At 67.6% G+C, this 53519-nt stretch carries 59 protein-coding genes, 1 tRNA gene and 1 pseudogene (2 of these 61 running past the window's edge); 47 read left to right on the forward strand and 14 right to left on the reverse strand.

Annotation, left to right across the window (positions count from 1 at the left end; translation table 11 throughout):
- A protein-coding gene (locus ACFLIT_RS01730) for a lytic transglycosylase domain-containing protein (RefSeq protein ID WP_479909806.1) crosses the window boundary here: on the reverse strand, positions 1–1245 show its 5' portion. The gene continues 774 nt to the left of window position 1, outside the view; only the first 1245 of its 2019 coding nucleotides appear in the window; it begins with the start codon at positions 1243–1245; its stop codon lies beyond the left edge, outside the window.
- 215 nt (positions 1246–1460) lie between these two features.
- On the opposite strand from ACFLIT_RS01730, the gene dapA reads away from it, so the two are divergent.
- The 3 genes from dapA to ACFLIT_RS01745 are packed head-to-tail and all read left to right on the forward strand — an operon-like array spanning position 1461 to position 3211.
- The gene (gene dapA / locus ACFLIT_RS01735) at positions 1461–2345 is read left to right on the forward strand and encodes a 4-hydroxy-tetrahydrodipicolinate synthase (protein WP_479909450.1); all 885 of its coding nucleotides are present in this window, start codon (positions 1461–1463) and stop codon (positions 2343–2345) included.
- Positions 2346–2798 (forward strand): SsrA-binding protein SmpB, encoded by a 453-nt coding sequence (smpB, locus tag ACFLIT_RS01740; protein ID WP_479909451.1) that lies wholly within the window; start codon positions 2346–2348, stop codon positions 2796–2798. It abuts the gene before it with no gap.
- Between the two features lie 50 nt (positions 2799–2848).
- Positions 2849–3211, forward strand: a complete 363-nt coding sequence (locus ACFLIT_RS01745) for an endonuclease domain-containing protein (RefSeq protein WP_479909452.1) — start codon at positions 2849–2851, stop codon at positions 3209–3211.
- A 225-nt stretch (positions 3212–3436) separates the two neighbouring features.
- On the opposite strand, the gene ACFLIT_RS01750 is transcribed toward ACFLIT_RS01745, so the two are convergent.
- The 3 genes from ACFLIT_RS01750 to ACFLIT_RS01760 form a co-directional block, all read right to left on the reverse strand.
- Positions 3437–4102, reverse strand: coding sequence for a hypothetical protein (locus tag ACFLIT_RS01750; RefSeq protein WP_479909453.1), 666 nt, complete (start codon positions 4100–4102; stop codon positions 3437–3439).
- Positions 4103–4263: 161 nt separating this feature from the next.
- Positions 4264–4974: a TonB family protein gene (locus ACFLIT_RS01755; RefSeq protein WP_479909454.1), complete on the reverse strand. Its 711-nt coding sequence runs from the start codon at positions 4972–4974 to the stop codon at positions 4264–4266.
- 1392 nt (positions 4975–6366) lie between these two features.
- The gene (locus ACFLIT_RS01760; RefSeq protein WP_479909455.1) at positions 6367–7002 is read right to left on the reverse strand and encodes a uracil-DNA glycosylase; all 636 of its coding nucleotides are present in this window, start codon (positions 7000–7002) and stop codon (positions 6367–6369) included.
- Between the two features lie 23 nt (positions 7003–7025).
- On the opposite strand from ACFLIT_RS01760, the gene folK reads away from it, so the two are divergent.
- Positions 7026–7544: a 2-amino-4-hydroxy-6-hydroxymethyldihydropteridine diphosphokinase gene (folK, locus tag ACFLIT_RS01765; RefSeq protein ID WP_479909456.1), complete on the forward strand. Its 519-nt coding sequence runs from the start codon at positions 7026–7028 to the stop codon at positions 7542–7544.
- On the opposite strand, the gene ACFLIT_RS01770 is transcribed toward folK, so the two are convergent.
- Positions 7541–7852, reverse strand: a complete 312-nt coding sequence (locus tag ACFLIT_RS01770) for an EF-hand domain-containing protein (protein WP_479909457.1) — start codon at positions 7850–7852, stop codon at positions 7541–7543. The two genes, folK and ACFLIT_RS01770, sit on opposite strands and share 4 nt — an antisense overlap.
- 189 nt (positions 7853–8041) lie before the next feature.
- Between ACFLIT_RS01770 and rpoZ the strand changes: the two genes are divergently transcribed.
- Both rpoZ and ACFLIT_RS01780 read left to right on the forward strand, forming a co-directional pair.
- The gene (rpoZ, locus tag ACFLIT_RS01775) at positions 8042–8401 is read left to right on the forward strand and encodes a DNA-directed RNA polymerase subunit omega (RefSeq protein ID WP_479909458.1); all 360 of its coding nucleotides are present in this window, start codon (positions 8042–8044) and stop codon (positions 8399–8401) included.
- A gap of 140 nt (positions 8402–8541) precedes the next feature.
- Positions 8542–10683, forward strand: coding sequence for a RelA/SpoT family protein (locus ACFLIT_RS01780; protein WP_479909807.1), 2142 nt, complete (start codon positions 8542–8544; stop codon positions 10681–10683).
- Here the strand turns inward: ACFLIT_RS01780 and ACFLIT_RS01785 are convergent.
- Entirely contained in the window at positions 10680–12218 is a 1539-nt protein-coding gene (locus ACFLIT_RS01785) for a Na+/H+ antiporter (RefSeq protein ID WP_479909459.1), read from the reverse strand. The genes ACFLIT_RS01780 and ACFLIT_RS01785 overlap by 4 nt on opposite strands.
- 41 nt (positions 12219–12259) lie before the next feature.
- Complete coding sequence (locus ACFLIT_RS01790) at positions 12260–12709, reverse strand: hypothetical protein (RefSeq protein ID WP_479909460.1); 450 nt, start codon at positions 12707–12709, stop codon at positions 12260–12262.
- Positions 12710–13517: 808 nt separating this feature from the next.
- Here ACFLIT_RS01790 and ACFLIT_RS01795 point away from each other — a divergent pair.
- The 7 genes from ACFLIT_RS01795 to ACFLIT_RS01825 all read left to right on the forward strand — a co-directional run bounded on the left by ACFLIT_RS01795 (position 13518) and on the right by ACFLIT_RS01825 (position 18157).
- Complete coding sequence (locus ACFLIT_RS01795) at positions 13518–13790, forward strand: hypothetical protein (protein WP_479909461.1); 273 nt, start codon at positions 13518–13520, stop codon at positions 13788–13790.
- A gap of 274 nt (positions 13791–14064) precedes the next feature.
- Positions 14065–14649 carry an orotate phosphoribosyltransferase gene (pyrE, locus tag ACFLIT_RS01800; protein WP_479909462.1) on the forward strand — a complete coding sequence of 195 codons (585 nt, stop codon included), beginning with the start codon at positions 14065–14067 and terminating at the stop codon, positions 14647–14649.
- A gap of 15 nt (positions 14650–14664) precedes the next feature.
- Positions 14665–15411, forward strand: coding sequence for a pyridoxine 5'-phosphate synthase (locus ACFLIT_RS01805; RefSeq protein WP_479909463.1), 747 nt, complete (start codon positions 14665–14667; stop codon positions 15409–15411).
- A gap of 10 nt (positions 15412–15421) precedes the next feature.
- Positions 15422–15823, forward strand: a complete 402-nt coding sequence (acpS, locus tag ACFLIT_RS01810; RefSeq protein WP_479909464.1) for a holo-ACP synthase — start codon at positions 15422–15424, stop codon at positions 15821–15823.
- Between the two features lie 62 nt (positions 15824–15885).
- The gene (locus ACFLIT_RS01815) at positions 15886–16821 is read left to right on the forward strand and encodes a DUF808 domain-containing protein (protein ID WP_479909465.1); all 936 of its coding nucleotides are present in this window, start codon (positions 15886–15888) and stop codon (positions 16819–16821) included.
- Between the two features lie 113 nt (positions 16822–16934).
- Positions 16935–17456, forward strand: coding sequence for a c-type cytochrome (locus ACFLIT_RS01820; RefSeq protein ID WP_479909466.1), 522 nt, complete (start codon positions 16935–16937; stop codon positions 17454–17456).
- A complete protein-coding gene (locus ACFLIT_RS01825) occupies positions 17456–18157 on the forward strand; it encodes a cytochrome b/b6 domain-containing protein (protein WP_479909467.1) in 702 nt (233 codons plus the stop codon). The genes ACFLIT_RS01820 and ACFLIT_RS01825 overlap by 1 nt, the downstream gene beginning before the upstream one ends.
- Before the next feature lie 51 nt (positions 18158–18208).
- On the opposite strand, the gene ACFLIT_RS01830 is transcribed toward ACFLIT_RS01825, so the two are convergent.
- Positions 18209–19363: a hypothetical protein gene (locus ACFLIT_RS01830; RefSeq protein WP_479909468.1), complete on the reverse strand. Its 1155-nt coding sequence runs from the start codon at positions 19361–19363 to the stop codon at positions 18209–18211.
- A 67-nt stretch (positions 19364–19430) separates the two neighbouring features.
- On the opposite strand from ACFLIT_RS01830, the pseudogene ACFLIT_RS01835 reads away from it, so the two are divergent.
- The 12 genes and pseudogenes from ACFLIT_RS01835 to ACFLIT_RS01890 all read left to right on the forward strand — a co-directional run.
- Positions 19431–19538, forward strand: a pseudogene (locus tag ACFLIT_RS01835) (DNA-binding response regulator); the annotation flags it as partial.
- A 107-nt stretch (positions 19539–19645) separates the two neighbouring features.
- Entirely contained in the window at positions 19646–20422 is a 777-nt protein-coding gene (gene lepB, locus ACFLIT_RS01840; protein ID WP_479909469.1) for a signal peptidase I, read from the forward strand.
- Between the two features lie 22 nt (positions 20423–20444).
- Positions 20445–21143 carry a ribonuclease III gene (gene rnc, locus ACFLIT_RS01845; protein WP_479909470.1) on the forward strand — a complete coding sequence of 233 codons (699 nt, stop codon included), beginning with the start codon at positions 20445–20447 and terminating at the stop codon, positions 21141–21143.
- Entirely contained in the window at positions 21140–22072 is a 933-nt protein-coding gene (era, locus tag ACFLIT_RS01850) for a GTPase Era (RefSeq protein WP_479909471.1), read from the forward strand. The genes rnc and era overlap by 4 nt, the downstream gene beginning before the upstream one ends.
- Complete coding sequence (locus ACFLIT_RS01855) at positions 22065–22907, forward strand: arylamine N-acetyltransferase family protein (RefSeq protein WP_479909472.1); 843 nt, start codon at positions 22065–22067, stop codon at positions 22905–22907. Before era ends, ACFLIT_RS01855 begins: the two co-directional genes overlap by 8 nt.
- A complete protein-coding gene (gene recO, locus ACFLIT_RS01860) occupies positions 22907–23638 on the forward strand; it encodes a DNA repair protein RecO (RefSeq protein ID WP_479909473.1) in 732 nt (243 codons plus the stop codon). Before ACFLIT_RS01855 ends, recO begins: the two co-directional genes overlap by 1 nt.
- Before the next feature lie 48 nt (positions 23639–23686).
- Complete coding sequence (locus ACFLIT_RS01865) at positions 23687–24478, forward strand: FkbM family methyltransferase (protein WP_479909474.1); 792 nt, start codon at positions 23687–23689, stop codon at positions 24476–24478.
- Positions 24475–24636: a hypothetical protein gene (locus ACFLIT_RS01870; protein ID WP_479909475.1), complete on the forward strand. Its 162-nt coding sequence runs from the start codon at positions 24475–24477 to the stop codon at positions 24634–24636. Before ACFLIT_RS01865 ends, ACFLIT_RS01870 begins: the two co-directional genes overlap by 4 nt.
- A 51-nt stretch (positions 24637–24687) precedes the next feature.
- Entirely contained in the window at positions 24688–26946 is a 2259-nt protein-coding gene (parC, locus tag ACFLIT_RS01875) for a DNA topoisomerase IV subunit A (protein ID WP_479909476.1), read from the forward strand.
- 64 nt (positions 26947–27010) lie between these two features.
- Entirely contained in the window at positions 27011–28345 is a 1335-nt protein-coding gene (locus ACFLIT_RS01880; RefSeq protein ID WP_479909477.1) for a serine hydrolase domain-containing protein, read from the forward strand.
- Between the two features lie 26 nt (positions 28346–28371).
- Positions 28372–28941: a LemA family protein gene (locus ACFLIT_RS01885; protein WP_479909478.1), complete on the forward strand. Its 570-nt coding sequence runs from the start codon at positions 28372–28374 to the stop codon at positions 28939–28941.
- A gap of 125 nt (positions 28942–29066) precedes the next feature.
- On the forward strand, positions 29067–30167 hold the full coding sequence (locus ACFLIT_RS01890; RefSeq protein ID WP_479909479.1) for a M48 family metallopeptidase: 1101 nt from the start codon (positions 29067–29069) through the stop codon (positions 30165–30167).
- Positions 30168–30243: 76 nt separating this feature from the next.
- Here ACFLIT_RS01890 and ACFLIT_RS01895 read toward each other — a convergent pair whose 3' ends face one another.
- Positions 30244–31101 carry an arginyltransferase gene (locus ACFLIT_RS01895; RefSeq protein ID WP_479909480.1) on the reverse strand — a complete coding sequence of 286 codons (858 nt, stop codon included), beginning with the start codon at positions 31099–31101 and terminating at the stop codon, positions 30244–30246.
- Between the two features lie 2 nt (positions 31102–31103).
- Positions 31104–31994 carry a flagellar motor protein MotB gene (locus ACFLIT_RS01900; protein WP_479909481.1) on the reverse strand — a complete coding sequence of 297 codons (891 nt, stop codon included), beginning with the start codon at positions 31992–31994 and terminating at the stop codon, positions 31104–31106.
- Positions 31995–32084: 90 nt separating this feature from the next.
- Between ACFLIT_RS01900 and ACFLIT_RS01905 the strand changes: the two genes are divergently transcribed.
- Positions 32085–32936, forward strand: a complete 852-nt coding sequence (locus ACFLIT_RS01905) for an NAD(P)-dependent oxidoreductase (protein WP_479909482.1) — start codon at positions 32085–32087, stop codon at positions 32934–32936.
- A 223-nt stretch (positions 32937–33159) separates the two neighbouring features.
- Positions 33160–33357 carry a hypothetical protein gene (locus ACFLIT_RS01910; protein ID WP_479909483.1) on the forward strand — a complete coding sequence of 66 codons (198 nt, stop codon included), beginning with the start codon at positions 33160–33162 and terminating at the stop codon, positions 33355–33357.
- Positions 33358–33590: 233 nt separating this feature from the next.
- Here the strand turns inward: ACFLIT_RS01910 and hemB are convergent, their stop codons facing one another.
- Entirely contained in the window at positions 33591–34595 is a 1005-nt protein-coding gene (gene hemB, locus ACFLIT_RS01915; protein ID WP_479909484.1) for a porphobilinogen synthase, read from the reverse strand.
- Positions 34592–35068 (reverse strand): hypothetical protein, encoded by a 477-nt coding sequence (locus ACFLIT_RS01920; RefSeq protein WP_479909485.1) that lies wholly within the window; start codon positions 35066–35068, stop codon positions 34592–34594. Before ACFLIT_RS01920 ends, hemB begins: the two co-directional genes overlap by 4 nt.
- Positions 35069–35172: 104 nt before the next feature.
- On the opposite strand from ACFLIT_RS01920, the gene ACFLIT_RS01925 reads away from it, so the two are divergent.
- The 5 genes from ACFLIT_RS01925 to hemA all read left to right on the forward strand — a co-directional run bounded on the left by ACFLIT_RS01925 (position 35173) and on the right by hemA (position 40463).
- The gene (locus ACFLIT_RS01925; RefSeq protein ID WP_479909486.1) at positions 35173–36312 is read left to right on the forward strand and encodes an isobutyryl-CoA dehydrogenase; all 1140 of its coding nucleotides are present in this window, start codon (positions 35173–35175) and stop codon (positions 36310–36312) included.
- Complete coding sequence (locus ACFLIT_RS01930; RefSeq protein WP_479909487.1) at positions 36305–37339, forward strand: enoyl-CoA hydratase/isomerase family protein; 1035 nt, start codon at positions 36305–36307, stop codon at positions 37337–37339. Before ACFLIT_RS01925 ends, ACFLIT_RS01930 begins: the two co-directional genes overlap by 8 nt.
- 50 nt (positions 37340–37389) lie before the next feature.
- Positions 37390–38151 carry a class I SAM-dependent methyltransferase gene (locus ACFLIT_RS01935; RefSeq protein WP_479909488.1) on the forward strand — a complete coding sequence of 254 codons (762 nt, stop codon included), beginning with the start codon at positions 37390–37392 and terminating at the stop codon, positions 38149–38151.
- Positions 38152–38164: 13 nt separating this feature from the next.
- Positions 38165–39061, forward strand: a complete 897-nt coding sequence (mmsB, locus tag ACFLIT_RS01940) for a 3-hydroxyisobutyrate dehydrogenase (protein ID WP_479909489.1) — start codon at positions 38165–38167, stop codon at positions 39059–39061.
- Between the two features lie 172 nt (positions 39062–39233).
- Positions 39234–40463 carry a 5-aminolevulinate synthase gene (gene hemA / locus ACFLIT_RS01945; protein ID WP_479909490.1) on the forward strand — a complete coding sequence of 410 codons (1230 nt, stop codon included), beginning with the start codon at positions 39234–39236 and terminating at the stop codon, positions 40461–40463.
- Between the two features lie 163 nt (positions 40464–40626).
- Here the strand turns inward: hemA and ACFLIT_RS01950 are convergent, their stop codons facing one another.
- Positions 40627–41085, reverse strand: coding sequence for a Ros/MucR family transcriptional regulator (locus tag ACFLIT_RS01950; RefSeq protein ID WP_479909491.1), 459 nt, complete (start codon positions 41083–41085; stop codon positions 40627–40629).
- 155 nt (positions 41086–41240) lie between these two features.
- Between ACFLIT_RS01950 and glyA the strand changes: the two genes are divergently transcribed.
- From glyA to ACFLIT_RS01985, 7 genes are all read left to right on the forward strand, one after another.
- Positions 41241–42518, forward strand: a complete 1278-nt coding sequence (gene glyA / locus ACFLIT_RS01955; protein WP_479909492.1) for a serine hydroxymethyltransferase — start codon at positions 41241–41243, stop codon at positions 42516–42518.
- 30 nt (positions 42519–42548) lie between these two features.
- Positions 42549–43025 carry a transcriptional regulator NrdR gene (nrdR, locus tag ACFLIT_RS01960; RefSeq protein WP_479909493.1) on the forward strand — a complete coding sequence of 159 codons (477 nt, stop codon included), beginning with the start codon at positions 42549–42551 and terminating at the stop codon, positions 43023–43025.
- A 2-nt stretch (positions 43026–43027) separates the two neighbouring features.
- Positions 43028–43495, forward strand: a complete 468-nt coding sequence (locus tag ACFLIT_RS01965) for a 6,7-dimethyl-8-ribityllumazine synthase (protein WP_479909494.1) — start codon at positions 43028–43030, stop codon at positions 43493–43495.
- The gene (gene nusB, locus ACFLIT_RS01970) at positions 43492–43956 is read left to right on the forward strand and encodes a transcription antitermination factor NusB (protein WP_479909495.1); all 465 of its coding nucleotides are present in this window, start codon (positions 43492–43494) and stop codon (positions 43954–43956) included. Before ACFLIT_RS01965 ends, nusB begins: the two co-directional genes overlap by 4 nt.
- Positions 43943–44917 (forward strand): thiamine-phosphate kinase, encoded by a 975-nt coding sequence (gene thiL, locus ACFLIT_RS01975; RefSeq protein WP_479909496.1) that lies wholly within the window; start codon positions 43943–43945, stop codon positions 44915–44917. The genes nusB and thiL overlap by 14 nt, the downstream gene beginning before the upstream one ends.
- A 36-nt stretch (positions 44918–44953) precedes the next feature.
- Complete coding sequence (locus ACFLIT_RS01980) at positions 44954–45394, forward strand: hypothetical protein (RefSeq protein WP_479909497.1); 441 nt, start codon at positions 44954–44956, stop codon at positions 45392–45394.
- Positions 45395–45570: 176 nt separating this feature from the next.
- Positions 45571–47730 carry a sodium-translocating pyrophosphatase gene (locus tag ACFLIT_RS01985; protein WP_479909498.1) on the forward strand — a complete coding sequence of 720 codons (2160 nt, stop codon included), beginning with the start codon at positions 45571–45573 and terminating at the stop codon, positions 47728–47730.
- Positions 47731–47809: 79 nt separating this feature from the next.
- On the opposite strand, the gene ACFLIT_RS01990 is transcribed toward ACFLIT_RS01985, so the two are convergent.
- On the reverse strand, positions 47810–48307 hold the full coding sequence (locus ACFLIT_RS01990; protein WP_479909499.1) for an outer membrane protein assembly factor BamE: 498 nt from the start codon (positions 48305–48307) through the stop codon (positions 47810–47812).
- A gap of 114 nt (positions 48308–48421) precedes the next feature.
- Between ACFLIT_RS01990 and ACFLIT_RS01995 the strand changes: the two genes are divergently transcribed.
- From ACFLIT_RS01995 to ACFLIT_RS02030, 8 genes are all read left to right on the forward strand, one after another.
- Positions 48422–48952, forward strand: a complete 531-nt coding sequence (locus ACFLIT_RS01995) for a ubiquinol-cytochrome C chaperone family protein (RefSeq protein WP_479909500.1) — start codon at positions 48422–48424, stop codon at positions 48950–48952.
- Positions 48937–49485, forward strand: a complete 549-nt coding sequence (locus tag ACFLIT_RS02000; RefSeq protein ID WP_479909501.1) for a YceD family protein — start codon at positions 48937–48939, stop codon at positions 49483–49485. The genes ACFLIT_RS01995 and ACFLIT_RS02000 overlap by 16 nt, the downstream gene beginning before the upstream one ends.
- A gap of 138 nt (positions 49486–49623) precedes the next feature.
- Positions 49624–50667 carry a phosphate acyltransferase PlsX gene (gene plsX, locus ACFLIT_RS02005; protein WP_479909808.1) on the forward strand — a complete coding sequence of 348 codons (1044 nt, stop codon included), beginning with the start codon at positions 49624–49626 and terminating at the stop codon, positions 50665–50667.
- A 1-nt stretch (position 50668) separates the two neighbouring features.
- A complete protein-coding gene (locus ACFLIT_RS02010; protein WP_479909502.1) occupies positions 50669–51646 on the forward strand; it encodes a beta-ketoacyl-ACP synthase III in 978 nt (325 codons plus the stop codon).
- A gap of 106 nt (positions 51647–51752) precedes the next feature.
- A complete protein-coding gene (locus ACFLIT_RS02015; protein ID WP_479909503.1) occupies positions 51753–52055 on the forward strand; it encodes an integration host factor subunit alpha in 303 nt (100 codons plus the stop codon).
- A 15-nt stretch (positions 52056–52070) separates the two neighbouring features.
- Complete coding sequence (locus ACFLIT_RS02020) at positions 52071–52529, forward strand: MerR family transcriptional regulator (RefSeq protein WP_479909504.1); 459 nt, start codon at positions 52071–52073, stop codon at positions 52527–52529.
- 53 nt (positions 52530–52582) lie between these two features.
- Positions 52583–52659: transfer RNA gene (locus ACFLIT_RS02025), tRNA-Pro, on the forward strand.
- Between the two features lie 257 nt (positions 52660–52916).
- On the forward strand, positions 52917–53519 hold the 5' portion of the coding sequence (locus tag ACFLIT_RS02030) for a hypothetical protein (protein ID WP_479909505.1). The gene runs 381 nt beyond the window's last position; the window shows 603 of its 984 coding nt (coding positions 1–603); its start codon is at positions 52917–52919; its stop codon lies beyond the right edge, outside the window.

A 53519-nucleotide genomic window follows, 5' to 3' on the forward strand; every position in this document is an offset into this window, starting at 1 on the left:
GCGCGCGCGGTCGGCGGAGGTGATCTGCGGATCGGCGGTGAGGGTGAGGGTCTTGATGCCCGCCTTCTCGGCCGCGAGCTGGCCGTAGAAGGTGGTGATGTGGCGCGCGCCGTCGCCATAGTACCCGGCCGCCCCGACGGCGTCGCCCAGGGCCTCGGCGGCGCGGCCCTGCCAGTAGAGCGCCCGGCCGCGGGTGATCGGCGACGAGCCGATGCCGGCCAGGTTGGCGAAATGCTTCTCGGCGGCCCGCGGATTGTTGAGGCGGGTCAGGGCCAGCCAGCCGGCGAAGAACTCGGCCTCCGCGGCGTCGGCGCCGGACGGCAGGCCCGCATTGGCGGCGGCCGTGTAGGCCCCCTGGTAGTCGCCCGCCCGCAGCGAGGCGCCGACCAGCGCCCGCCGCTCGGACCACATGCGCGCGGCGGCGTCGTCGCTGGGCGGCGGGGCGAAATAGCGAACCTGGGCCAGGGCCCCGGCCAGGTCGTCGCGGCGACGCAGATAGCCGGCGCGTTCGAAAGCCACTCCGGGGCTGACCTGCTGCTCCGGCGTAAGCGCCGCATAGAGATCGTTGGCGTTGGTCGCGCCCGAACGCAGGGCGATGCGGGCGAGGGCGGCGGCCTGCTGGTCGGCGGGCAGCAGGGTGACCATGTCGCGCGCGGCGGGGCCCTGCGCGCCATAGAGCAGCAGGTCGGCCCGCTTGGCGTGGTCGTCGACGGTCAGCACGTCGCCGAACCGGGCCAGCATGGCGCGCTGGGCGTCCAACTCGAAGGAGGTGTCGCGCCAGGTGCGGCGGATCAGGTCGGCGGCGTCCTGGGTCTTGCCCTGCATGCGCAGGGCCGAGGCCAGGGCCATGGCCCCCTCGGCCGTCGCCGGGGGCTCGCCGCCGAACCAGGCGATGGTGCGGGCCGGATCCTGGCCGGAGGTTTCGAGCAATTTTTCGGCGTTGGCCTGGCGACGGGCGGCGCGCGGCCAGCCGGCCAGATCGCGCCGGGCCGAATCGATCTCGAAGAAGCTCATGGAGTCCGCCGCGCCGTCGGCCAGCGCCCACAGCGCGATTTTCCGGGCCAGCGGGTCCTGCAGCGAATCACGGGCGGCGCGGATCTGGTCGGCCGAACGGCCGGTGAGGGCGGCGCGCAGGTTGGCCGCGTCCGTGTCGCTGAGCGGCTGGCGATAGGTTGCCTGAGGCGTGGTGACCAGCGCGGGCTGGGCCTCGGGCGCGGTCCGGGGCTGGGGCTCCTGAGCCGCCATGGCCGCGGCGGCGGCGAGCACCGCGATCGAAGCCCCGACCAGAACGCTCCGCTGAATCCAGATCACCCGCACTACAGATCCTCTCGCCCGACGCCCCTCGAAGCGTAACTTCAGCGTCGGGCGGCTTGCGAACGCCCGGCGCAAAATCATATTGTGTCGCCCCCGGCCCGGGCCGCAACAACGCGCGGCCATCCTCACGGCGATTTGCAATTTTCATGATCCAGTCTCACTTCAAGGGCGTCATGCCGGCGCTGGTCACACCTTTTCGCGATGGAAAGGTGGATGAAGCGGCCTTCGTGGCGCTGACCGAGCGCGCCATCGCCGGCGGCGTGCACGGCCTGGTGCCGGTCGGCACCACCGGCGAAACCGCCACCCTGAGCCACGAGGAGCACCGCCGCGTCGTCGAGCTGTGCGTGCGCACGGCCAAGGGCCGCGTGCCGGTGATCGCCGGCGCCGGTTCGAACTCCACCGAGGAAGCCATCGAACTCGTGCGCCACGCCAAGGCCATCGGCGCCGACGCCGCCCTGGTGGTGACGCCCTACTATGTGCGCCCGAGCCAGGAGGGGCAGTACCTGCACTTCAAGGCGATCAACGACGCCGTCGAACTGCCGGTGTTCGTCTACAACGTGCCGGGCCGCACCGGCAGCGACATCTCCAACGAGACGCTCGCGCGCCTGTCGCAGCTGCCGAACATCATCGGCATCAAGGACGCCACCGGCGACATCTCCCGCGCCAGCCATCAGCGCCTGATGTGCGGGCCGGAATGGATCATGCTCTCGGGCGACGATCCGACCGCCCTCGGCTACATGGCCCACGGCGGCCACGGGGTGATCTCCGTCACCGCCAACGTCGCCCCGGAAGCCTGCTCGGCCTTCATGAACGCCTGCCTGCAGGGCCAGTGGGAAACCGCGCTCTACTGGCAGGACCGCCTGATCAACCTGCACAAGGGTCTGTTCTTCGACAATTCGCCGGCGCCGACCAAGTACGCGCTGGCCGAACTCGGCCTCTGCGCCGAGGACGCCCGCCTGCCGATCGCCCCGTGCCGCGCCGACGTACGCCCGCAAATCGTCGAGTTCATGCGCGAGGCCGGAGTCCTTTAGGTGAGCAAGCTGATCGCCGAGAACCGGCGAGCCAGATACGACTACTTCCTCGAGGATTTCGTCGAGTGCGGCATCGCCCTGACCGGGACGGAGGTGAAGAGCCTTCGCACCGGCCGGGCCAACATCGCCGAATCCTACGCGGCGGTGGAAGGCGACGAGATCGTGCTGATCAACGCCGACATCCCGCCCTACGCCGGCGGCAACCGCTTCAACCACGAGCCCCGGCGGCCGCGGAAGCTGCTGCTGCATCGCAAGCAGATCGACAAACTGCTCGCCTCCGTGCAGCGCGAGGGCCAGACCCTGATCCCGACCAAGCTCTATTGGAACGACAAGGGCCTGGCGAAGCTGGAGATCGCCGTCGCCAAGGGCAAGAAGCTGCACGACAAACGCGCCACCGAGGCCGACCGCGACTGGAAACGCGAACAGGGCCGCCTGATGCGGGACAAGGGTTAGGGAGTGCTAATCGCCTTCTCCCGCAAGGGGAGAAGGGATAGCGTCGGCGCGTGGCGAAGAGGCTTGGACATGCCCGGAGAATGCGCAAGGCGCCGGCCGCTACAGAGCGCCTGCTGTGGAGCCTTCTGCGCGGCAGGCGGGTGGAGAATCTGAAGGTACGGCGTCAGGTTCCGCTCGGACCTTACATCGTCGATTTCGCCTGCATGCGGCATCGGATCGTGATCGAAGCCGACGGCCCTTTTCACGATGCAGAGAAAGATGCCGAGCGCGACGCGTGGCTTGAACAGCAAGGATTCCGGGTGGTGCGGCTGACCAATGCCGAGATCGTGGATGAACCGGAGAAGCTTCTGCAGCGTCTGCGCGGCTTGATCGACGCCCCTTTAGATACCGACCGGCTGTTCGGCGACGAGTAGATCCTTCTCCCCTTGTGGGAGAAGGTGGCCCCGAAGGGGTCGGATGAGGGGTTTCTCGGACCTTCCCGCTTCGACCCATCTCATCCGGATGGCCCGGTGCGACCCCTCATCCGTCAGCTTCGCTGACACCTTCTCCCGCAAGGGGAGAAGGGGCGCGCGTCTGAAAATGGCGGCGCCCTCCCTCGCGGTGCGCGGGGAGGTGAAGACGGACGGCGGCCCCAGTCGTCACGAGGGGGTGGCGAGAGCCCAGGTCGGATTTGGTGGGACGCCTGGAGGCGGCGGGCGGAGGTGTTCGGGCGTGTCGTCTTCGGCCGCTTTTCGCGCCCACGCCGCCTCCGCGCGTTGCGGCCAGTCGTCGGGCAGGCCGAGTTCGCGGCAGATCAGGGCGATGATCTCGACGGTCGGCCGTTGGAGAATTTCGGCGAGATCGTTATCGCCGGCGCGGCGGCCGAAGCCGAAGCGTTCGCGCTCTGGGCTTTCGCGGCGTTCGGGACGTTCGACAAGCTCGGCTTTATCGGTGGAACAGGCGGGGTCTTCGGCCGTGATGCCTTCGGCCTCGGCGGCGAAGCTCCGCGTCTCAACAGGCGGGGCGGGGGCCTGATCGCTCTCCACGGCCTGGAGATCAACGAGCAACTTGGCGCGCAGGGCGTCGATCAGACGCAAGGCCCAGGTGACGCGGGTATGCAGGCGCAGGGCGTTTTGCAGGCTGAGAATGCGCGCCGTAACCGAGGAGATAGACGCTGTTGGCGCCGAAGGCGCCGGCTGCTCGATCAGCCGCCACGCGACGGCCGCCAGCCGAGACAGAGTGTCCAACTGTTGACGCAGTACTCGACGCGCCCAACCGGGGTTGGGATTGGAAGCGACTGCGGTGGCGGTGAGGTGGGCGGGCATCTGTGTTCAGAGTAACCCAGCTCGACGACTGAAGCGGACGTAGGCGGTGGAAACGACGGCGGCTATCGCCCCCTAGCTGACGTTGGGGTGTTCCGCTTTTCAGGCGTGGGATGGACGCTGACACGGACCTGAATGAACGCGGCAGCCCGCGAGCAAACTATTCAAGGTCTCGAACGCGGCGGATCGAAATCGACCGTAAGCACAACCAACTGCCCACCGAGCAAGTCGCCTTCGGGAGAAGTCGGGGCCGCTCGGTAAATTCTGCTGAGCTGAATTGCTGCGGCATCGAAGCCTGCGCTCGCCGGTTTGGCAGAAAGCACCCGGCACTCCGTCAGAGTACCGTTCCAGGCAAGCCTACATCGGAGGTCGACGGAGCCTGCGATGTTTTTGCGTAGCGTCTGGGCGGGGTAGTATCGCTGCACATCGGCGTCCGAAGGCCGGCGTACCCATTTGACGTTGCGAACCAGCAGTGTGCTTCTGGGCGGTTGCGGCAACTTTGCGGGTGTCACCGGCTCGGAAATCATTGAAGCGGCGAGCGAGGGCGCGGCATAGTTCAAGACAAGTCCGTTCGGTGTCTCGCGGAGATACAAGTTCCAGCTTTCTCCCACGCTTGGCTTAAAGTTAGCTGTCCGCTTGTCGGGCGCGGATATCGTCCAAGTCCGCTTTGTTATCCGACCTCGCACAGTTTCTTGAAGTCGACCTTGAGCTTCCCATGATCCAGCCTTCCCTTGGCGGACGCTGAGGATTTTCATACGGCCCAATGCGTCGGCCGCAGACATGCTCGCTCGTGCACTGACTTGGATTGATGGTATCGCCTCAGCCCCAGCCGGTGTGGTCAGAAGAGCTGCCACGACTGCCGCAATGACGCGCATGGATTTATGCCTCAAGCTGGGTGCAGAGCCCTCAAGTCAGCTACGCCTCTCAGCTGCCACACATATTCCTAACCTCCGGTCACCACCCTTAGCGTACAGTCGCCAACCGCCCCTTGTCGGACCTTGGGAAGGTTTGGCCTTCGCCCTGAGGCGCGTTATCCGCCGCTGCGGGAGGTCTGGCGCAGTCTTCGGGGGACCGAAGGTCAGCTCATGCAAACTTCATGGGCGCAGAGAACCCAACGTTTCCGAAGGAGGCAACACAGCGCTTACGGGAAGAGGGGTCCGACTAATGCTCACAGCGTAACTTCGAATAGTCGATCCCCTACCTTGTTGAATTTTGATGAGCGGAGCTCCGCCGCTGGCTACGCAACTCGCGGCAACCAGATCAGAAATTCCTTCAGCGGTGTCGATCCACAAGCAACGCTCGCCGAGAACCTCAGCTACGGAGGCGGAGTTTTTGGGTTTGGGGTCCACAGGGACCGCGCTTTCTCGATTGACCGATAGGTGGATAAGCCGGCCTTCAGGCGTGTACGAAGCGTAGAATCGGAAGCTCCCGCCATCATCCACGGCGAAGAGCTCTCGACGCCTACTCGACGCTTCCTCTCGGTAACGCATGTTGCCGCGCCGGCGTTCTGTCGTCGTGATCGGACCTAACCCGTCCGACAGCTCGCCCGAGCGCAAGACGACATCATACGATGGTTCCGCCTGTTCCACTGCGATCTTGGCGATCCATGTTCCGAGCTCAAAGATGCCCTTTGGCGGGACAACTTCCTCGTCCCCTAGCAGGCCCTTCTCGATGGAAAGCAGTTGCCCGCGACCATCATAGAGTCTCTCTGTGAGCCGTTGGACGGAGAGGTATCGAGTGGCGTCCGGAGAACTGTTCCCATCTGTTGAAATGACGAGTTCCCTAGCCAAATCGATGAACTTGGTGCGGTGACGATCGTCTGCGTGCTCGTCGACGCGCACCCAATTTCCATGCCGCCGAACCACGTACAAGGCTTCGCCGACGCTCCTCGTGCTCGGACGGAACGCAACCCTCGCCGTGTAGTCGGTGGCGATGTCGGGCGGAGCGAAGCCAATTACGTTAGCGACGCGCCGGGGCCACTCGGGGTCGATGGCTGCGGATCGTAGGGCTTTGACGTGCAATGGCGGTGGCAATTCGACAGGGCCGTTCGGTGCTGGAACCCTTTCTACGAGGGGGCGGGAATTAGGCGGTGTCGGTGGCTGCCCTGACTTACCCTTCTCCTCACTGCATGCAGTCAGCAGCAAGGCTGTGGCCATCAGTGCTCTGAGCTGCATCGGGCTCATCCTGAGAGAGAAGCGCGCCATCTGCTAACAGCGGTCAGTGAAAGTCTGGTTTCCATCGTTCCAGGCGCGCGGGTGCGTCTGCTCTCAGCCTTCCAGATACCCCCGGATGTTCTCGAACACCGCCTCGAACATCGCCGGCGTCAGCCGCCCGGTGTTCGTGTTCAGGCGGGAGCAGTGATAGCTGTTGAACAGGCGGTAGCGGCCGGCGTCGAAGATCGTGCCGTGGCCGGGTTGGCCCGCCGAAGCCTTGAAGCCCAGGGATTTCAGGACGTTGCGGCGGGAAACGTCGCCCAGGGTGAGGATCGCCTTGAGGTTCGGCAGGGCCTCCAGCCGTGAGATCAGGAACGGGCGGCAGGTGTTTTCCTCGTCCGTCGTCGGCTTGTTCAGCGGCGGGGCGCAGCGGACGGCGTTGGTGATCATGCAGTCGCGCAGTTGCAGGGTGTCGTCCGGGCGCGCCTCGTAGACGCCAGTGGCGAAGCCGGTCTTCAGCAGGGTCTCGTAGAGAATCCAGCCGGCGCCGTCGCCGGTGAACGGGCGGCCCGTGCGGTTGGCCCCGGTGCGGCCGGGCGCGAGGCCGACGATCAGCAGCCGCGCGTTCGGATCGCCGAACGACGGGGCGGGACCGTTCCACCAGTCCGGGTTCTCGGCGCGGTTGACGTTTCGATACTCGACCAACCGCGGGCAGAGCGGGCAATCCCTTGGAGGCTCTGGATTGATCATGGGCGCGCGTCTAGGGGAGGGGGATGTCGAACTGGGACGAAGCGGTGGTGATCGCCCTGGGCAGCAATCTGCCCGGCCGCTTCGATTCCCGCGAGGCTCTTCTGGAGGGGGCGCTCGCCACGCTGGACGAGGTCGGCCTCCAGGTGATCGCCCGCTCGGGCTGGTGGCGCTCGGCCGCCTGGCCGGACCCGGCCGATCCGCCGTTCCTCAACGGCGTCGCCCTGGTCGAGACCGGGCTCGACCCTTCGGCGACCCTCGCCCTGCTGCATGACCTGGAAGACGCCTTCGGCCGCCAGCGCACATCGCCCAACACCCCGAGGACGCTCGATCTCGACCTGATCGCCTACGGCCGCACCTTGTCGGCGGGGGAGGTGGGGCCGGTCCTGCCGCACCCCCGGGCGCACGAGCGCCTGTTCGTCATGGGCCCCCTGGCCCAGATCGCGCCGGATTGGCGACATCCGCGCCTCGGCGAGACGGCGCGGTCGCTTGCGGAAAAGGCGAGCGTCGGTCGCGACGCTCGCCTTCCCTCCGGCGCGCCCTAGTTCCCGCTGGGCGCGCCTCCACCCTGGCCGCCGCCACGACCGCCGGGAGGAGCGGCCTGCAGCTCGGCGAGGGTGATCTTGCCGTCCTTGTTGGCGTCGATAGCGTCGAAGCGCTCGGCGGGGCCGCGCCATTCGGTCTTGTCGACGGCGCCGTCCTTGTTGGCGTCCATGGCCGCGAAACGCTCGGCCGGCGGCATGCGTTGACCGCCGCCACCGCCGCCGGGCGGGCCGCCGGCGGGAGGTTGAGCCAGGGCGACGCCGCCCAGAACCAGACTCGCCGCGGCGGCGAGATACAGGGAGCTACGCATTTTCGGGTTTCCTCGTGCTGGCGTCGTGTCGCGCCATGCGGAGGACGGTCCGCCCGCCGTGTTGCCGGTCGATTGCCTGTTCATTGCGAAAGATATACGCAGCCGCCACGAATTCGCCGCACCCGCGAACATTGCTTTAGAGGCCTCCAGCCTTTATCTAGGCGGGTTCTACCGCTCCCCGAGGAATTCATGGCCCGCGTCACCGTCGAAGATTGCGTCGAGAAAGTCCCCAACCGCTTCAGCCTGGTTCTGCTGTCGGCGCACCGCGCCCGCGCGATCTCGGCCGGTTCGGCGTTGCTGGTCGACCGCGACAACGACAAGAACCCGGTCTGCGCCCTGCGCGAGATCGCCGACGACGTGGTCGACGCCGACGAACTGAAGGAAAACCTCATCACCACGCTGCAGCGCGTGGATGAGCGCTCGGAAGCCGAGGAAGAGGCCGAAACCCTGGCCCTGCTGGCCGATCCCAGCCACATGCAGATGAGCGAGCAGGAGCTCGTGCGGGCGCTGCAGAGCGACCGCGACGGTGGCCAGGAGGAGCGCTACTGAGCCCCGAGGGCTCAGAACCGCTCTCGATCGAGGCGGCCGAAACCGCCGCCCCGCCCAAAGACGCGCCGCCAGCGCGCCCCGCCAAGCCGGCGGGCGAACCCGCCGCGCCGCGTCGCCCGCGGTTCCTTCGTCAGTACGAACTGATCGAACGGGTCCTCTCGTACGACCCGACCGCCGACGAGGCGATGCTCAACCGCGCCTATGTGTACGCCATGCGCATGCACGGGGCGCAACTGCGCGCCTCGGGCGACCCCTATTACGCCCACCCCATCGAGGTGGCGGGCATCCTGACCGAATACCGCCTCGACACCGCCAGCATCGTCACGGCGCTGCTGCACGACGTGATCGAGGATACGCCCGTCACCCGCGCCGAGATCGCCGAGCTGTTCGGCGAGGAAGTGGCCGAGCTGGTCGAGGGCGTGACCAAGCTCTCCAAGCTCGAACTCGCCGAGCACATGCGGCAGGCGGAGAACCTGCGGAAGTTCATCCTGGCCATCTCGAAGGACGTCCGCGTCCTGATGGTCAAGCTCGCCGACCGGCTGCACAACATGCGCACCCTGGGTTTCATCAAAAGCCCGGCCAAGCGCGAGCGGATCGCCCGCGAGACCCTGGACATCTACGCCCCGCTGGCCCGCAACATCGGGGTGCACCGCATCTGCACCGAGCTGGAGGAGCTCGCCTTCGAGCACCTCAATCCGGTCGCCCGCAACGCCATCATCCGCCGCCTGGAGGCGCTGCGCGCCGAGCAGGGCGGGGCGGTGGCCATGGTCAGCCACGAGATCGCCGCCAAGCTGGAGGCCGCCGAGCTGCCGGCGCGGGTGTTCGGCCGCGAAAAGCAGCCCTATTCGATCTGGCGGAAGCTGCAGCGCAAATCGATCGGCTTCTCGCAGCTGTCGGACATCTACGCCTTCCGGGTGATCGTCGACAGCGAGGCCGACTGCTACCGCGCGCTAGGGGTGATCCACCGCGCCTGGGCCTGCGTGCCGGAGCGGTTCAAGGACTTCATCTCCACCCCCAAGCGCAACAACTACCGCTCGCTGCACACCACCGTGGTCGGCCCCAAGGGCATGCGCATCGAGATGCAGATCCGCACCGAGGCCATGGACCGCGTGGCGGAAGAGGGCGTCGCCGCCCACTGGCGCTACAAGGACCGCTCCTACGGCTTCGACGCCGAGGGCATGGAGGCGGCGGGCGGCCGCGACCCGCTGGCCAACCTGCGCCAGCTCGTCCAGGTGCTGGAGCACGGCGGGGATTCGGAAGAGCTGGTCGAGCACGCAAAGCTCGAGATGTTCCTCGACCAGGTGTTCGTCTTCACGCCCAAGGGCAAGCTGATCAGCCTGCCGAGCGGGGCCATGCCGCTGGACTTCGCCTACGCCCTGCACACCGACATCGGCGACGCCACCATCGGCGCCAAGATCAACGGCGAGCTGAAGCCGCTCCGCACCGTGCTGCACAACGGCGACGTGGTGGAGGTGATCCGGGGCGCCAAGGCGGCCATGCCGGCCGACTGGCGCTCGCTGACCATCACCGGGCGCGCCCGCTCGGCCATCCGCCGCGCCATCCGCCAGACGGAGAAGGACGAGTTCCAGCGTCTCGGCCGGGCGACGATCGACCAGACTTTCCAGCGCGCCGGCAAGAGCCTGAAGGGCCTGTCGCTGCGGCCCGTGCTGGAACGCTTCGTCAGCGCCAGCGAGGAGGACCTGTTCGACGCCGTCGGCCGGGGGCGCGTCACGCCGATGCAGGTGCTTGAGACGGTCTTCCCGGGCCTCGGCGACGACGAGAAGGCGGCCGCCAGCGAGCGCCAGCGCATCGGCGACGGCAAGGGCGCGCGCCTGTTCGTTCGCGGCGAACTGCCGGCCAGCGCCGCCTTGCACTTCTGCCCGCACTGCCGGCCGATCCCGGGCGACCGCATCGTCGGCATCGTCGACGAGGTGAAGGACGTCACCGTCCACGTCATCGACTGCGTGCTGTTGGAGGCCTTCGAGGGCGGCGGCGAGGTCTGGCGCGACCTGCAGTGGACGTCCGAGGCCGAGAAACACTCGATCAGCAACGCCAAGCTGACCGCCACCATCGGCGACGCGCCCGGCGTGCTGGGTCAGGTCTGCACCATCATCGGCGAGGCGGGCGGCAATATCGTCGGCCTGACGATGCACCACCGTCACGCCCAGTTCTTCGACACCGATATCGAGCTGGAGGTGCGTGACCTGCGCCACCTGACCAACATCGCGGCGGCCCTGCGGGCCTGTCCGACGGTCGAGACGGTGGAGCGGGCGCGGGATTAGGCTCCGTCGTAGTCGCCAGTGGCGGTGGTCAGCTCCAGCTGATCGAGCTCTTCCTCGACCTGCCGATAGGCGCCGTCGCCGATGGTCCCGGCGCCGCGCAGGGCCAGGATCGCCGATCGCGCCCGCTCCAGCGCCCTGCGGCGAAGCTCGTTGATCTCGGTGTCGCGCGGGTCCAGGCCGTCGGCGGCGCGGCGGGTGACTTCCTTGTAGTCGTTGCGCAGGCGGTCCGCGATCGGCCCCTCCAGGCCGTCCAGCGATTCGTAGGCCGCCTTGAACGCGGCCTTGCGGGCGGCGGCGGTCTCGCGCTCCTCGATGTCGTCCTTCGGGAGCTTCAGCAGGCGCAGCAGCGGCTGCAGGGTCAGGCCCTGCAGCACCAGGGTGCCGACCACCACCACGAAGGCGGCCAGCTGGATGAAGTCGCGATAGGGAAAGGCGCCGGGCAGGGCCATCGCCGCCGCCAGGGTGACGATGCCGCGCATGCCGCTCCAGCCCACCACCAGTATCCCGCCCAGCGGGGCCGGCTCGTCCTTGCCGCGCAGCAACCGCGTGAACAGCCCGCCGACCACATGGTGCGCCGTGGTCCAAGCCAGGCGGACGACGACGACCACCCCGAGCACCGCCAGGGCGCCGAGGAAGTAGCGGACCCGCTGCTGCGGATCGAGGCTTTCGAGGATCGGGCGCAACTGCAGCCCGATCAGGGTGAAGGCCAGCACGTTGAGCAGCATCGTGGCGGTCGTCCACACCGCGAAGGAGGGCAGGCGGATGCGCGCCGGCATCGGGGCGATGTTGCTGCGGGCGATGGTCAGGCCGCAGACCACCACGGTGACCACGCCGGAAAGACCCAGATGCTCGGCCAGCAGCCACAGGGCGAAGCAGGTCACGAACTGGAAGATCACCGAACTCGAAGCGTCCGAGATCCGCCTTGTGATCTGAGCGTTCAGGTGGGCCGCCGCCCAGCCGACGACGACGCTGCCGATCATCACCAGGCCGAAGGTCGGGATGGCGGTGGCGACATGAAACCCGCCGGCCGCGACGGCGCCCACCGCCAGTCGATAGATCAGCAGGGCCGTGGCGTCGTTCAGCAGGCTTTCGCCTTCAAGGATATTGCGGATGCGGTGCGGCGGCTGAACGGATCGCAACACCGCCAGCGCCGCCACCGCGTCGGGCGGAGCGACCAGCGCCCCAAGCGCGACGGCGGCGGCCCAGGGCATGTCGGGAAACAGGGCGTGGGCGGCGAGGGCCACCGCCACCGTCGTCAGGGATACGGCCCCAAGCACCAGGGACAGCAGGGGCTTCCAGTTCCGCCTCAGGTCCCGCAGCGACGCGTCGTAGGCGGCGTCGATCAGCACCGGGGCGACGAACAGCGCCAGGATCAGATCGGGGGGCAGGCTGAGGTGAGGACCGCCCGGAACCAGGGCCACCAGGCCGCCGCCCAAGGCCAGCAAAGTGGGGTAGGGAACGCCGAACCGCCTGGCGACTCCCGAGAGGAGGGTCGCCCCCAGGAGAAGGGCCAGCAGGGTCTCGAAGACGTGCATCTAAGGCGATCCTGACCCGGACCGCGCGGCGCGACAATCGGCTAGCGAGCGAAGTCCATGAGGCGGCCGATATCCTTGAGCGCGTCCGCCGGGCGGTAGCGATCGCTGAGGTAGAACAGACCGTCCGGATCGAGCGTCAGATAGCCCTTCTCGACCAGGCGACCCAGTTTCCGCCGCGTCGTCTCACGCGGCATGGAGCAGATCTGCGCGACGCTGAGCGCGTTAAGGCCTCGCGGCCCGGTCTCGCGAAGATCTTCGCCTCGCAACGCGGATGTCCTGAGGCTGCGCGCCATCTCCGTCTGCAGAAAGACCAGCAGCAGGAGATAGAAGTCGAGGTCGCCGTCGAAGCCCTTGCGAAGGATGCAGAGCGTCTCGCTCCACTGCTCGCACCAGCGGTACACCGCACGAGGATTGGCCCCCTGCGCGACGATACCGTCGATGCTCTGTCGAAATTCACCTCGAACCGCGGTGTTGCGGGCTTGAGCCAGCATCGCGCGCCCCTCTGCTGCGTGTCTGAAGCGCTGCAGGGTGGGGGGCGCGTCCCCGCAGATCAATAATAATCATGGCTGGACATGAAATGTGTTGTGGATATTAATGGCTTATTAGCCTTGTTGTTTTCAGCAGATTTCGCAACGCACAAATATCCACAGGGCGGTGAATTGAGGTGAATATATAGACTGTCTCAAATATTTTGTAATTTAAGGCCGGAATCTACCCAGATTTTACGCCCGATTACAGATCATGACAGACTGATGAGAATCATTCCTGCGCCTTGTATTGCAAGGCGTAGTGCGCCGAACGGTCGCCTCCGCGCGCACCGGCAGGGTGAAGGGAGGATTAAGGCCTACCCGAATTGGTTAGCGTCTTATCGCCCGGATCGGGGCCTAACCGCCTTTCGATATCGCCGGAGACGGGCAAGCATTGGGGCCTCCCAGATGGAGCGTGCCCATGTTTTCAATTGCTCTCAGATCACCTCAAGGCCCGACGATCGCGGATAGAATCTCGTTCGCCCTGCGCCTTCACAATAATGGACCCGGCGCACGAGGCGGATTCGAGCGTGTTTCTGCGGCGGATGACCGTGTTTATTTCAATGTACGCTCTCTAGGGTTCAGCGGTCCCAAGCATCTTCTTCAATATGCCTTCTCGGACGATCGCGGGAACGTCATCCTGAGCGCCGTCAGCGCGGTTCCGTGCCCCCCGGGACCGGGCTGCGAGCCGCCGGAGGACCTGGCGATCGAGCCGCTTGAGCCGGAAGCCCTGTCGGCCCTGCTGGGCAGGGTCTGCGCGGGCGCCAGGCTGGTGGCGTTCGGGCGGGTGCTGCAGTCGAGTCTTTTGCCGACGCAGTCGGTCAAGGCGGCCTATTCGGTTGACTGCGCCTGGCGCCGCTTCATGCGGCTCAGCCGGAGCCGCCGGTTCGCGCTGGACCGGGAAGAGCCGGTGACCTTGTCGGACGCCATGCGCATCGCCGGCCTGCCGCCGCTGGAATCGGCCGACGCCGCCATGCGGGCCCTCGCCATCCGCGAGCTGTGGAGCTGGATGGACCGGGTCGACAGTCGGGCGGAGTGGGCGTGATGTTTCCCCCCAGGCAACACACGTCCAGCGCCGACGCGGCCACGAACACGCCCGCGCGTCAAACGGCGCGTCCTCGATATCGGGTCAACTGGCTTCGCGTGGGAGCCCTTTTGTTCTGTCTCGGCTTCTGGATCTTCGTCGGATGGCTTGTCAGCTGGCTTCTTCACTAGGACCTTCGACGTCCCTGGTTCGGATCGCATAGCCCGAACCAGGGACTTCCCGCCGTGCGCGCGCAATCTTCCGACTCCGTGGCAAACCGGCTATCCACGCGCGCATGAACACCGAAGACGTCCTCGAAGAATTCCGTGCGGCCGGCGCTCTGCGTGAAGGCCATTTCGTCCTGTCGAGCGGGCTGCACAGCCCGGTCTTTCTGCAGAAGAACCTGGTGTTCATGCATGGGGACCGCTGCGCGCGCCTGTGCAAGGCGTTGGCGGACAAGATCGTCGCCGCCGTCGGCAAGCCCGACGTGGTGATCTCGCCGGCCGTCGGCGGCATCATTCCCGGCTACGAAACCGGCCGCCAGCTCGGCGTCGCCTCGCTCTACGTCGAACGGGAAGGCGGCCAGTTCAAGCTGCGTCGCGGCTTCTCCATCGAGCCCAGCGACAAGGTGGTGATGGTCGAGGACATCGTGACCACCGGCCTGTCGTCGCGCGAATGCATCGCGGCCATCCAGGCGGCGGGCGGCGAGGTGATCGCCGCGGCCTGCATCGTCGACCGCTCGGGCGGCAAGGCCGACGTCGGCGTTCCGCTGATCGCGCTCGCCAGCCTGGAAGTGCCGGCCTATCCGGCCGACGCCCTGCCGCCGGAACTGGCGGCCATTCCGATCGAGGACCCGGGCAGCCGGCGCCTCTCCAAGTAGCCCAAGGACGGCGACATGAGCCTGCGTCTCGGCGTCAACATCGACCACGTGGCGACCATCCGGAACGCCCGCGGCGGCGCCTATCCGGATCCGGCCCGGGCGGCGCTGGAGGCGCTTGAGGCCGGCGCCGACGGCATCACCGCCCATCTGCGTGAGGATCGCCGCCATATCTCCGACGCCGATATCGACCGGCTCGCGGCCCTGCTGAAGGAGCGCGACCGGCCCCTCAACTTCGAGATGGCCGTCACTCAGGAGATGCAGGACATCGCCCTGCGCCACAGACCCCACGCCGTCTGCCTGGTGCCCGAGCGCCGGGAGGAGCGCACCACCGAGGGCGGCCTCGACGTCGCTGGCGGCCATAACGCCATCAAGCCCTTCGTCGCCCGGCTGGCCGAGGCCGGCAGCCGCGTCTCCCTGTTCGTCGGCGCCGATCCAAAGCAGATCGACGCCGCCCACCACGTGGGGGCCCAGGTGGTGGAGCTGCATACCGGCGCCTTCTGCGACGCGGTTCGCGATGGCCACGCCAAGCTGGCCGGCGATCAGCTCGACGCCCTGCGCGCCGCCGCCAGACAGGCCGCCGACCTCGGCCTCGAAGTCCACGCCGGTCACGGCATCGACTATGAAACGGTCGATCCGATCGCCGCCATCCCGCAGGTGGTGGAACTCAATATCGGCCACTTCCTGATCGGGGAGGCGATCTTCGTCGGCCTCGGCCCCGCCATCGCGAAGATGCGCGTGCTGATGGACGAGGCCAGATCTTGAGGGCTTGGGCGTGATCCTCGGCATCGGCGCCGACATCAGCGACATCCGGCGCATCCGCCAGAGCCTGGAGCGGCACGGCGAGCGGTTCGAGGACCGCTGCTTTACCGCCATAGAGCAGGCGCGCGCGCACCGCCGGGGCGACCCGGCCGACACCTACGCCAAGCGTTTCGCCGCCAAGGAGGCCTGCGCCAAGGCGCTGGGCACCGGCATCCGCCGCGGAGTCTTCTGGCGTGACATGGGGGTGGTGAACCTGCCGAGCGGCCAGCCGACCATGGCGCTGACCGGCGGCGCGGCCGAGCGTCTGAGCGAGATCACCCCGCCGGGCATGGTCGCCCGCATCCACCTCACGCTCAGCGACGAGGTCCCTTACGCCCAGGCGTTCGTGGTGATCGAGGCCGTTCCGGCCGAGTAGGGCTTTACGGCCGCCCCCGCAGCCCCTAGCCAACGCAGGGTTGTCAGGAAGAGGAAAGCCGCATGGCGTCCGGTCTGGTCGCGTTGCTCGACGACGTGGCGGGTATCGTCAAGATCACGGCGGCGTCGCTGGACGATGTCGGAGCCGCCGCCGGCAAGGCGGGCTCCAAGGCCGTGGGCGTCGTCGTCGACGACACGGCGGTGACCCCTGGCTACGCCATGGGCTTCACGCCCGATCGCGAGCTGCCGATCGTCTGGAAGATCGCGCTGGGCTCCCTGCGCAACAAGTTCTTTTTCCTGCTGCCGGGCGCGTTGCTGCTCAGCGCCTTCGCGCCCTGGGCGTTGACGCCGGTGCTGATGATCGGCGGCGCCTATCTCAGCTTCGAAGCGGCCGAGAAGATCATCGAGATCTTCGCCCACCACGAGGATGTCGAAACTACCTCCGACCTCGCCCTCAGCTCCACCGAGCTCGAAAAGCAGAAGGTGGACGGCGCCATCCGGACCGACCTGATCCTGTCCGCCGAGATCATGGCCATCGCCCTGGGCGAAATCTCCGACATGCCGTTGACCATGCAAGCGGCAGCCTTGGCCTTGGTCGGCCTGTTGATCACCATCGGCGTCTATGGCGTCGTCGCCTTCATCGTGAAGATGGACGATATCGGTCTGCATCTGTCCCAGCGCAGGAACGCCGGCAGTCGAGCGCTCGGGCGCGGCCTGGTGAAGGCCATGCCGGCAGTGCTCAGCACGCTCGCCAGCGTCGGCACGGCCGCCATGCTGTGGGTCGGCGGCGGCATCATCGTCCACGGCCTGCATGAGTTTCATTTCACCCCGATCCCCGACTGGGTCGAGGGCTTCCAGCATCTGGCGGCGCAAATCCCGGGCGTCGGAGCGGTCGCCGGCTGGCTGGCCTACGCCGCCGGCTCGGCCGTGGTCGGTCTGGTGGTGGGGAGCGTCATCGCCGGCCTGCTGCACCTTTTCCCCAGGAAAAAGGCCCACTAGGCGGAACATTGTCCCTCCGTCGCGACTCTGCATAGCGTGACCGTGTGGGGGGCGGTCCGGCGCGCTTGCTTGCAGCTGGGACGTCCGCCTCCAAGAACGAGAGGGAGAGCGACGTGAAGACCGAATGGACGATCGCGGCCATCGCCGCCGCCAGCCTGCTCGCCGTAGCCTGCGGCCAGAAGGATGAAGCGACTTCGAAGAACGAGGCCCAGGCCCCGCCGGCCGCCGCTACGGCGGCGCCGAACGCCGCCGACACCATCAAGGCCCGCCAAACCAACCTCAAGAAGCTCGGCGGCGCCCTGAAGGCGATGACCGACGAGTCGAAGAAGGGCAACGCCGATCTGGCGGTGTTCAAGACCCAGGCCCCGATCATCGCCGGCCTCGCGCCGCAACTGCATGACTGGTTCCCGGCCGGCACCGGGGCGGAAGCCGGGGTGAAGACAGCCGCCAAGCCGGAGATCTGGGCCCAGCCCGACGTCTTCAAGCAGCGCGCCGACGCCTTCGCCGCCGCCGCCGCCAAGTTCTCGACCACCGTCGACGGCGGCGATCTCGCCGCCATCAAGGCCGGCGTGCCCGTTCTCGGCGGCGCCTGCCGCGAGTGCCACCAGACCTTCCGTCAACGGGACGAATCCTGATGGCGTCGGCGCCGCCGCCCGGCGAAGGGGCGGCGGCCCTCGCCAGGGTGTGGGACGTTCCAGTGCGCGTCGTCCACTGGACGATGGTGTTCCTGTTCGCCTTCTCCTGGTGGTCGGTCGAAAACCACGAGATGGACTGGCACAGGCTTTCGGGCCTGACCCTGCTCGGCCTCCTGGTGTTCCGCATCCTCTGGGGCTTCTTCGGCGGCTCGACGGCGCGCTTCTCCAGCTTCGTGCGCGGTCCGGGCGCGGTGATCCGCTACGCCCGCGCCCTGGTCGGCAAGGGCGAGGGCGAGGCCTATCACGGGCACAACCCGCTGGGCGGGCTCAGCGTCATGGCGATGCTGCTGCTGCTGGTCGCCCAGGTCAGCTTCGGCCTCTTCGCCGTCGACGTGGACGGGCTGGAGTCGGGCCCGCTCTCGACCTACGTCAGCTTCGAGACCGGCCGCGCCGCCGCCAAGGTGCATGAGACGACCTTCGACCTGCTGTTGATCGTCATCGGCCTGCATGTGGTCGCCGTGTTCAGCTACCTGATCTTCAAGCGCGAAAACCTGATCGGGGCGATGTTCACCGGCCGTCGCCGCGGGATGGCCGATCCACTGCGCGGCGCGCCGATCTGGGTGTTCGTGCTCATCGCGGCCATCGCGGCCGCCGTCGCCTGGTGGCTGTCCAAGGGCGCCAGCCCGCCGTTCGGGGGGTAGGGGTCGGCGACGTAACCTTCTGGAAGGTGAGCGTTGCGTTTCGTTGCTAGATCAGATCAGACGAGGCTGCTGAGGTGCTGGGAAATTGCCTCGAAGGACGCGTTCGACTAACTGCGAGAACAAGGCGGTGTCCAAAAAGTAGTTCGGATAGGCTCGTTTCAGTGCGTTGATGTCGGCGACCGAAACCAAAACGACTTGATTTCGAGAATTATCGGGAATTTGGCTCTCTAGCTCGGTGTACACACGGTTAGCTTCAGCGGACTCTTTGGCTTTGTAGCGTCTTACGGTGACGCGGTTCTCATCGGGGTCCAACTGCACGATAAAGTACTTCGCATCTTTGGCTGACCCGAGAGTGTCGAGGGTTGTATTGTAGGCACGGAGCATGTCGCGGGCTCGCAGCCGTTGTGCAAGGTCAGCGAGTTCAGCGACCAGTTCGGCTTTGTCTACCGGCGTATCGGGTACCGGCGGGCTATGCTCGATTGCCGCGATGGCGGCGCTCATGAGGGCGAAGAACCTTAGCCAATCTTCGTCACCCTGATTGGACTTCAGCGCTTGACGCGTGAAAATCCCTACCGCCTCCACAGCAGTGGCCCAAGCGTGTTGCTGTTGGGTGCGAATTTGAATTTCAACTCGAAGGCCGTTGTAGGCTTCGGTCGCTACCGTCCCGACATACTCGTATATTAGGTGCACTGACCTGTAGCCATCGGGCTTCGGGAAAGCGATGTAATCCTTCTCGTTCCGAAATTTATGGTCGAACCTGCCCTCGCGATACACTGATGCAAGCTCATAAACTTGCTTCAATCTACCAAAGACGGCTCTGCACCCGGCGATATCTTGCATCTGGGTCATGCGCATCGTCGGGCGCGCTACAAGTTTGCGATGGATCGAGTCCAAGCGCTTCGCCCGCTGGGCGATGATAACCGTTGGCGCTACTTTGCGAGCCCGATGGCGCAGTGTGATTTGGAAGGTATTCAAGGGGTAGGCATGAGCTGCCCGCCAATTGTTGAGCACGGCTAGTGCGTGTAGACCTTCGGCGCTCACCACGGGAAATTCCATCCCCCCGAGGGACCGGCCGGCGGCATTTACCTGTTCCGGCTCAAACTCAGGTACAGCCCACGCCAAGTCGAATCTCCGTGTCTGACCGCTCACTTCGATCACAAGGCCATGACCGCGGCAAATGTCCGGCGAGATAGGCAGGAGCAGCATCTTCGTCTTAGCGCTGCTGTGCGGCCGGTCAGCTTCGATATCCGTGACGGATCCAGGATCATCCGACGGCCTGCGCCCGGCCGGCTCCGGCGACTGGACGGTCGAGCTCGGCGCGCTGGAGGCGCCGCTCTCGCGCCGCTACCCTCAGGCGCTCGACCGATTGAAGCTGCTCTAGCTTGGCCGCCTCATCCGCGCCCCAATGAGCGCATACGCCCGTGGCGCTTGCCGATGCCCCGGGGGGCGTCTAGCTAGGCGTTTCTGCAAGCTTCCCACGGATTGTTCATGACCGACGCCGCCGACACGAAGCCGACCGAGGAGTCCGGCGCGGTCAAGGAACTGATCGAGATCGTCAAGACGGTCGGCTACGCGCTGCTGATCGCCCTGGTGCTGCGGGTTCTGCTGTTCCAGCCCTTCACCATCCCGTCCGCCTCGATGGTGCCGACGCTGCTGGAAGGCGATTACATCATCGTTTCCAAGTTCTCGTACGGCTACAGCCGTCATTCGATCCCGTTCAGCCCGCCGCTGTTCAGCGGCCGCATCCTCGGCGGTCAGCCCAAGCGGGGCGACATCGTGGTGTTCAAGCTGCCGCGCGACGGGCACACCGACTACATCAAGCGCCTGATCGGGCTGCCGGGCGACCGCGTGCAGGTGATCGGCGGCGTGGTCTACATCAACGGCAAGATGATCCCGCGCACGCCGCTGGCGCCCGAGATGGAGCAGTCGGACTATGGCTTCACCCGCGAGGTGGAGCGCTACAGCGAGACCATGGACAACGGCCGCACCTACGTCACCGGCGACTACGGCCCCGACGGCGAGGTGGACAACACCGGCGTCTACATCGTGCCGGAGGGCAACTACTTCTTCATGGGCGACAACCGCGACAACTCCCTGGACAGCCGCTTCCCGACCGCCGTCGGCGTCGGCATGGTCCCGGCCGAAAACCTGGTCGGCAAGGCGGAGATCATCCTGCTGTCGTGGAACAAGGAAGCCTCGCTGTTCAAGCCCTGGACCTGGGTGACCGAGGCGCGGTTCAATCGCTTCTTCCATCTCCTGAAGTGATGGTTGTGATCGGGCTGGGCCGATGAACGCCAGATCGAACGCGGTCCACACGCTCGAAGCGCGGATCGGCTATCGCTTCAAGGATCGCGAGCTGCTGGAGCGGGCCCTGACCCACGCCAGCACCGGCGAGGGCGCGCGCAAGACGGCCAACAACGAAGTGCTGGAGTTCGTGGGCGACCGCGTGCTCGGGCTGCTGGTGGCCGAGGCCCTGGCGCGTCGCTATCCTGACGCCAGCGAAGGCCGGCTGGCCCCGATCTACAACGGTCTCGTCAGCCGCGAGACCTGCGCGCGCGTGGCCCGTGGGATCGACCTCGGTTCGGCTCTGCGGATGAGCGGTTCGGCGACCAAGATGGGCGCGCGCGACCGCACATCGGTGCTGGCCGGGGCCTGCGAGGCCCTGATCGCCGCCGTCTATCGCGACAGCGACCTGGAGACGACGCGCGGCGTCTTCACCGCGCTCTGGCGCGAGGCGTTCGCCGAAGACAACCCCACGCGCGGCCGCGACGCCAAGAGCGCCCTGCAGGAATGGGCCCAGGCGGCGCACCGCACCCTGCCGGTCTACAGCGTGGTCGACCGCAGCGGACCGGACCACGCCCCGACCTTCACCGTCGAGGTGATCGTCGACAGCCTGCCGCCCCAGGCGGCCAAGGGCGCCTCGCGGCAGGAGGCCGAGAAGGCCGCCGCCCAGGCCCTGCTTATCCGTGAAGGACTTTGGTCATGAGCCGCGCAGGCTTCGTCGCCGTGATCGGCGCGCCCAACGCGGGCAAATCGACCCTGGTGAACCGGCTGGTCGGCTCCAAGGTCTCGATCGTCACCCAGAAGGTGCAGACGACGCGGTTCCCGGTGCGCGGTGTGGCCATCGAGGGCGACGCCCAGATCGTGCTGGTCGACACCCCCGGCATCTTCACGCCGCGCCGCCGGCTCGACCGCGCCATGGTCCGGTCCGCCTGGGCGGGCTCGGAAGACGCCGACGCCGTCGTCCACCTCGTCGACGTGCACTCGGAGCTGGCCGTCGAGGACGGCACGGGCAAGGCGGCCGACCGCCGCTCGGCCGACGACGTGCAGATGATCGTCGAAGGCCTCAAGGCCGCCGGCAAACAGGTGATCCTGGCGCTCAATAAGATCGACGGCGTCAAGCGAGAGCGCCTGCTGGCGGCCGCCAAGAGCCTGTTCGACACCGGCGTCTATTCGGAAGCCTTCATGATTTCGGCCGCCCAGGGCGACGGGGTGCTCGACTTGAAGGCCAGGCTCGCCGGCCTGATGCCCGAGGGCGAGTGGCTCTATCCCGAAGACCAGGCCGCCGACATGCCGGTGCGCCTGCTCGCCGCCGAGATCACCCGCGAGAAGGTCTATCTGCGCGTCCACGAGGAGCTGCCGTACTCGGCCAATGTCGAGACCACCGCCTTCGAGGAACGGCCCGACGGCTCGGCGCGCATCGAACAGACCATCTTCGTCGAACGCGAGAGCCAGCGGCCCATCGTGCTCGGAAAGGGCGGCCAGACGGTGAAGTGGATCGGCGAGGCGTCGCGCACCGAGCTCTGCGACATCCTCGACCGCAAGGTGCACCTGTTCCTCACGGTGAAGGTGCGCGAAACCTGGGCCGACGAGCGCTCGACCTACGAAGGGCTCGGCCTCGACTTCGATGCCTGACCCCGCGCCCGAGCCCGACCGTCCGGACCTCGACGCCTATTTCGAGCGTATCGGCTACAGCGGCTCGACCAGCCCGACGCTCGACGTGCTCGCCGCCCTGCAGCGGCTGCATCCGGCCGCCATACCGTTCGAGGCGATCGACGCCTTCCTCGGGCGGCCGATCGACATTTCTCCGGCGGCGGTGGAGCGCAAGCTGATCGCCGACAGGCGTGGCGGCTACTGCTACGAGCAGAACGGCCTGTTCAAGCGCGTGCTGACCGCACTCGGCTATCAGGTCATCGGCCTGATCGGCCGCGTGCAGTGGCAAGCGGCGGACGATGCGCCCGAGCGGCCTCGCACGCACATGGCGCTCAAAATCCGGGTGCGGGGCAACGACTGGCTGGCCGACGTGGGCTTTGGCGGCTCGACGCTGACCGCGCCGGTGCTGTGGATGCCGGAAACCCCGCAGACCACGCCGCACGGGACCTATCGCCTGGTCGCCAAAGGCCCGGAAACCGTGCTGCAGCAGGAGGTGGAGGGCGAGTGGAAGCGGGTCTACACCCTCTCGCCCGACCCGCAGCTGGATGTCGACTACCTGCCCGCCAACTGGTGGAGCAGCGCCAACCCCGAGAGCCGCTTCCGCAAGAACCTGATCGCGACGCGGTCGCCGGAGGGGGTGCGGCTCAACCTGCTCAACAACCGATTGACGGTGCGGCCGGTCGACGGCGAACCGGTGCGTCGCCTGCTCGATGTCGATGGGCTGGAGCGCTGCCTCGCCGAAGATTTCCTCCTGCCGGTCGATCCCGACTGGCGGCCGGCCTTGGCCCGGGCGGTCGAAATCGGCGAGCAAGCCTGATGGAGTGGGAGGACGAAGCCTACGTCCTCGCGGCCCGCGCCCATGGCGAGACCGGCGCCATCGTCGACCTCCTGACCGAAACCCACGGCCGGTTCGCCGCCCACATCGCCGGCGGCGCGTCGCGACGCATGAAGCCGCTGCTGCAGCCGGGGTCGCGCGTCATCGCCCGCTACCGCGCGCGGATTTCCGAGCAGCTCGGCGCGGCGACGCTGGAGCCGATGGGGCAGGGGGTCGGGGTTCTGTTCGACGATCCGCTCGCCCTGGCCGGCCTCGCCGCCGCCGCCGCCGTGGTCGCCCAGGCCCTGCCGGAGCGCGAGCCGCACCCCGGGGCCTTCCACGCCCTCGAAGCCCTGATCGCCGCGCTCGAGCACCCGTCGGTCTGGCCCGCGGTCTACGTCCGCTTCGAAGCCGGCTTGCTCGACGACCTCGGCTTCGGCCTCGACCTGTCGAAATGCGCCGCCACCGGATCGCTCGACGATCTCGTCTGGGTCAGCCCGCGCACCGGCCGGGCGGTCAGCCGCCTCGCCGGCGAGCCCTACCGCGACCGCCTGCTGCCGCTGCCGCCGTTTATGCTCTCGGCCCAGGGCGGCCTGAGCTCGGGCGACGTCGGCGCCGGTCTGAACCTCACCGGGCATTTCCTGGAAGGCTTCGTGTTCGGCCCACTGAACAGGCCGCTCCCGCCGGCCCGCGCCTGGCTTCTGGACCGGTTGCGCGAATCGAGCCGGCTCTGACGGCCGGCGGTTGCCGCTGTCAAAAACCTCGGGTTAGAGTCCGGGCCGATGAGTTTGCTCGAGTCCGACCTTGCCCTGTTGCAGACGGCCGCCTTGTTCGATCTCTCCACGGCGGAGGGGCGTAAGGAGTCGGTGACCCGCCTGCGATCGCTGTTCTATCGATTGCATCAGGTGCTTCGGCCGCGCTCGACGCTGGAGATCGGCGCCAAGGAAGCGACCTTCTCGCGCACCATTCGGAAGCTCCTGCCCGAGACGCGCGCCGTCGCCTTCGAGGCCAACCCTTTCGTCTTTCGGAAGCAGAAGAAATACTCCGATCCGAAGCGGGAAGGCGTCGAGTACCGCAATCTCGCCGTCGCCGACGTGACCGGAACCACCACATTCTTCGTCCAGACCCGCCGCGGCGACCGCCCCGTGAAGCCGACGCTCGGCTCCAACTCCCTGATGCCGCGCGCCGGAGAGGTGGAGACCATGGAGGTGGAGGTCCCGGCGACGCGGATCGACGACCACATCCGGAATGAAAAGATCAAATCCCCGATGACCGCCTGGATCGATGTCGAGGGCGCGGTCGGCATCGTGCTGCCCGGCATGCAATCGGCGATGGCGAATTTTCTGATGATCCTCGTCGAGGTCGAGGAGCGTCCGTTCTGGGAAGGCCAGTGGCTGTGGCCGCAGGTGCAGGCCTTCATGTTCGAGAACGGCTTCACCGCCGTGGCGCGCGATTTCGAGTACGACAGTCAGAACAATGTGCTGTTCTCCGCAACGACGTGCTGCTGCGCCCGGAGGTTCGCCTGGAACTGGCCCACTTCTACGCCGGCGTCCGCCCGCCGGACGTCGAGGTGAAGGTGCTGACCCACCTGGAGCAGGAAGCCCTGGCTCTCGGTCCCGAGGCCTTCGCCGAGAAAATGGCCGCCCAGGCCGCCAGGCTGGAAGCCAAGGAGGCCGCCAGGACGGCGGCTCGCGCGGCGAAACCGGCCGAAGCGAACCCCGGCGCTTCCTGAGGGCGCTCCGAGCCGTCATCATCGACGGCTTGAGAGATTGTTGATTCTGCCATGACCACACACGTTCCCCCACCGTCGCCCGAAGACGGCCGCATCATCGACGAGCCGCTGATGGAGGCGCTTTCGCGCCGCTATCTGGCCTACGCCCTGTCGACCATCGGCTCCCGCGCCCTGCCGGACGTGCGCGACGGCCTGAAGCCGGTGCACCGCCGCGTGCTCTACGCGATGAACAACATGCGGCTGAATCCCGACGCCGCCGCCCGCAAGTGCGCCAAGGTGGTCGGGGAGGTGATGGGTAACTTCCACCCGCACGGCGACCAGTCGATCTACGACGCCCTGGTGCGCCTGGCCCAGGAGTTCGCCCAGCGCATTCCGCTGGTCGAAGGGCAGGGCAACTTCGGCAACATCGACGGCGATAACGCCGCGGCCATGCGCTACACCGAGTGCAGGATGACCTCGGCGGCCATGCTGCTGCTCGACGGCATCGACGAGGACGCGGTCGACTTCCGCCCCACCTACGACGGCCAGGATGAAGAGCCGGTCGTACTGCCGGGCGGCTTCCCGAACCTGCTGGCCAACGGCTCCAGCGGCATCGCCGTCGGCATGGCCACCTCGATCCCGCCGCACAATCCGATCGAGTTGATCGACGCCTGCCATGTGCTGCTGAAGGATCCGAACGCCACGACGGCCGACCTCGTGGCCCTGGTGAAGGGACCGGACTTCCCGACCGGCGGCGTCATCGTCGAACCGGCCGCCAGCCTTCTGGAGACCTACGAAACCGGCCGCGGCGGCGTTCGCCTGCGAGCCCGCTGGACCCGAGAGGACACCGGCCGGGGAACCTACCAGATCGTCGTCACTGAGATTCCGTATCAGGTGAAGAAGGCCGAGCTGGTCGAGCAGCTGGCCGACCTGATCGAGAGCAAGAAGGCCATCCTGCTGGGCGACGTGCGCGACGAGTCCGCCGAGGACGTTCGCCTGGTGCTCGAACCGAAGAGCCGCAACATCGAGCCCGAAGTGCTGATGGAGAGCCTGTTCAAGCTCTCCGACCTCGAGACGCGCTTCTCGGTGAACATGAACGTGCTGGACGCGCGCGGCACGCCCGGCGTGATGGGCCTGAAGCCGGCCCTGCAGGCCTTCCTGGATCACCGACGCGAGGTGATCGTCCGCCGCGCCCGGCACCGTCTCGGCAAGATCGAGGCGCGGCTGCACATCCTGGACGGCCTGCTGATCGCCTACCTCAACCTCGACGAGGTGATCCGCATCGTCCGCTACGAGGAAGAGCCGAAGCAGAAGCTGATCGCCGCCTTCGACCTTTCGGACATCCAGGCCGACGCCATCCTCAACACCCGCCTGCGCCAGTTGGCGCGGCTGGAGGAGATGGAGATCCGCCGCGAACACGCCGAACTGGCCGAGGAGCGCGACGGCATCGTCAAGATGCTGGGTTCGGACCGCCTGCAGTGGAAGCTGGTCGGCAATGGCCTGGACCAGGCCCGCGAGGCGCTCCTGAAAATGAAGGGCCTGCTGCCGCCCCATGTCTCGATCGGCGCCCGCCGCAGCGATTTCGCCGAAGCCCCGGTCATCGACGCCGACGCCGCGGTCGAGGCCATGGTTCCGCGCGAGCCGATCACCGTCATTCTTTCCGAGAAGGGCTGGATCCGCGCCGCCAAGGGCCGCGTCGACGATCCTTCGGAGCTGAAGTTCAAGGAGGGCGACAAGCTCGGTTTCCTGGTCCCGGCGGAGACGACGGACAAGCTGCTGATCTTCGCCTCCGACGGCCGGTTCTTCACCATCGGCTGCGACCGCCTGCCGGGCGCGCGCGGCCATGGCGAGCCCTTGCGCCTGATGATCGAGCTCGACGATCGGGTGAAGATCGTCGACGTCTTCCCGCACAAGGCCGGGGCCAAGCGCATGATCGCGTCGAAGGAAGGCTACGGCTTCATCCTGCCGGAGGACGAGGCCCTGGCGAACCGCAAGGCGGGCAAGCAGGTGCTGAACGGCGAGGCCCTGATCAGCCTGCCGGCCAACGGCGACCAGGCAGCTGTCATCGGCGACAACGGCAAGCTGCTGATCTTCCCGCTTTCCGAGCTGCCCGAGATGCCGCGCGGCAAGGGCGTCAAGCTGCAGAGCTACAAGGAAGGCGGGCTGCGCGACGCCGCGATCTTCCCCTCCGCCGACGGGATGACGACGGTCGACGCCTCGGGCCGCACCCGGGCCTGGCCGGAGTGGAAGGAATGGATCGGCCGCCGCGCGGCGTCGGGCCGCCTGGCGCCCAAGGGCTTCCCGGCCACCAAGCGCTTCCGTCCGCGTTGATAGCGTTCGGCTGACGTCAGGAACGGGCTCCGCTATGCTGAACTTCGGGGGCGTAGAGGGTTTCATGAGCCGAAGGGTGTGGCGGCCGCTCGTGCGGCTGGCGGCCGGAGTACTGGGATTGGCGGTCGCCGGCGGGGCGCTCGCCCAGCCGCGCCTCGCGCCCGGCGCCGCCCCGACCTCGGCCGCCGACGCCGCGGCCGAGCAACTGGGCTTCGACGCGTCCAAGCTGACGACCCTGCGCCACTTCATGCAGAAGCAGGTCGACGACGGTCAGATCGCCGGGGCGGTGACCCTGCTTGCGCGTCACGGACGCATCGTCAGCGTCGATGCGTTCGGCCAGCGCGACCTCGTCGCGGGCGATCCGATGCAGCCCGACACCATCTTCCGCATCCGCTCCGAGACCAAGCCGATCACCGGCCTGGCCATGATGATCCTCTACGACGAGGGGCTTTGGGCGCTGGACGACCCGGTGACCAAGTTCATCCCCGAGTTCGAAAAGCTGCAGGTCGTCACCGGCCAGGACGCCGACGGCGCGCCGATCCTCGAACCGGTCAGCCGGCCGGCCACCATGCGCGAGCTGATGACCCATACGGCCGGCTTCGCCTACGGCCTGGCCGAAGACGGCCCGGCCGACACCGCCTATCTTCGCGCCGGCGTCCTGCAGTCGACCTCGATGCAGGAGATGATCGACCGCATCGCCGGCCTGCCGCTCTACGCCCAACCCGGCGTGCGCTGGCGCTACAGCGCGGCGACCGACATCCAGGGCGCCATCGTCGAACGCCTGAGTGGCATGAGCCTCGCCGACTTCATGCAGAGCCGCATCTTCGGCCCGCTCGGCATGGTCGACACCGGCTTCTACGTGCCGACCGACAAGCTCGGCCGCCTGGCCACCCTCTACGACATCGACCCGGCCACCAACCGCCTGGCGCCGGCGCCCGATCGCATCGACGACCTGACCAAGCCGCCCGGCATGGCCAGCGGCGGCGGCGGTCTCTACTCGACGGCGACCGACTACGCCCGCTTCGCCCAGATGATCCTCAACCGCGGCGAGCTCAACGGCGTGCGCCTGCTGAAGCCCGAGACCGTGGCGCTGATGGGGGAAAATCACCTGCCGCCCAGCTTCTCGGTGACCTCGAACGGCATTCGCCCGTCGCCGCTCGGAGAAGGCGTCGGCTTCGGCCTCGACTGGGCCGTGGTCACCGATCCCACGCTGTCGCATCAGCCGGTGGGGAAGGGCACGCTTTCCTGGGGCGGTTCATCGGGCACATGGTTCTGGATCGACCCTGTGCACGACCTGATCTTCATCGGCATGATCCAGCGCCTCGGCGGAACCGGGGGAGGACTGGACTGGACGACGCGGGTGCTTACGTATCAGGCTCTGACCGACCCGGCGAAATGACCGGAGCCCGGTTCTAGGGGGAAGCCATGAGCGGACTCGTCGTCCTTCTGATCGTCATCGCAGTCATCGTCGTCCTCGGCCTGATGGTCATGGGCGCCTACAATCGCCTGGTGCGGCTGCGGCAGTTCGCCAACCAGGCCTTCGCCGACATCGATGTGCAGCTGAAACAGCGCCACGACCTGATCCCCAATCTGGTCGAGACCGTGAAAGGCTACGCCACCCACGAGAAGGGCACGCTGGAGGCCGTCATGGCCGCTCGCAGCGCCGCGACCAGCGCCACCGGCGTGGAAGCCAAGGTCGGCGCCGAAAACATGCTGACCGGCGCCCTCGGTCGCCTGTTCGCCGTCGCCGAGGCCTATCCGGACCTCAAGGCCAACCAGAACTTCCTGGCCCTGCAGCGCGACCTTTCGGACATCGAGAACAAGCTGGCGGCCGCCCGCCGCTTCTTCAACAACGCCGTCAGCGAGTTCAACGCGGCGGTGCAGCAGTTCCCGGCCGTGCTGATCGCCGGGATGTTCGGCTTCAAGGAACGCGACTTCTTCGACCTCGGCGAGACCCGCGCCCAGGTCGAGCAGGCGCCCAGCGTGAAGTTCTGAGCTGCGCCCTCGTCCTTCGACAGGCTCAGGATGAGGGCTACTTTTGACGGCGGTTCAGTGAAATCCTCATCCTGAGCTTGTCGAAGGACGAGGATTTCAGGCTCCGTCTGAAAGGATCAAAGCCCATGGAGGCCGTCGGCCTTCAGACCCACATCTGGAACAACAACCTGCGCTCGGCCTTCCTGCTGGCCGGGTTCCCCGTGCTGCTGCTCGGCATGGTGTACTTCATCGTGCTCGGCATGATCGGGGCCGGCTATCTGCCGGCGCAGGGCGACGCGGTAGCGGCCTCGTTCGGCTACATGCTGGCCGCCGCGCCCCTGGCGATCGGCGTCTCGCTGGTGTGGTTCGCCATCGCCTACTTCGCCAATACCTCGATCATCGACGCCCTGACCGGTGCGCGGCCGGTGACGCGCAACGAGGAGCCCGAGCTCTACAACCTGCTCGAAAACCTCTGCATCTCGCGCGGCCTGCCGATGCCGGGGCTGCACATCATCGAGACCGACGCCCTGAACGCCTTCGCTAGCGGCGTGACCCAGAAGCAGTACGCCGTCACCGTCACCCGCGGCCTGATGCGGGCCCTGAACAAGGACGAGTTGGAGGCGGTGCTCGGCCATGAGCTGACCCACATCCTCAGCCGCGACGTGCGCACCATGGTCATCGCCTCGGTGTTCGCGGGCATCATCACCCTGCTGGCCCAGGTGATCTTCCGGGCGATTATGTGGGGCGGCGTCGGCCGCTCCAGCGGCCGTGACGAGAAGCGGGGCGGAAACGTCATCCTCGTCGTCATCGCCCTGGCCGTGGCCGCCGTGGGCTATGTGCTGGCCATCGTCATCCGCATGGCTCTTTCGCGCCAGCGCGAGTTCGTCGCCGACGCCGGGGCCGTGGCCCTGACTAAGAACCCCGACGCCATGATCTCGGCCCTGCAGAAGATCAGCGGCCGCTCTCAGCTAGAAGCGCCGGACAGCGTGCGCGGCATGTTCATCGAGAACGGCGGCGAGGGTGGCGCGAGAAGCGCCATGGGCCTGTTCGACACCCATCCGCCGATCGAAAAGCGCATCGCCGCCCTGGTGCAGTACGCCGGCGGTCAGGTCCGCGAACCGGCCTACGACGACCGCGCCTTCGAGCCCGCGGCGAGTTACGAGCCAGTGACTTATGAGCCGGAGCAGTCATCGCATGAAACCGGCGGTCCATGGGGGCAGCGCCGCCCTCGAGGGCCGTGGGGCTAATCGGCGCCTCCCCCGGGATCGATTCCGCCCCTTCTCCCCTTGCGGGAGAGGGTTCTCGGGTCGAATTCGGTCTGACCTAGGGCTCGCTCACTGTCGCCATCGTGGCCCGCTCGCGTGCGCTCAATAGCGCCCAGCCGCCCGGCTTCAGCACCTCCAGCGGCGAGAAGCGGGCCTTGTAGTCCATCTTCGGACTGCCCGGCACCCAGTAGCCCAGATAGACGTAGGGCAGGCCGGTCAGGCAGGCCTGGATCACATGATCGAGGATGATGAAGGCCCCGAGGCTGCGCCTGGTCATGTCGGGGTCGTAGAAGCTGTAGACCAGCGACAGGCCGTCGGCGAGCACATCGACCAGCACGCAGGCCACCAGGTCGCCGGGGCCCCGGTCCTTGGAGCCCAGCCGGTATTCGATGATGTGGGTGCGGACGGCCGTGTCCTCGACCATGGCCACGAAGTCCGGCCAGGTCATGTCGGCCATGCCGCCCTCGGCGTGTCGGGCGAGCAGGTAGCGACGCAGCAGCTCGAACTGCTCCATGGTCGCTTCGCTCTCGACGAGGTGGCGTTCCAGGTCTTCGTTGCGGCTCAGGATGCGGCGCTCCGAGCGCGAGAAGATGTATTCGCCGGCCGGCAGTCGGGCCGACATGCAGGCGCGGCAGCTTTCGCAGGCCGGGCGATAGGCGATGTTCTGAGAACGGCGGAACCCCACCTGGGTCAGGCTGTCGTTGACGGCCGCGCCCTCGGTCAGCGGCAGGTGCGCGAAGACCTTCCGCTCCTCCCGGCCCGGCAGATAGGGGCAGGGCGTCGGGGCGGTGAGGAAGAACCGAAGCTGTCGCTGCGGCAGATAGTGCGTCACGTCGCCGAACGGCCTTTCGGGCAGGGGTGAGCGACGATTAGGGCCGATGTCGAAGCGCTTCGCAAGGGTCGCGCTTCCGCTCATCGTCAGAGGCCTTCGTCCGGCGGCAACACGGGCTTTTCGTGCAGCAGCACCAGGGCGATGCGGCGATTGCCGGCCAGGGTCGGATCGTCCGGATAGAGCGGATCGGAATTGGCCTTGCCGGCCACCTGATAGACGCGGTCGTTGTCGATGCCGGCGCCCTGCAGGATCTGTCGGGCGACATCGGCGCGCTGCGCGCTCAGCGCCCAGTCGCCTTCGCTCTTGACGCCCTGGGTCGCGCTGGTGTGCCCGCTGATGGTGATGCGGTTGGGCAGCTGATTGACCACGCGCGCGACGGCGCGCAGCAGCAGGCGGGCGCGATCGTTCGGCTGGGCCGAGCCCTCCTTGAACATCGAACGACCATCCTGGTCGACCAGCTGGATGCGCAGCCCCTCGGGGGTCTGGTCGATCAGCAACTGCTTCGACAGCTCGGCCAGCTCCGGCATGTCCTGCAGCGCCTGGCGCAGGGACTGGGCGGCCGACTGGAAGCTCTGTTGTTCCTTTTTCGACAGGGCGTTGCGCAACTCGTCTTCGCTGGCCCCGGCGAGGGTGTCCTGGGAGGCGGAGTTTTCGTGAGTCGGGCTCTCGGGCGACAGGTTCTCGACCACCGACATGCTGCCGGCGGCCATGGCGCCGTCCTCGCCGAGGGCCGTGCCGCCGAGGATGCCGCCGGAGCCCGATTGAGTCGCCGAGACGCTGGCGGGCGCAAAATAATCGGCGATGCCGCGCTTCTGTTCCGGGCTGGTGGTATTGATCAGCCACATCAGCAGGAAGAAGGCCATCATGGCGGTCACGAAATCGGCGTAGGCGACTTTCCACGCGCCGCCGTGGTGGCCGCCGCCGACCACCTTCTTGACCTTCTTGATGACGATCGGCTGACCGCCGACGGATGCCATATGGCTAACCCCACTTAACCCTGGGTCTGCAAGGTGGTCGGTGGTCGTTAAGATGGAGTTGCCGGGCTTGATTCCGGACGGGAGAATTTCATGAAAGTCGCTTTCATCGGCCTGGGTGTCATGGGTTATCCGATGGCGGGCCACCTGGCCGCGGCCGGCCACGAGGTCGCCGTCTATAACCGCACCGCCGAGAAGGCCGAGCGTTGGGCGAAGCAGCATGGCGGCAAGGCCTCGCCCACGGCTGCGGGAGCCGCCGAGGGCGCCGAGCTCGTCGCCCTTTGCGTCGGCAACGACGACGACGTCCGCGCCGTCGTCACCGAGATTCTATCCGCCGTGGCGGCGGGCGGGATCATCGTCGATCACACGACCACCAGCGCCAAGGTCGCCCGCGAGATGGCCGAGCTGGCGGCGGGGCAGGGCAAGTTCTTCATCGACGCCCCGGTCAGCGGCGGCCAGGCCGGCGCCGAGAAGGGACAGCTCAGCGTCATGGCCGGCGGCGACGAAGCCGCCTACGCCCGGGCCGAGCCGGTGATCATGGCCTATTCCAAGGCCTCGCTGCGCATCGGAGAGAGCGGCGCCGGCCAGCTGACCAAGATGGTCAACCAGATCTGCATCGCCGGCGTGGTCCAGGGCCTCGCCGAGGCGGTGAACTTCACCAAGCACGCCGGTATCGACCCGGCCCTGGTGCTGCAGGCCGTCTCCAAGGGCGCGGCCCAGTCGTGGCAGATGGAGAACCGCTGGCCGACGATGATCGAGGGCAAGTTCGACTTCGGCTTCGCCGTCGACTGGATGCGCAAGGACCTGGGCATCGCCCTCGACGAGGCCGCCAGCAACGGCGCGCAACTGGAAATGACCAAGATCGTCGACGGTTACTACGCCGAGGTGCAGGAGCTGGGCGGGCGGCGTTGGGATACGTCGAGCCTGGCGGCGCGGTTGAAATAGGGGTGGGGCCGCCCCGCGTCCTTCGACACGCCGGCCGCGCCGGCTGCTCAGGATGACGACCTCAGTGGTTCTCGAGACCTGCGTCATGCTGAGCAGCGCCGAGAGGCGCGTGTCGAAGCACGCAAAGGCTGTCGGCGTCTGGACGCCGCCGCCAAACTCGACTTCAGTTCCCCCGCCGAACGATTCCGGCCCAACGAAAAACGAAACGCTTTAGGTGAGGACCATGGCGAACTACGACACCGGCGACATCGCCATCACGGCCCTGACCATCTCGGGCAACATCCTGATCAAGTTGCGCGACAAGGGCCTGCTGACCCCGGAGGAGGTCAACGAGATTCTGCGGGGCGCCAGCGCCGACATTCACCCAGCTCGCCAGGCGAACGTCGCGAAGCTGCTGGAAGAAGTCTTCCAGTTCAAATGATCTGGCGAGGAGCCTAGGTCAGATTCACACTGGCCCTCGAAAACTGTTCCTTCTCCCCTTGCGGGAGAAGGTGGCCCGCGCAGCGGGTCGGATGAGGGGTCTCGCAAACCTGACCGATTCACCCAGATGACTGCCTGATAGGGCGGTGCGACCCCTCATCCGTCGGCTTCGCCGACACCTTCTCCCGCAAGGGGAGAAGGGGCGACCCGCCTTCAGCTGAATGTCGACACGGTCTACGCCCCGAGCATCCGCGCGGCGCGCGGGGCGAAGTAGGTCAGCACGCCGCTCGCTCCCGCGCGCTTGAAGGCGCCCAGGCTTTCGATGATCGCGCGTTCCTCGTCGATCCAGCCGTTGCCGGCGGCGGCCATCAGCATCGCGTACTCGCCGCTCACCTGATAGGCGAAGGTCGGCACGCTGAAGGCTTCGACCACGCGGCGGACGATGTCGAGATAGGGCATGCCCGGCTTGACCATCACCATGTCGGCGCCCTCGGCCAGGTCCAGCGCCACCTCGCGCAGGGCCTCGTCGCCATTGGCCGGGTCCATCTGGTAGGTCTTCTTGTCGAGCTGTCCGGCCGAGAGCTTGGCCGAGCCGATGGCGTCGCGGTAGGGACCGTAGAAGGCCGAGGCGTACTTGGCCGCGTAGGCCATGATCATCACATCCTGATGGCCGCCCTTTTCGAGCGCCGAGCGCAGGGCGCCGACGCGGCCGTCCATCATGTCCGAGGGCGCCAGGATGTCGGCGCCGGCCTCGGCCTGCATGATCCCCTGTTCGATCAGGCGCTCGATGGTCGGGTCGTTGAGAATCTTGCCGTTCTCGATGACGCCGTCGTGGCCGTGGTCGGTGAAGGGATCGAGGGCGACGTCGGTGAGGACGCCGACTTCCGGCGCGGCGTCCTTCATTTCCTTGATCGCGCGGGCGATCAGCCCATCCGGATTTGCGGCGTCGGAACCCGCCGCGTCCTTCTTGGCGCCATCGATGTGCGGGAAGACGGCGATGGCCGGGATGCCGAGAGCGCGGGCCTCGACCGCCGCGCGGCGCACCTCGGCGATGGACAGGCGATCGACGCCCGGCATGGAGGCGACCGGCACGCGGCCCTCGCCCTCATGCACCACCAGGGTCCAGATCAGATCGGACGGCGCCAGGGTGGTTTCGCGCACCATGCGGCGAACCCAGTCGTTCTGGCGGAGACGGCGAAGGCGGAGGGCGGGGTAGCCCGCCTGAGGAATGCGGCTCATGCCGCCCCATCGCCGATGCGCCGCTCGGTGGCAAGACGAATGAAGCCGATCGCGGGGGCCAGCAGCAACCAGGCGGCCATCAGCAGCCACGACACCACGGCGATGAGGATCAGCGCGATCAGGCCGCCGTCGAGGCGCACCTCGGAGTCGTCGTAGGCGAAGCCTTCCCAGGCATCGAGATGGTCGACACTGAAGTGGATCAACTGGCCGACGCCCATCAGCCCCGCCCAGACCCCGGCGACCGTGCCGACGATCCCCAGGGCGAAAGCCACCCAGAAGATGCCGATCTGCCCGTCGTAGTGCCTGCGCAAAATCCCGGTCATCGCGTCGCGCTGCGAGTAGGCGATGATCACGGCGATCAGGCCCGGCACGCCCAGGAAGAACAGGGATGCGAAGAGCAGGGCGTAGTTGATCAGCGCCAGATTTCGGTCGCCTTCGCCGATCTTCGGCAGGGTCAGCGGCGTTTCGGTCATTCCAGCCTCGCGCGGTTCGCCAGCTTGCGCAGTCAGATTGACACCGTGCGCCCACCGGCTCACCTCAGCAAGCCGGGTTGGGGGACCGGCGATGGGACAAGACGATGGATTTCGCCCTCTCGGACGACCAGATCGCCATCCAGCAGACGGCCGAGGCGTTCGCCCGCGATCGTCTGACTCCGAACTCGGCCCGCTGGGACGAGGAGAAGCATTTCCCGGTCGAGGTGATGCGCGAGGCGGCGGGGCTCGGCTTCGCCGGCCTCTACGTCCGCGACGATGTCGGCGGTTCGGGCCTGTCACGGCTGGACTCGGTGATCGTTTTCGAGGCCCTAGCCGAGGGCGATGTCGCCACCGCGGCCTATCTCTCGATCCACAACATGTGCGCCTGGATGATCGACCGTTTCGGCTCGGACGATCTGCGCCGACGCTTCCTTCCGCGGCTGACGACCATGGAGCTGATCGCCAGCTACTGCCTCACCGAGCCCGGCTCGGGCTCCGACGCCGCGGCCCTGCGCACCACCGCCCGGCGCGAGGCCGGCGCCTATGTGCTCGACGGCGGCAAGGCCTTCATTTCCGGGGCCGGGGTTTCGGACCTCTATGTTGTCATGGCCCGCACGGGCGGGGAGGGGGCGGGCGGCGTCTCCGCCTTCGTGGTCGAGAAAGGGATGGCCGGGCTCAGCTTCGGAGCCAACGAGCGCAAGATGGGCTGGAACGCCCAGCCGACCGCGACGGTGCACTTCGACGGCGTGCGCGTGCCGGCCGAAAATCGCATCGGCGACGAAGGGCAGGGGTTCCGTTTCGCCATGGCCGGCCTCGATGGCGGCCGCCTCAACATCGCCGCCTGCTCCCTGGGGGGCGCCGGCTTCGCGCTGAAGACCGCGCGGAATTATCTCAGCCAGCGCAAGCAGTTCGGCCGGGCTCTGAAGGATTTCCAGGCGCTGCAATTCAAGCTGGCCGACATGGCGACCGAGCTGGAAGCCGCTCGCCTGATGGTCCGCCGCGGGGCGGACGCCTTGGATCGCGGCGATCCGCAGGCGACAATGTTCTGCGCCATGGCCAAGCGCTTCGCCACCGACGCCGGCTTCCATGTCGCCGACGAGGCCCTGCAACTGCACGGCGGCTACGGCTATTTGAAGGACTATCCGCTGGAGCGGATCGTTCGCGACCTTCGGGTCCACCGCATCCTGGAAGGGACCAACGAGATCATGCGTCTGATCGTTTCCCGGGAGTTGTTGCGTGACTGACGAAGTGATCGCCTGCGTCGAGGGGCGGGTCGGACGCCTGACCCTCAACCGGCCGCAGGCCCTGCACGCCCTGACGCTCGACATGTGCGCCGCCATGATCGAGGCCCTGGCCGCCTGGCATTCCGATCCGGCCGTGGACCTTGTGCTGATCGATCATTCCGGGCCGCGCGGCTTCTGCGCCGGCGGGGACGTGCGGCGCGCGGCCGGCGACGGCGCGGCGGCGGCCGAGTTCTTTTTCACCGAGTACCGTCTCAACCACCTGCTGTTCGCCTATGAGAAGCCGACCGTCTGTCTGATGGACGGGGTGGTCATGGGCGGCGGCGCGGGCGTCGCCCTGCCGTGCGACTATCGCGTCGGAACCGAGGCGTTGAACTTCGCCATGCCGGAGGCGACCATCGGCCTGTTCCCCGACGTGGGCGGCGGCTGGTGGCTGTCGCGGCTGAACGGCGGGCTCGGCATGTGGCTGGCCCTGACCAGCGCCCGGCTGGGCCCGGCCGACGCCCTGGCCGCCGGCGTCGCCACCGACATCATCCGCAAGGACGACGTGGCCCGTTTCCGTGAGGCCCTCATCGCCGATCCGGCCGGCGTGGAGCAATTGCTGACGGAACTGGAACTGGATCCCGGCCGCGCGCCCACCGCCGAACATCGCGACGTCATCAATCATCACTTCGGCCACGTCTCGGTGGAGGTGATTCTCGCCTCTTTGCGCAGCGATCCTTCGCCATGGGCCGCCGAACAGGTAGCGGCCCTGGAGAGCAAGTCGCCGCAGGCCATGAAGATCGCCTTCCGGCTGCTGCGCGAGGCGCGCACGCGGTCCCGGTTCGCCGACGAGATGATCGTCGAGTATCGCATCGCCGTCCGCGCGGCGGTCAGCCACGATTTCCGCGAGGGCGTGCGCGCCCTGCTGGTCGACAAGGACGGCGCTCCACGGTGGAATCCGCCGACCCTCGAAGCCGTGACGGAGGAACATCTCGCTCAGTTTTTCGCACCGCTTTCGCCCGAAGACGAATGGACGCCGCTGACTTGAGCGCCAAGCCTAGCTAAGTTGCGCCGAGTTACTGCTTCGGGAGATCGATCATGCGTCTGTCCATGCTCGCTGTTGGCGCGACCCTGTTGCTCGCGGCCTGCGCCACGACGCCGCCTCCCGCCAACTACATCCCGCCCTATGTCTCTTCCGCCGTGGCCGACCGCGGCCGGCCGGAAGCCGACACCGTGCGCGACGCGGATCGCAAGCCGGCCGAGGTGATCGCCTACGCCGGCATTCGCCCGGGGATGAAGGTCGTCGATCTGATCCCTGGCGGCGGCTATTTCACCCGCATCTTCTCGAAGATCGTCGGCGCCAAGGGCGTGGTCTACGCCTATGTGCCGGACGAGCTCAGCCGCCTGGCCAACCGTCCGCCGGCCATCGCCCCGATCATCGCCGACCCGCAGTACAAGAACGTCACCATGCTGCTGAAGCCGGTTTCGCAGTTCAAGGTTCCGGAACAGGTCGACGTCGTCTGGACCTCGCAGAACTATCACGACATGCACGCGCCCTTCATGGGCCCGGTGAACATGGCCACCCTCAACCGCGCCGTCTTCGACGCGCTGAAGCCGGGCGGTCTCTATCTCGTGCTCGACCACTCGGCGACGCCGGGTTCGGGCGTGCGCGACACCGCCACCCTGCACCGCATCGATCCAGCCGCCGTGCGCGCCGAGGTCACCGCCGCCGGCTTCGTGTTCGAAGGCGAGAGCCCGCTGCTGCGCAATCCGGCCGACGACCGCAGCCAGCGGGTGCAGGAAGGCGCCATCCGCGGCCACACCGACCAGTTCATCTACAAGTTCCGCAAGCCGCGCTGAGCATGACGCGGCGATGACCCGCATCGCCTTCATCGGCCTCGGGGCCATGGGCGGCGGGATGGCCGCCAACCAGGCGCGCGCCGGTCACGCCGTCGCCGCCTTCGACCTTTCGCCGGAAGCCGTCGCGCGGGCGGTCTCCGCCGGATGCCGCGCCGCGCCCTCGGCGGCCGAGGCTGTCGCCGACGCCGAAGTCGTCATCACCATGCTGCCGGCCGGGCCGCAGGTGCGCGCGGTTTATGCCGAGGCGGTTCTGGGCCACGCCCCGAAGACGGCCCTGCTGATCGATTGCTCGACCATCGACGTCGAAAGCGCCCGAGCCGTGGCCGGGCAGGCGAGGGCGGCGGGCTTCCGCTTCGCGGACGCCCCGGTCAGCGGCGGCGTCGCGGCGGCCGAGTCCGGTCAACTCACCTTCATGGTCGGCTGCGACGAGGCGGATATCTCAGCTGTTGAGACGGCGCTGGCGCCCATGGCCAAGGCGGTGATCCGCGCCGGCGACCATGGGGCGGGGCAGGCGGCGAAGATCTGCAACAACCTGATCCTGGGCGTCACCATGCTCGGGACCTGCGAGGCGTTCGCCCTGGCCGAGAAGCTGGGGCTCGACGCCCAGAAGTTCTACGACATCGCCTCGAAGTCTTCCGGGCAGTCATGGTCGATGACCAGCTATTGCCCCTGGCCCGGGCCGGTCCCGACCGCGCCGTCCAACCGGGGGTACGAAGGCGGCTTCGCCGTCGCCATGATGCTCAAAGACCTAAAGCTGGCGCAGGAGGCGGCCGCCCGTTCCGGCGCGTCTTCGCCGCTCGGCGCCCAGGCGGAGGCGCTCTACGCCCTGTTCGACGGGCTGGGTTACGGGAGGAAGGATTTCTCCTCTATTCTCACGCTGTTGCGAGGCGTTCTCAAAGATATTGATTGAGCATACGCCGTTCGTTCAGCGAAGCGACAGGTTGCTTGTCCGATAACCGTCCTATGCGGCGTCCAGTCTTGTGGACAGCCGTCATGGAACGGTGCAAATAGCCCTGCAAACAAAAGGGTCTCGGCGGCTTTTCGGACGAGATCCCCGTAGGGGCGTCGGAGTGTCGAGGTCTATGGACTACAAGCGTGCGTTCAGCGAAGCCGTCGGCAAGGTGCGCGACGAGGGCCGTTACCGAGTTTTCGCCGATCTGAAGCGTATCCGCGGCGCTTTCCCGCGTGCGAAGTGGACCAGCGAGGCGGGCGAACGCGAAGTCACCGTCTGGTGCTCCAACGACTATCTCGGCCAGGGGCAGAACGCGGTCGTCACCGACGCCATGCACGCCGCGATCGAAGCCTGCGGTTCGGGCTCGGGCGGCACCCGCAACATCTCGGGCACCACCTACTATCACGTCGAGCTGGAGCGTGAGCTCGCCGACCTGCACGGCAAGGAAGCCGCCCTGGTCTTCACCTCGGGCTACGTCGCCAACGAGGCGGCCCTGTCGTCGCTCTACAAGATCTTGCCCGGGCTGATCATCTTCTCGGACGCCCTGAACCACGCCTCGATGATCGCCGGCATCCGCAACGGCGGCGGCGCGCGTCACGTGTTCCGCCACAACGACCTCGAGCACCTCGAGGAGCTGCTGGCCGCCGCCCCGGCCGATGCGCCCAAGCTGGTGGCCTTCGAGAGCGTCTATTCGATGGACGGCGACATCGCCGACATCGCCGGCACCATCGCCCTGGCGAAGAAGTACGGCGCCCTGACCTACCTCGACGAAGTGCATGCCGTCGGCATGTACGGCGATCGCGGCGGCGGCGTGGCCGAGCGCGACGGCGTCATGGCCGAGGTCGACATCATCAACGGCACCTTGGGCAAGGCCTTCGGCGTCATGGGCGGCTACATCGTCGGCGACGCCGACCTGATCGACGCCGTGCGCCTCTACGCCGCCGGCTTCATCTTCACCACCTCGCTGCCGCCGGCCCTCACCGCCGGCGCGGCCGCCAGCATCGCCTACCTCAAGACCGAGGCCGGCCAGGCGCTGCGCGAACAGCATCAGGAGCGCGCCGCGACCCTGAAGCGGATGATGACCGAGGCCGGGCTGCCGGTGATGCCGTCGGAAAGCCATATCGTGCCGCTGCTCGTCGGCGACCCGGTGCACTGCAAGCTGATCAGCGACATGCTGCTCAGCGACCACGGCGTCTATGTGCAGCCGATCAACTATCCGACCGTGCCGCGCGGCACCGAACGCCTGCGCTTCACCCCGACGCCGTTCCACACCGACGCCATGATGCGCGACCTGGTGGCGGCCCTCACGCGGCTCTGGTCGCACTGCAACGTCGCCCGCCTGGGCGGCCACGCGGCTTAAGGGGTTCAGTTTCAACAATCCGCTCATCCCCGCGCAGGCGGGGACCCAGGTTTGTTATCGAAGGGCTGAACGGCCGCAGGCTCGGCGCGCGTTCGCTTTCACGCGCCGATACACTTCAAAAAACGCCTGGGTCCCGACTTGCGTCGGGATGAACCGGGATGAACTAGCGTTTCTTCGCCACCGCCTTGGTGCGGCGGACGCCCTTGCCGAGGCCGATTTCCTTGGCGAAGGCCGAGCGACGCGCCGCATAGGCGGGCGCCACCATCGGATAGTCGGCCGGCAGGCCCCAGCGGCGGCGATAATCCTCGGGGCTCATGTCGTAACGCGAGCGCAGGTAGCGCTTCAGCATCTTCAGCTTCGCGCCGTCCTCCAGGCAGACGATATAGTCCTGCTGCACCGAACGGGAGATCGGCACCGCCGGCTTCGGCTTCTCCTGCGTGGCCGCCGGCGCTTCGGCCTGGCCGAGGCCGGAGAAAGTGCTGTGCACGCTTCTGACAATGTCGGGAATGTCGTTGGGAGCTACTTTGTTCTGCCCGACATAGGCGGCGACAACGTCCGCAGTCAGGCTCAACAAATCAAGGTCGCCTTTGCCAGCGACGCTTTCAGCTTCGTTCGACGCCATTCCCCATCATCCCCTTTTACGTATCGCACGTGGCTTCCCCACGTTCGGCCGGTAACGCCGCGCGCGCCGCAAGGTTCCAAACAAAAGCGCTCCCGCATTGATCGCGCCGCCCAGGCGGCTAAAGAGGGCGCCGCCCTCGGGAAAGGACGACTCGCATGACCTCGACCAACAACTTCTTCGGCGCTTCGCTTTCCGCGGCCGATCCGGACATCTTCGCCGCCATCGGGCGCGAGCTGTCCCGGCAGCGCGATCAGATCGAACTCATCGCCTCGGAGAACATCGTCTCGAAGGCGGTGCTCGACGCCCAGGGTTCGATCCTGACCAACAAGTACGCCGAGGGCTATCCGGGCAAGCGCTACTACGGCGGCTGCGAGTACGTCGACGTCATCGAGACCCTGGCCATCGAACGCGCCAAGCAGCTGTTCGGCGCGGCCTACGCCAATGTGCAGCCGCACTCGGGCTCGCAGGCTAACCAGGCGGTGTTCAACGCTCTGCTGCAGCCGGGCGACACCTTCATGGGCATGGACCTGGCCGCCGGCGGCCACCTGACCCACGGCTCGCCCGCCAATCAGTCCGGCAAATGGTTCAAGCCGGTGTCCTACACCGTGCGCCAGCAGGACCAGCTGATCGACATGGACGCGGTGGCCGAGATCGCCCAGCGTGAGAAGCCCAAGCTGATCATCGCCGGCGGCAGCGCCTACAGCCGCGTCATCGACTTCGCGAAGTTCCGCGAGATCGCCGACAGCATCGGCGCCTATCTGATGGTCGACATGGCCCACTTCGCGGGCCTGGTGGCCGGCGGCGTGTTCCCGAGCCCGGTCCCCCACGCCCACGTCGTCACCACCACCACCCACAAGACCCTGCGCGGCCCGCGCGGCGGCATGGTGCTGACCAACGACGAGACCATCGCCAAGAAGATCAACTCGGCCATCTTCCCGGGCATCCAGGGCGGACCGCTGGAGCACGTCATCGCCGCCAAGGCCGTGGCCTTCGGCGAAGCCCTGCAGCCCAGCTTCAAGGCCTACGCCAAGCAGGTGGTCGACAACGCCCAGGCCCTGGCCTCGGCCCTGTCCAGCGCCGGCGTCTCGATCGTCTCGGGCGGCACCGACAGCCACCTGATGCTGGTCGACCTGCGCCGCAAGAACGTCACCGGCCGCGACGCCGAGCACACGCTCGAGCGCGCCCACATCACCTGCAACAAGAACGGCGTGCCCTTCGACACCGCGCCCTTCACCGTCACCTCGGGCATTCGCGTCGGCACGCCGGCCGGCACCACCCGCGGCTTCGGAACGGCCGAGTTCACCCGTATCGGCCAACTGATCGGCGAGGTGCTGGACGGCTTCGCGGCCAACCCCAGCGACAATTCGGCCGCCGAGGCGAAGGTGCGCGAGGAAGTGTTGGCCTTGACCGCGCGCTTCCCGATCTACAACTGATAGAGTCCAGCCGCTCGGGGAGCCCCAGATATGCGCTGCCCGTTCTGCGGACATGCCGAAAGTCAGGTGAAGGACAGCCGCCCGTCGGAAGACGGCGCGGCCATCCGTCGTCGCCGGGCCTGCCCGGAATGCGGCGGCCGCTTCACCACCTTTGAGCGGGTGCAGCTGCGGGAACTGATCATCCTGAAGCGTTCGGGCCGTCGTTCGCCGTTCGACCGCGACAAGCTGGTGCGCTCCATCTCCATCGCCCTGCGCAAGCGGCCGGTCGACGCCGAGCGCGTCGAGCGGATGGTCAACGGCATCGTGCGCCAGCTGGAAAGCATGGGCGAAACTGAATTGCAGTCGTCGGTCGTCGGCGAAATGGTGATGAAGGCGCTCAAGGCGCTCGATGACGTGGCGTACGTCCGCTACGCCTCGGTCTATCGCGATTTCCGCCAGACCCAGGACTTCGCGCGTTTCCTGGGCCAGGAAGGCCTGAGCGACGTCGGCGAAGACGAGGAAGTCTGATTATGGCCAGCGACAAGCTGCGCATCCTGACCATCGAGAGCCGATACGAGTCAGAGGTGGCCGACGCCCTGCTAAGGGGAGCGGTCGACGCCCTCGACGCCTTCGGCGCGACCCATGAAGTGCTGAGCGTACCCGGCCTGCTGGAGCTTCCGCTGGCCCTGGCGATGATCGAGGAAAGCACCCACCGCCCGACCGGCGCCGAGCGCTATGACGGCTATGTGCTGCTGGGCTCGGTGTTCCCCGCCGACACCCTGCAGTCCGACCTGGTGGCGCGGGAAGCCCTGCGCGGCCTGCAGGACCTCGCCGTGGCGCGCAATCTCGCCGTCGGCAGCGCCATTCTCGCCTGCGAGGACGAAGCCGAGGCCCTGGAGCTCGCCCGCCCGAGCGGCGGCGACGCCGGTGGGGCCGCGGCCCGCGCCTGTCTCGACCTCGCGGCCCTGCGCCGCCGTTTGCTGGGAGCCGCCCGATGAGCGCCCCGACCCTGGGTTCCAAGCGTTCCGTCGCCCGCCTCGCGGCCGTGCAGGCGCTCTATCAGATGGAAGTGTCCGGCGCGGGCGTCGAGGCCGTGATCCGCGAATTCACCGAGCACCGCTTCGACCGCGATCTCGACCGCGACGTCGAAGGCTCGCAGCTGGCCGCCGCCGACGAGGACTTCTTCGCCGACCTGGTGCGCGGCGTCGTCGCCCACCAGGCCGAGGTCGACCGGGCCGTCATGCGCCGCCTGGCCTCCGGCTGGAAACTCGAACGCCTGGACGCCACCGTCCGCGCCATCCTGCGCGTCGGCGGCTTCGAGCTGTCGCAGCGCCGGGACGTGCCGGTCGAGGTGGCCATCAACGAATATGTCGAGATCGCCAAATCGTTCTTCGAAGGTCCGGAACCCGGCTTCGTGAACGCCGCGCTCGACGGCATCGCCCGCGATGAGCGGGACTGACGACCGCCCCGTCGATGAGTTCGAGGCGATAGCGCGGCTGCTGCGCCCGCTGGCCGCCGGCGCGCCCGGCGCCTTCGACCTGCTCGACGACGCCGCCGTCATCCCCTCGAACCCCGGCTTCGACCTGGTGGTCTCGAAGGACGCCATGGTCGAGGGCGTGCACTTTCCGCCCGGCATGGGCCGCGATCTGGTGGCCCGCCGCCTGCTGCGCACCAATCTCTCCGACCTTGCCGCCAAGGCCGCCGAGCCCTTCGGCTACCTGCTGGCCATCGCCTGGCCGCACGGCGCCGCCTGGAGCGAGCGGGAGGCGTTCGCCCGGGGCCTCGCCGAGGATGGGGAAAGGTTCGGCCTGTCGCTGTTCGGCGGCGACACGGTCTCGACCGCCGGACCGCTGACGGTCTCGGCGACGATCCTCGGCTGGTCGCCGCAAGGCGGCATGATCCGGCGCGGCGGGGCGAGGGCGGGGGACATCCTGGCCGTCAGCGGGGCCATCGGCGACGGCGGCCTCGGGCTCGCCGAGGTGGGCCGGGCCGAGCCCGATCCCTGGCTGCTCGATCGCTACCACCTTCCCGCGCCGCGCCTGAACCTGCGCGAGGTTCTACGGACCTACGCCCACGCCGCCGCCGACGTCTCCGACGGCCTGATCGCCGACGCCGGACACCTGGCGCTCGCCAGCGGCCTTGGCCTGACTCTCGATCTTGCCGCCATGCCGGTCTCGGCCCCAGGGCAGGCCTGGCTCGCGCGCCAGCCCGACCGCGCCGCCGCCCTGACGCACCTCGCCACCTGCGGCGACGACTACGAGGTGGTCATGGCCGTCGCGCCCGAGCATTTCGCCGCGCTGCAAGACGCGGCCGACACGCCGATCACTCCTCTTGGCCGCTTCGAGGCGGGGCAGGGGGTGCGGGTCACGCTCGACGGCGCCGAACTGCATCTGAAACGCAGCGGCTACGTGCACGATTAAGCCAATTCTAAGCCTGGCGCCGCATGGATGCCGACCATGCGCCAGATCCTGCTCGCCGCCGCCGCTCTCGCCCTGACCGCCTCCGCCGCCCAGGCTTCGGGCGCGCCGAAGAAGGAAGGCGCCGCCGCGCCGTCGAGCCAGTACGTCGACATCACGCCGGTGGCCCTGCCCATCGTCGATGGCGGAAGGCTGATGAACTACGTCTTCGTGCAGGTCCGCGTGAACCTCGCGCCAAGCGCCGACGCCCAGAAGATGCGCGAGAAGGAGCCCTTCCTGCGCGACGCCCTGGTGCGGGTGAGCCACCGCACGCCCTTCACCGGCAAGACCGACTACATGCATATCGACGAGCCCGCGCTTAAGGCGGCCGTCGCGCGCGAGGTCGGCCCGCTGCTCGGCGGCGCGCGCAACATCGCCTCGATCCAGATCATGAGTCAGCAGGCCAAGCAGCGCGTCGGCCCGATGCGCCCCGCCGCCTGACACCTGGAGATACGGTCCAGATAACGCCGGTTGCACAGGCCTGCCGCATGCGGCAGGCTCTCGCCCGATCTGACGGCCTCGGCTCGAAGATTTCACGGGGCCGGGACTTTAGTGAACCGATCCGTTTAAGCGATCGGCGTCTCGGCCCTTCAACAATGATAGGGCGGGAAGACATCATGAGTATGTGGCTCACCCTGGCTTTCGGAGCCGGGTTGTTGGCGGTGCTTTATGGCGCTGTTCAGACGGCGTCTTTGTTGCGTAAGTCGCCGGGCAGCGCCCGGATGCAGGAAATCGCGGCGGCCATCCAGGAAGGGGCCCAGGCCTACCTGAAGCGCCAGTACACGGCCATCGCCATCGTGGGCGTCGTCGTGCTCGTCGCGCTGTTCCTCCTGCTCGGGCTGGAAGCGGCCATCGGCTTCCTGATCGGCGCGGTGCTGTCCGGCGCCGCCGGGTTCGCCGGGATGCTGATCTCGGTGCGGGCCAATGTGCGCACCGCCCAGGCCTCGTCCGAGAGCCTCGCCAAGGGGCTCAACCTCGCCTTCACCTCCGGCGCGATCACCGGCCTGCTGGTCGCGGGCTTCGCCCTGATCGGCGTCTCCGGCTACTACGCCGTGCTGGTCATGCACCTGGGCCACGATCCGGCCGACCGCACGGTGATCAACGCCCTGGTCTGCCTGGGCTTCGGCGCCAGCCTGATCTCCATCTTCGCCCGTCTGGGCGGCGGCATCTTCACCAAGGGCGCCGATGTCGGCGGCGACATGGTCGGCAAGGTCGAAGCGGGCATCCCCGAGGACGATCCCCGCAACGCCGCCACCATCGCCGACAACGTGGGCGACAACGTCGGCGACTGCGCCGGCATGGCCGCCGACCTGTTCGAGACCTACGCGGTGACCACGGTCGCCACCATGGTGCTGGCCGCCATCTTCTTCGGCGGCACGGCCGCGCTCGGCACGCTGATGGTGCTGCCGCTGGCCATCTGCGCCGTGTGCATCGTCACCTCGATCATCGGCACCTTCGCCGTGCGCCTCGGCAAGAGCGGCTCGATCATGGGCGCGCTCTATCAGGGCCTGATCGTCACCGGCGTGCTGTCGGCGATCGCGCTCTACTTCCTGATCCCGAGCCTGGTCACGGAGCCGCTGACCGTCAACGCGGGCACGGCGCTGGAGAAAACCTTCGGGGCCGGCGCGTTGTTCGCCTGCGCCATCGCCGGCCTGGTCATCACCGCCCTGATCGTGATCATCACCGAGTACTACACCGGCACCAACTTCCGCCCGGTGAAGTCGGTGGCCCAGGCCTCGGTCTCCGGCCACGGCACCAATGTGATCCAGGGCCTGGCCATGTCGCTGGAGTCGACCGCGGCTCCGGTGCTGGTCGTCGCCGTGGGCATCATCGTCACCTACAACCTCGCCGGCCTGTTCGGGGTGGCCATCGCCACCACGGCCATGCTGTCGCTGGCGGGCTTCATCGTCGCCCTCGACGCCTTCGGTCCGGTCACCGACAACGCCGGCGGCATCGCCGAGATGGCGGGCCTGCCGCCGGAGGTCCGCGTGACCACCGACGCGCTCGACGCCGTGGGCAACACCACCAAGGCGGTGACCAAGGGCTACGCCATCGGTTCGGCCGGCCTGGGCGCCCTGGTGCTGTTCGCCGCCTACACCGAGGACCTGAAGTTCTTCTCGGCGGAAGCCGCGCCGGGCTCGTTCTTCGACGGCATGGGGGCGGTGGCCTTCGACCTCTCCAACCCCTACGTCGTCGTCGGCCTGCTGGTCGGCGGCCTTCTGCCCTTCCTGTTCGGCGGCCTGTCGATGACCGCCGTGGGCCGCGCCGCCCAGTCGGTGGTGGTCGAGGTGCGACGTCAGTTCCGTGAGAACCCGGGCATCATGACGGGCGAGGTGAAGCCGGAATACGGCCGCGCCGTCGACATCCTGACCAAGGCCGCGATCAAGGAGATGATCGTGCCGTCCCTGCTGCCGGTGGCTTCGCCGGTGGTGCTGTTCTTCGTCATCAACGCCATCGCCGGCAAGGTGGACGCCTTCGCCGCCGTCGGCGCCATGCTGATGGGCGTGATCGTCACCGGCCTGTTCGTCGCCATCTCGATGACCAGCGGCGGCGGCGCCTGGGACAACGCCAAGAAGGTGATCGAGGAAGGCTTCACCGACTCGGACGGGGTGAAGCACACCAAGGGGTCCGACGCCCACAAGGCGGCGGTCACCGGCGACACCGTCGGCGACCCCTACAAGGACACCTCCGGCCCGGCGGTGAACCCGATGATCAAGATCACCAACATCGTGGCCCTGCTGCTGCTGGCGGCCCTGGCCAAGTCGGCGGTCGGCTGATCGCGGTCCTTCGCGCAAAAGAAGACGCCCCGGAGAGCGATCTCCGGGGCGTTTTTCGTTTCGAGAAAACGATGAGCGTTTAGCGGTCGCCCGGGCGCTGGCCGGGGATCACGTCGTCCTGCGGCAGCATGCCGCCGCGGCCGGCGTTGCCCAGCAGCTGCTCGAGGATGCTCAGCTCGCGGCCGCGCGTCGGCGTCTCGCGGCCGTTGTAGGCGATCACCTTGCCGTCCTTCAGGGTGTAGGCCTTCACGGCGGTCACCTTCTCGTCGTCCTTGTTGAACGAGATTTCGGTGACGTCGCGCTTCACGGTGCGCGACTTGTAGAACGAGACCCGGTCCGAGATTTCGAAGACGTAGTACCAGGTGTTGTTGTCGAAGGTGGATGTGGCCGAAGGCGATCCCAGCTTCGACATCACGGTCGACTTGGTGTCCTCGCCCGCCTTGATGTCGGACGGATCCGAATCCACCGGTTGGAACCCGGAGTAGGTGGTGATCGGCGTGCAGGCGCCCAGGATCACGGCCGGGGCCAGGATCGAGGCAGGGGCCACAAGGGCGGCGAGGGCGACGCGACGAAACATGAGCGCTCCGAAAGGGCGGTGCGAACCGCGCTGGGCAGGCTTTGACCTAACCCCCATGCGGGCTTAGTTCAATGCGCCGTTTCAACCCATGACGCGGCGAAATCGAGGCGTGTCATGTTCCTAAGCCGGATTTTCCGCAAGCGTCCCGCCGAGGCGGCCGGCGCGGCGCTGTTCGCGGCGGCGGCGCAACAGGCCCGCGCCCCGGCCCTTTACGCCGGCTTCGGCGCGCCGGACACCCTGGAAGGCCGCTTCGAACTCTACACCCTGCACGTGGTGATGCTGGTCGAGAGACTGTCGGGGCAGGGCGAGCAGGCGCAGGAGACCTCGCAGGGCCTGTTCGACGCCTATGTCCGCAGCCTTGACGACGCCCTGCGCCAGATCGGCGTCGGCGACCTGTCGATGGGCAAGAAGATGAAGAAGCTCGCGGGAGCCTTCTACGGCCGGCTCTCCACCTGGCAGGAGGCCGTCGCCCCGCTGCCGGACCGCGCCGCCCTGGAGGCGATGCTGCTCCGCACGGCGTTTGAAGGCGTCGGAGGCGCGAACCCGGCCGCCCTGGCCGACTACGTCGTCCGCGCGCGAGACGCGCTGGCCGCCCAACCCCTGTCCAATCTGCTTTCGGGAGAGGTCGCATGGCCGCAACCGTAACCCCCTGGCCGCTCAAGGTCCGGCTGGGCGCCGTCCAGCGCACCGGCCTGCAGGCGCGGTTCGAACCCGACGCCGCCGCGCGCAAGACCATCGCCCGCGACCTCGGCCTGATCGCCGTCGAACGACTGGAGGCCGATGTCGGCCTCGCCCCCTGGCTGGACGGCGTGGAGATGACCGGCTGGATCAAGGCCACCGTCACCCAGACCTGTTCGGTCACCGCCGAGCCGCTTGATTCGCACATCGACGCCGGCTTCTCGCTGCGTCTCGTTCCGCCCGACAGCCCCAACATCCCACAGTACGAGGGCGTGGAGATCGAAATCGACGCTGAGGCCGAGGATGCGCCGGACGTGCTGGAAGACGATGTGATCGATGTTTCCGGCTATGTGGTCGAGCACCTTGCCCTGGAGCTGGATCCGTTTCCACGCAAGCCGGGCGCGGTTTTCGAGCAGCCGGACGAGCCGGGCTCGCTGTCGCCGTTCGCCGCCTTGGCCGCCCTTCGCAAGTCGGAACCGGGGGAGGGCGGCGGGGCCTGACGCCACAGACCCTTCGTCGCAGCGTGGCCGCATTTGCATAGCGTCGCTGCGGATGTATCGTCCGGAAGCCCCGACGCGACGGGGCGCACGTCATCCAGAGTCGCATTGCCCAAATCCCTCGTTATTTCGGTCGACGCCATGGGCGGCGATCACGGGCCACCCGTCGTGGCGCCGGGTGTCGGTCTTGCGCTCCAGCGTGATCCCGATCTGCGCGTTCTACTGCATGGCGACGAAGCCCAGGTGAAAGCCGCCATCGCCCGCCTGCCGGCCGAGGTGCGCGGTCGCTGCGAGATGCGGGCGGCCGAAAAGTCCATCGCCATGGATGAGAAGCCCAGCACGGCCCTGCGGCGCGGCAAGGGCTCCAGCATGTGGAACGCCATCGACGCGGTGCGTCAGGGCGAGGCGCAGGCCGCCGTCTCGGCGGGCAACACCGGCGCCCTGATGGCGATGTCGAAACTGATCCTGCGCATGGCCGAGGGGTTGGAGCGCCCGGCCATCGTCGCCACCTGGCCGACCATGAAGGGCGTCACCGCCGTGCTCGACGTCGGGGCCAATATCGAATGCGACGCCGAACAACTGGTCGAGTTCGCGATCATGGGCGCGGCCTTCCACCACGCGGTTCACGGCGGCGGCGATCCGAACCACAAGCCCAGCGTCGGCCTGCTCAACGTCGGGTCCGAGGAGCAGAAGGGCCATGAGGACGTGCGCGAGGCCCACCGCATGCTGCGTGAGCTCGGCCTCGACCTCGACTATCACGGCTTCGTCGAGGGCAACGACATCGCCAAGGGCACGGTCGACGTGGTGGTCACCGACGGCTTCACCGGCAACGTCGCCCTCAAGACCGCCGAGGGCGTCGCCCGCTTCATCGGCGCCGAGCTGAAGCAGACCTTCAAGTCGGGCCCCTTCGCCATGCTGGGCGCCCTGATCGCCTCGGCCGCCCTCAAGGGCATGAAGCGCCGGCTGGATCCGGGCCGGGTCAACGGCGGGCCGCTGCTCGGCATGAACGGCATCGTGGTCAAGAGTCACGGCGGCGCCGACGCCAACGGTTTCGCCTCGGCCATCCGCGTCGCCGCCGATCTGGCGCGCAGCGACTTTTCGGCCGAAATCGACAGGAATATGAAGCGTCTCACCACGGCCGCGGCGGAAGCCGTCGAAACCGCCGGGGCGCAAGGAGCAGCGTAGAGTGGGTCAATTGCGTAGCGTCATCGCCGGCGTCGGCGCCTATCTGCCGCCGGGTGTGATGACCAACGACGATCTCGCGAAGATCGTCGACACCTCGGACGAGTGGATCGTGGAGCGCACCGGCATCCGCCAGCGTCACCGCGCCGAGCCGGGCGTGGCCACCTCCGACCTTGCGGTCGAGGCCGCGAACAAGGCCCTGGCCGCCGCCGGCAAGACCGCCGCCGACGTCGATCTGATCATCGTCGCCACCACCACGCCGGACCTGACCTTCCCGGCCACCGCCGCCATCGTCCAGCGCAAGCTGGGCGCCCCGGTGGGCATCGCCTTCGACGTCCAGGCCGTATGCTCGGGGTTCGTCTACGCCCTCAGCGTCGCCGACGGCTTCGTGGCCGGCGGACGCGCCAAATGCGCGCTGGTCATCGGCGCCGAGGAGATGACCAAGCTAATGGACTGGTCCGACCGCGGCACCTGCGTGCTGTTCGGCGACGGCGCCGGCGCGGTGGTCCTGGTTCCGGAAGCGGGCGAGGGGACCACCGACGATCGCGGCCTGCTCGGCTTCGCCCTGCGCTGCGACGGCACGAAGCAGGACCTGCTCTATGTCGACGGGGGCCCGTCGACCGACGGCCAGGTCGGCAAGCTGCGGATGCAGGGCAATCAGGTGTTCCGCCATGCGGTGGTCAACATCGCCGAGGCGGTGACGGCCGCCGCCGCCGACGCCAAGATCGCGGTTTCGGACGTGGATTGGTTCATCCCGCACCAGGCCAACCTGCGCATCCTCAACGGCGTCGCCAATCGCCTGGGCATCGACGAGGCCAAGGTGGTGACCACCGTGGAGCGCCACGCCAACACCTCCGCCGCCTCCATCCCGTTGGCCTTGGCCGAGGCGGTCGAGGACGGCCGCGTTCAGCGCGGTCAGCTGCTGCTGCTGGAAGCCATGGGCGGCGGGCTCACCTGGGGCGCCTGCGTCATACGCTATTGAGAGCGAGGCGCGCTTCCGAGCATGGGTCAGGGCTTTATCCGAAGCCGTTGACTTGACGCCATAATCGCGGCGTGCGACCGAAAACGTTAAGAGGAGAGGGCATCCCATGAAAGGCGCGACCTTGACCCGGGCGGATCTCTGCGAGGCCGTCCACACCGAAGTCGGTCTCACCCGCCAGGACTGCGCTGAGCTGGTCGAGCGCACGCTCGATCTCGTCGCCGAGGCCCTGGAGGAGGGGCAGACGGTGAAGCTCTCCGGTTTCGGCGTCTTCCAGGTCCGCTCCAAGCGCGCGCGCATGGGTCGCAACCCGAAAACGGGCGAGCCGGCCGAAATCGAACCCCGTCGCGTGATCGGCTTCAGGGCCAGTCACGTGATGAAGGCGCGCGTCGACCGCGCCATGGCGGACTAAAGGGCGCCCGCCCCGGTGGCCAAGGGCCCCCACGCCTTCCGAACCATCTCCGAGGCCGCCGACGAGCTTGGCGTTCCCCAGCATGTGTTGCGGTTCTGGGAGAGCCGCTTCTCCTTCATCCGGCCGATGAAACGGGCGGGCGGCCGTCGATTCTATCGGCCGCAGGACATCGCCGTGCTCGCGGGCGTCCGCACCCTGCTGCACGGCGAGGGCTACACCATCAAGGGCGTGCAGAAGCTGCACAAGGATTTCGGCCTGCGCCGGATTCTCGGCGCCGACCCGACCGCCGCCGCGCCCGACGACGATATCGGCGCGAAGGGGTCGGACGACCGCATCGACGCGGCGCCGGTCGATAGGCCGGAAGACTCCGCGATCCCACCGCTGACGCCGGAAGCGCGCCAGCGGCTTGCCCTCGCCCTGGACGACCTGACGGCCGTGCAGGCCCGGCTCGACGCTCTCCTGCGGGGCAACTGAGAATTTCGGCTTGCCCTGACGCCGCGCGGCGGTAGAAGGGCGCTCCCCCTCGGCGGAGCGTGGCGCAGCCTGGTAGCGCACTTGACTGGGGGTCAAGGGGTCGCAGGTTCGAATCCTGTCGCTCCGACCATTCCGAAAGGATGTGAGGGGGTTGCGAAGGGTCGCCGAGAGGCGGCCCTTTTCACATTCCACCGACCGCTCGGCGCCGCTCCATGGTCGAGGTTAAATCCCAAAAGCGCTTAGCCTTAACCACTATCTAACCGCTATCGCCCAGCTTCCATGCAACTTGTGATTGGGTTGGGGTTTCCGTTCATGCGTCGTCTGCTAGCCGCCGCCTTCGCGTGCGTAGCCCTTACCGGCTGCGCCTCCGCTATCGAAAACCGGGATATGCAGCGCCCGCCGCTGCCGCAGAACCAAGCCATCGCGTGGAGCGGCGATGATCGCCTCTACCGGTCGGTCACGCTCGACTACGTCACCGGCATGTCGCGCCGCTCCTACTGGTTCGCCGAGGCCAACCAGAGCTCGTTCCGCCCCTTGCTGGAGCACGCCCTGCAGCGGTCGGACCTGCTGGCGCCGACGCCGATCGCCGCGCGATACGCGCTGCAGATCGAATTTTCCGAGCTCGAAGGCTCGTCGGTCGGCGGCGACTTCAAGAGCCACAGCCTGGCGACCTACCGCATCGTGCGCCGGGCCACCGGCGAGGTCGTCTATGAGCGGACGGTTCCGGCGGAGTTCGTCGCGGAGTTTCCGATGCTGGACGAGCGCGACGCGGAAAAGGCCTGGCTGCGCTCCGTCGGGTTGACCGGCGCCGTCAACAAGGTCGGCGCCGCCGGCGTGGTGGGCGAGGCGGTCGTCGTCGAATACTTCGCCAACCACGCCGGGGCGAGACGCCGCCTGGGCATCGATTCCGTCACGGAAGCCACCCAGGGTGAATGGAACACCTACTGGCGGCGCTACTACCAGGCGAATGTGTGGGCGACCCTATGGGGG

The sequence above is a fragment of the Caulobacter sp. HJHS_5 genome (assembly GCF_056683955.1).

What these genes read in the sequence shown, in the direction of transcription:
- ACFLIT_RS01980 (WP_479909497.1), top strand. Translation starts at nt 44,954, where the DNA reads ATGCGCCAGATCCTGCTCGCCGCCGCCGCTCTCGCCCTGACCGCCTCC.
- recO (WP_479909473.1), top strand. Translation starts at nt 22,907, where the DNA reads ATGGAGTGGGAGGACGAAGCCTACGTCCTCGCGGCCCGCGCCCATGGC.
- ACFLIT_RS01855 (WP_479909472.1), top strand. Translation starts at nt 22,065, where the DNA reads ATGCCTGACCCCGCGCCCGAGCCCGACCGTCCGGACCTCGACGCCTAT.
- glyA (WP_479909492.1), top strand. Translation starts at nt 41,241, where the DNA reads ATGACCTCGACCAACAACTTCTTCGGCGCTTCGCTTTCCGCGGCCGAT.
- dapA (WP_479909450.1), top strand. Translation starts at nt 1,461, where the DNA reads ATGATCCAGTCTCACTTCAAGGGCGTCATGCCGGCGCTGGTCACACCT.
- hemA (WP_479909490.1), top strand. Translation starts at nt 39,234, where the DNA reads ATGGACTACAAGCGTGCGTTCAGCGAAGCCGTCGGCAAGGTGCGCGAC.
- ACFLIT_RS01880 (WP_479909477.1), top strand. Translation starts at nt 27,011, where the DNA reads ATGAGCCGAAGGGTGTGGCGGCCGCTCGTGCGGCTGGCGGCCGGAGTA.
- mmsB (WP_479909489.1), top strand. Translation starts at nt 38,165, where the DNA reads ATGACCCGCATCGCCTTCATCGGCCTCGGGGCCATGGGCGGCGGGATG.
- ACFLIT_RS01895 (WP_479909480.1), bottom strand. Translation starts at nt 31,101, where the DNA reads ATGAGCGGAAGCGCGACCCTTGCGAAGCGCTTCGACATCGGCCCTAAT.
- ACFLIT_RS01925 (WP_479909486.1), top strand. Translation starts at nt 35,173, where the DNA reads ATGGATTTCGCCCTCTCGGACGACCAGATCGCCATCCAGCAGACGGCC.
- ACFLIT_RS01950 (WP_479909491.1), bottom strand. Translation starts at nt 41,085, where the DNA reads ATGGCGTCGAACGAAGCTGAAAGCGTCGCTGGCAAAGGCGACCTTGAT.
- ACFLIT_RS01785 (WP_479909459.1), bottom strand. Translation starts at nt 12,218, where the DNA reads ATGCACGTCTTCGAGACCCTGCTGGCCCTTCTCCTGGGGGCGACCCTC.
- ACFLIT_RS02000 (WP_479909501.1), top strand. Translation starts at nt 48,937, where the DNA reads ATGGCCGCAACCGTAACCCCCTGGCCGCTCAAGGTCCGGCTGGGCGCC.
- rpoZ (WP_479909458.1), top strand. Translation starts at nt 8,042, where the DNA reads ATGGCCCGCGTCACCGTCGAAGATTGCGTCGAGAAAGTCCCCAACCGC.
- ACFLIT_RS01885 (WP_479909478.1), top strand. Translation starts at nt 28,372, where the DNA reads ATGAGCGGACTCGTCGTCCTTCTGATCGTCATCGCAGTCATCGTCGTC.
- rnc (WP_479909470.1), top strand. Translation starts at nt 20,445, where the DNA reads ATGAACGCCAGATCGAACGCGGTCCACACGCTCGAAGCGCGGATCGGC.
- thiL (WP_479909496.1), top strand. Translation starts at nt 43,943, where the DNA reads ATGAGCGGGACTGACGACCGCCCCGTCGATGAGTTCGAGGCGATAGCG.
- parC (WP_479909476.1), top strand. Translation starts at nt 24,688, where the DNA reads ATGACCACACACGTTCCCCCACCGTCGCCCGAAGACGGCCGCATCATC.
- ACFLIT_RS01770 (WP_479909457.1), bottom strand. Translation starts at nt 7,852, where the DNA reads ATGCGTAGCTCCCTGTATCTCGCCGCCGCGGCGAGTCTGGTTCTGGGC.
- ACFLIT_RS01760 (WP_479909455.1), bottom strand. Translation starts at nt 7,002, where the DNA reads ATGATCAATCCAGAGCCTCCAAGGGATTGCCCGCTCTGCCCGCGGTTG.
- ACFLIT_RS01990 (WP_479909499.1), bottom strand. Translation starts at nt 48,307, where the DNA reads ATGTTTCGTCGCGTCGCCCTCGCCGCCCTTGTGGCCCCTGCCTCGATC.
- plsX (WP_479909808.1), top strand. Translation starts at nt 49,624, where the DNA reads ATGGGCGGCGATCACGGGCCACCCGTCGTGGCGCCGGGTGTCGGTCTT.
- era (WP_479909471.1), top strand. Translation starts at nt 21,140, where the DNA reads ATGAGCCGCGCAGGCTTCGTCGCCGTGATCGGCGCGCCCAACGCGGGC.
- ACFLIT_RS01815 (WP_479909465.1), top strand. Translation starts at nt 15,886, where the DNA reads ATGGCGTCCGGTCTGGTCGCGTTGCTCGACGACGTGGCGGGTATCGTC.
- ACFLIT_RS01935 (WP_479909488.1), top strand. Translation starts at nt 37,390, where the DNA reads ATGCGTCTGTCCATGCTCGCTGTTGGCGCGACCCTGTTGCTCGCGGCC.
- ACFLIT_RS01905 (WP_479909482.1), top strand. Translation starts at nt 32,085, where the DNA reads ATGAAAGTCGCTTTCATCGGCCTGGGTGTCATGGGTTATCCGATGGCG.
- ACFLIT_RS01965 (WP_479909494.1), top strand. Translation starts at nt 43,028, where the DNA reads ATGGCCAGCGACAAGCTGCGCATCCTGACCATCGAGAGCCGATACGAG.
- ACFLIT_RS01995 (WP_479909500.1), top strand. Translation starts at nt 48,422, where the DNA reads ATGTTCCTAAGCCGGATTTTCCGCAAGCGTCCCGCCGAGGCGGCCGGC.
- ACFLIT_RS01790 (WP_479909460.1), bottom strand. Translation starts at nt 12,709, where the DNA reads ATGCTGGCTCAAGCCCGCAACACCGCGGTTCGAGGTGAATTTCGACAG.
- hemB (WP_479909484.1), bottom strand. Translation starts at nt 34,595, where the DNA reads ATGAGCCGCATTCCTCAGGCGGGCTACCCCGCCCTCCGCCTTCGCCGT.
- nusB (WP_479909495.1), top strand. Translation starts at nt 43,492, where the DNA reads ATGAGCGCCCCGACCCTGGGTTCCAAGCGTTCCGTCGCCCGCCTCGCG.
- pyrE (WP_479909462.1), top strand. Translation starts at nt 14,065, where the DNA reads ATGAACACCGAAGACGTCCTCGAAGAATTCCGTGCGGCCGGCGCTCTG.
- nrdR (WP_479909493.1), top strand. Translation starts at nt 42,549, where the DNA reads ATGCGCTGCCCGTTCTGCGGACATGCCGAAAGTCAGGTGAAGGACAGC.
- ACFLIT_RS01900 (WP_479909481.1), bottom strand. Translation starts at nt 31,994, where the DNA reads ATGGCATCCGTCGGCGGTCAGCCGATCGTCATCAAGAAGGTCAAGAAG.
- ACFLIT_RS01825 (WP_479909467.1), top strand. Translation starts at nt 17,456, where the DNA reads ATGGCGTCGGCGCCGCCGCCCGGCGAAGGGGCGGCGGCCCTCGCCAGG.
- ACFLIT_RS01755 (WP_479909454.1), bottom strand. Translation starts at nt 4,974, where the DNA reads ATGCGCGTCATTGCGGCAGTCGTGGCAGCTCTTCTGACCACACCGGCT.
- folK (WP_479909456.1), top strand. Translation starts at nt 7,026, where the DNA reads ATGTCGAACTGGGACGAAGCGGTGGTGATCGCCCTGGGCAGCAATCTG.
- ACFLIT_RS01910 (WP_479909483.1), top strand. Translation starts at nt 33,160, where the DNA reads ATGGCGAACTACGACACCGGCGACATCGCCATCACGGCCCTGACCATC.
- ACFLIT_RS01805 (WP_479909463.1), top strand. Translation starts at nt 14,665, where the DNA reads ATGAGCCTGCGTCTCGGCGTCAACATCGACCACGTGGCGACCATCCGG.
- lepB (WP_479909469.1), top strand. Translation starts at nt 19,646, where the DNA reads ATGACCGACGCCGCCGACACGAAGCCGACCGAGGAGTCCGGCGCGGTC.
- ACFLIT_RS01985 (WP_479909498.1), top strand. Translation starts at nt 45,571, where the DNA reads ATGAGTATGTGGCTCACCCTGGCTTTCGGAGCCGGGTTGTTGGCGGTG.
- ACFLIT_RS01865 (WP_479909474.1), top strand. Translation starts at nt 23,687, where the DNA reads ATGAGTTTGCTCGAGTCCGACCTTGCCCTGTTGCAGACGGCCGCCTTG.
- ACFLIT_RS01750 (WP_479909453.1), bottom strand. Translation starts at nt 4,102, where the DNA reads ATGCCCGCCCACCTCACCGCCACCGCAGTCGCTTCCAATCCCAACCCC.
- ACFLIT_RS01830 (WP_479909468.1), bottom strand. Translation starts at nt 19,363, where the DNA reads ATGCTGCTCCTGCCTATCTCGCCGGACATTTGCCGCGGTCATGGCCTT.
- ACFLIT_RS01890 (WP_479909479.1), top strand. Translation starts at nt 29,067, where the DNA reads ATGGAGGCCGTCGGCCTTCAGACCCACATCTGGAACAACAACCTGCGC.
- ACFLIT_RS01920 (WP_479909485.1), bottom strand. Translation starts at nt 35,068, where the DNA reads ATGACCGAAACGCCGCTGACCCTGCCGAAGATCGGCGAAGGCGACCGA.
- ACFLIT_RS02015 (WP_479909503.1), top strand. Translation starts at nt 51,753, where the DNA reads ATGAAAGGCGCGACCTTGACCCGGGCGGATCTCTGCGAGGCCGTCCAC.